This is a genomic window from Streptomyces sp. NPDC052910 (assembly GCF_055585605.1).
This window is the reverse complement of sequence record NZ_JBVJJR010000008.1, coordinates 113,902-171,572: the sequence shown is the minus strand read 5'-3', so window position 1 is coordinate 171,572 and position 57,671 is coordinate 113,902. Positions and strand designations below refer to the sequence as shown.

The 57,671-nt window shown below is 73.1% G+C and carries 41 protein-coding genes and 4 pseudogenes (2 of these 45 only partly in view); 29 read left to right on the top strand and 16 right to left on the bottom strand.

What is annotated here, in order from left to right; genetic code table 11:
- The 4 genes from ACZ6X9_RS26450 to ACZ6X9_RS26435 all read left to right on the top strand — a co-directional run.
- Positions 1–1,021, top strand: the 3' portion of a protein-coding gene (locus ACZ6X9_RS26450) for a YihY/virulence factor BrkB family protein (RefSeq protein ID WP_469780499.1). The gene continues 164 nt to the left of window position 1, outside the view; 1,021 of the gene's 1,185 nt are visible here — the last part of the coding sequence; its start codon lies off the left edge, out of view; the stop codon is at positions 1,019–1,021.
- A 351-nt stretch (positions 1,022–1,372) separates the two neighbouring features.
- Positions 1,373–2,488 carry a ribosome small subunit-dependent GTPase A gene (gene rsgA / locus ACZ6X9_RS26445; protein ID WP_469780498.1) on the top strand — a complete coding sequence of 372 codons (1,116 nt, stop codon included), beginning with the start codon at positions 1,373–1,375 and terminating at the stop codon, positions 2,486–2,488.
- Between the two features lie 204 nt (positions 2,489–2,692).
- Positions 2,693–4,216, top strand: coding sequence for an AlkA N-terminal domain-containing protein (locus tag ACZ6X9_RS26440; protein ID WP_469780497.1), 1,524 nt, complete (start codon positions 2,693–2,695; stop codon positions 4,214–4,216).
- 12 nt (positions 4,217–4,228) lie between these two features.
- Complete coding sequence (locus ACZ6X9_RS26435) at positions 4,229–4,762, top strand: methylated-DNA--[protein]-cysteine S-methyltransferase (RefSeq protein ID WP_469780496.1); 534 nt, start codon at positions 4,229–4,231, stop codon at positions 4,760–4,762.
- 451 nt (positions 4,763–5,213) lie between these two features.
- On the opposite strand, the gene ACZ6X9_RS26430 is transcribed toward ACZ6X9_RS26435, so the two are convergent.
- A complete protein-coding gene (locus ACZ6X9_RS26430) occupies positions 5,214–6,128 on the bottom strand; it encodes a helix-turn-helix transcriptional regulator (RefSeq protein ID WP_469780495.1) in 915 nt (304 codons plus the stop codon).
- A gap of 2,313 nt (positions 6,129–8,441) precedes the next feature.
- On the opposite strand from ACZ6X9_RS26430, the gene ACZ6X9_RS26425 reads away from it, so the two are divergent.
- Positions 8,442–10,346, top strand: coding sequence for a protein phosphatase 2C domain-containing protein (locus tag ACZ6X9_RS26425; RefSeq protein ID WP_469780494.1), 1,905 nt, complete (start codon positions 8,442–8,444; stop codon positions 10,344–10,346).
- Between the two features lie 914 nt (positions 10,347–11,260).
- On the opposite strand, the gene ACZ6X9_RS26420 is transcribed toward ACZ6X9_RS26425, so the two are convergent.
- Complete coding sequence (locus tag ACZ6X9_RS26420; protein WP_469780493.1) at positions 11,261–12,481, bottom strand: hypothetical protein; 1,221 nt, start codon at positions 12,479–12,481, stop codon at positions 11,261–11,263.
- A 571-nt stretch (positions 12,482–13,052) separates the two neighbouring features.
- Between ACZ6X9_RS26420 and ACZ6X9_RS26415 the strand changes: the two genes are divergently transcribed.
- Positions 13,053–13,532 (top strand): ATP-binding protein, encoded by a 480-nt coding sequence (locus ACZ6X9_RS26415; RefSeq protein ID WP_469780492.1) that lies wholly within the window; start codon positions 13,053–13,055, stop codon positions 13,530–13,532.
- A gap of 380 nt (positions 13,533–13,912) precedes the next feature.
- Here ACZ6X9_RS26415 and ACZ6X9_RS26410 read toward each other — a convergent pair whose 3' ends face one another.
- On the bottom strand, positions 13,913–15,028 hold the full coding sequence (locus ACZ6X9_RS26410; protein WP_469780491.1) for a DUF2637 domain-containing protein: 1,116 nt from the start codon (positions 15,026–15,028) through the stop codon (positions 13,913–13,915).
- A gap of 518 nt (positions 15,029–15,546) precedes the next feature.
- On the opposite strand from ACZ6X9_RS26410, the gene ACZ6X9_RS26405 reads away from it, so the two are divergent.
- Complete coding sequence (locus ACZ6X9_RS26405) at positions 15,547–16,563, top strand: GntR family transcriptional regulator (RefSeq protein ID WP_469780490.1); 1,017 nt, start codon at positions 15,547–15,549, stop codon at positions 16,561–16,563.
- A gap of 346 nt (positions 16,564–16,909) precedes the next feature.
- Here ACZ6X9_RS26405 and ACZ6X9_RS26400 read toward each other — a convergent pair whose 3' ends face one another.
- Positions 16,910–17,356: a glutaredoxin domain-containing protein gene (locus tag ACZ6X9_RS26400; RefSeq protein WP_469780489.1), complete on the bottom strand. Its 447-nt coding sequence runs from the start codon at positions 17,354–17,356 to the stop codon at positions 16,910–16,912.
- A gap of 327 nt (positions 17,357–17,683) precedes the next feature.
- A complete protein-coding gene (locus ACZ6X9_RS26395) occupies positions 17,684–17,812 on the bottom strand; it encodes a hypothetical protein (RefSeq protein WP_469780488.1) in 129 nt (42 codons plus the stop codon).
- 586 nt (positions 17,813–18,398) lie between these two features.
- Between ACZ6X9_RS26395 and ACZ6X9_RS26390 the strand changes: the two genes are divergently transcribed.
- Complete coding sequence (locus ACZ6X9_RS26390) at positions 18,399–18,809, top strand: ankyrin repeat domain-containing protein (protein ID WP_469780487.1); 411 nt, start codon at positions 18,399–18,401, stop codon at positions 18,807–18,809.
- 423 nt (positions 18,810–19,232) lie between these two features.
- On the opposite strand, the gene ACZ6X9_RS26385 is transcribed toward ACZ6X9_RS26390, so the two are convergent.
- Entirely contained in the window at positions 19,233–20,048 is an 816-nt protein-coding gene (locus ACZ6X9_RS26385) for a hypothetical protein (RefSeq protein WP_469780486.1), read from the bottom strand.
- A 383-nt stretch (positions 20,049–20,431) separates the two neighbouring features.
- On the opposite strand from ACZ6X9_RS26385, the gene ACZ6X9_RS26380 reads away from it, so the two are divergent.
- Complete coding sequence (locus ACZ6X9_RS26380; RefSeq protein WP_469780485.1) at positions 20,432–22,921, top strand: GTP-binding protein; 2,490 nt, start codon at positions 20,432–20,434, stop codon at positions 22,919–22,921.
- 609 nt (positions 22,922–23,530) lie between these two features.
- Positions 23,531–23,647: pseudogene (locus ACZ6X9_RS26375) on the top strand (IS5/IS1182 family transposase); the annotation flags it as partial.
- 72 nt (positions 23,648–23,719) lie between these two features.
- On the opposite strand, the gene ACZ6X9_RS26370 reads toward ACZ6X9_RS26375, so the two are convergent.
- A complete protein-coding gene (locus tag ACZ6X9_RS26370) occupies positions 23,720–24,685 on the bottom strand; it encodes a helix-turn-helix transcriptional regulator (protein WP_469780484.1) in 966 nt (321 codons plus the stop codon).
- Positions 24,686–24,781: 96 nt separating this feature from the next.
- Between ACZ6X9_RS26370 and ACZ6X9_RS26365 the strand changes: the two genes are divergently transcribed.
- Positions 24,782–25,147 (top strand): VOC family protein, encoded by a 366-nt coding sequence (locus tag ACZ6X9_RS26365; RefSeq protein ID WP_469780483.1) that lies wholly within the window; start codon positions 24,782–24,784, stop codon positions 25,145–25,147.
- Between the two features lie 204 nt (positions 25,148–25,351).
- Here ACZ6X9_RS26365 and ACZ6X9_RS26360 read toward each other — a convergent pair whose 3' ends face one another.
- Both ACZ6X9_RS26360 and ACZ6X9_RS26355 read right to left on the bottom strand, forming a co-directional pair.
- Positions 25,352–25,570, bottom strand: coding sequence for a DUF397 domain-containing protein (locus ACZ6X9_RS26360; protein ID WP_469780482.1), 219 nt, complete (start codon positions 25,568–25,570; stop codon positions 25,352–25,354).
- Complete coding sequence (locus ACZ6X9_RS26355; RefSeq protein ID WP_469780481.1) at positions 25,570–26,376, bottom strand: helix-turn-helix domain-containing protein; 807 nt, start codon at positions 26,374–26,376, stop codon at positions 25,570–25,572. The genes ACZ6X9_RS26360 and ACZ6X9_RS26355 overlap by 1 nt, the downstream gene beginning before the upstream one ends.
- A 326-nt stretch (positions 26,377–26,702) precedes the next feature.
- Between ACZ6X9_RS26355 and ACZ6X9_RS26350 the strand changes: the two genes are divergently transcribed.
- Positions 26,703–26,843 carry a hypothetical protein gene (locus ACZ6X9_RS26350; protein WP_469780480.1) on the top strand — a complete coding sequence of 47 codons (141 nt, stop codon included), beginning with the start codon at positions 26,703–26,705 and terminating at the stop codon, positions 26,841–26,843.
- A 170-nt stretch (positions 26,844–27,013) separates the two neighbouring features.
- A pseudogene (locus ACZ6X9_RS26345) lies at positions 27,014–27,248 on the top strand (transposase); the annotation flags it as partial.
- 255 nt (positions 27,249–27,503) lie between these two features.
- Here ACZ6X9_RS26345 and ACZ6X9_RS26340 read toward each other — a convergent pair.
- Together ACZ6X9_RS26340 and ACZ6X9_RS26335 are read right to left on the bottom strand one after the other, a co-directional pair.
- Positions 27,504–28,166, bottom strand: a complete 663-nt coding sequence (locus ACZ6X9_RS26340) for a hypothetical protein (RefSeq protein WP_469780479.1) — start codon at positions 28,164–28,166, stop codon at positions 27,504–27,506.
- Between the two features lie 148 nt (positions 28,167–28,314).
- Positions 28,315–28,701 (bottom strand): nuclear transport factor 2 family protein, encoded by a 387-nt coding sequence (locus tag ACZ6X9_RS26335; RefSeq protein WP_469780478.1) that lies wholly within the window; start codon positions 28,699–28,701, stop codon positions 28,315–28,317.
- Between the two features lie 100 nt (positions 28,702–28,801).
- Between ACZ6X9_RS26335 and ACZ6X9_RS26330 the strand changes: the two genes are divergently transcribed.
- Both ACZ6X9_RS26330 and ACZ6X9_RS26325 read left to right on the top strand, forming a co-directional pair.
- On the top strand, positions 28,802–29,386 hold the full coding sequence (locus tag ACZ6X9_RS26330) for a TetR/AcrR family transcriptional regulator (protein WP_469780477.1): 585 nt from the start codon (positions 28,802–28,804) through the stop codon (positions 29,384–29,386).
- A gap of 132 nt (positions 29,387–29,518) precedes the next feature.
- Complete coding sequence (locus ACZ6X9_RS26325) at positions 29,519–30,238, top strand: SDR family NAD(P)-dependent oxidoreductase (RefSeq protein ID WP_469780476.1); 720 nt, start codon at positions 29,519–29,521, stop codon at positions 30,236–30,238.
- Positions 30,239–30,395: 157 nt separating this feature from the next.
- Here the strand turns inward: ACZ6X9_RS26325 and ACZ6X9_RS26320 are convergent, their stop codons facing one another.
- Together ACZ6X9_RS26320 and ACZ6X9_RS26315 are read right to left on the bottom strand one after the other, a co-directional pair.
- Positions 30,396–31,358, bottom strand: coding sequence for an AEC family transporter (locus ACZ6X9_RS26320; protein WP_469780475.1), 963 nt, complete (start codon positions 31,356–31,358; stop codon positions 30,396–30,398).
- 83 nt (positions 31,359–31,441) lie between these two features.
- Complete coding sequence (locus ACZ6X9_RS26315; protein ID WP_469780651.1) at positions 31,442–32,557, bottom strand: threonine synthase; 1,116 nt, start codon at positions 32,555–32,557, stop codon at positions 31,442–31,444.
- Between the two features lie 1,165 nt (positions 32,558–33,722).
- On the opposite strand from ACZ6X9_RS26315, the gene ACZ6X9_RS26310 reads away from it, so the two are divergent.
- Positions 33,723–34,355, top strand: coding sequence for a helix-turn-helix transcriptional regulator (locus tag ACZ6X9_RS26310; protein WP_469780650.1), 633 nt, complete (start codon positions 33,723–33,725; stop codon positions 34,353–34,355).
- A gap of 401 nt (positions 34,356–34,756) precedes the next feature.
- Here the strand turns inward: ACZ6X9_RS26310 and ACZ6X9_RS26305 are convergent, their stop codons facing one another.
- Positions 34,757–35,275 carry a hypothetical protein gene (locus ACZ6X9_RS26305; RefSeq protein WP_469780474.1) on the bottom strand — a complete coding sequence of 173 codons (519 nt, stop codon included), beginning with the start codon at positions 35,273–35,275 and terminating at the stop codon, positions 34,757–34,759.
- 482 nt (positions 35,276–35,757) lie between these two features.
- The gene (locus ACZ6X9_RS26300; RefSeq protein ID WP_469780473.1) at positions 35,758–37,461 is read right to left on the bottom strand and encodes a PucR family transcriptional regulator; all 1,704 of its coding nucleotides are present in this window, start codon (positions 37,459–37,461) and stop codon (positions 35,758–35,760) included.
- A gap of 379 nt (positions 37,462–37,840) precedes the next feature.
- Here ACZ6X9_RS26300 and ACZ6X9_RS26295 point away from each other — a divergent pair, with 379 nt between their 5' ends.
- The 5 genes and pseudogenes from ACZ6X9_RS26295 (at position 37,841) to ACZ6X9_RS26275 (ending at position 45,077) form a co-directional block, all read left to right on the top strand.
- Positions 37,841–38,728, top strand: a complete 888-nt coding sequence (locus ACZ6X9_RS26295; protein WP_469780472.1) for an FAD binding domain-containing protein — start codon at positions 37,841–37,843, stop codon at positions 38,726–38,728.
- Positions 38,719–39,195, top strand: a pseudogene (locus tag ACZ6X9_RS26290) ((2Fe-2S)-binding protein); the annotation flags it as partial. The gene ACZ6X9_RS26295 and the pseudogene ACZ6X9_RS26290, both read left to right, overlap by 10 nt.
- Before the next feature lie 438 nt (positions 39,196–39,633).
- Positions 39,634–41,961: a xanthine dehydrogenase subunit D gene (pucD, locus tag ACZ6X9_RS26285; RefSeq protein ID WP_469780649.1), complete on the top strand. Its 2,328-nt coding sequence runs from the start codon at positions 39,634–39,636 to the stop codon at positions 41,959–41,961.
- Positions 41,962–42,329: 368 nt separating this feature from the next.
- A complete protein-coding gene (locus ACZ6X9_RS26280) occupies positions 42,330–43,799 on the top strand; it encodes an NCS2 family permease (RefSeq protein ID WP_469780471.1) in 1,470 nt (489 codons plus the stop codon).
- Between the two features lie 66 nt (positions 43,800–43,865).
- Positions 43,866–45,077, top strand: a complete 1,212-nt coding sequence (locus ACZ6X9_RS26275; RefSeq protein WP_469780470.1) for an XdhC family protein — start codon at positions 43,866–43,868, stop codon at positions 45,075–45,077.
- A gap of 353 nt (positions 45,078–45,430) precedes the next feature.
- Here ACZ6X9_RS26275 and ACZ6X9_RS26270 read toward each other — a convergent pair whose 3' ends face one another.
- The gene (locus ACZ6X9_RS26270) at positions 45,431–46,054 is read right to left on the bottom strand and encodes a helix-turn-helix domain-containing protein (protein WP_469780469.1); all 624 of its coding nucleotides are present in this window, start codon (positions 46,052–46,054) and stop codon (positions 45,431–45,433) included.
- 251 nt (positions 46,055–46,305) lie between these two features.
- On the opposite strand from ACZ6X9_RS26270, the pseudogene ACZ6X9_RS26265 reads away from it, so the two are divergent.
- The 8 genes and pseudogenes from ACZ6X9_RS26265 to ACZ6X9_RS26230 form a co-directional block, all read left to right on the top strand.
- Positions 46,306–47,626, top strand: a pseudogene (locus ACZ6X9_RS26265) (MFS transporter).
- A 1,045-nt stretch (positions 47,627–48,671) separates the two neighbouring features.
- On the top strand, positions 48,672–49,670 hold the full coding sequence (locus ACZ6X9_RS26260) for a hypothetical protein (protein ID WP_469780468.1): 999 nt from the start codon (positions 48,672–48,674) through the stop codon (positions 49,668–49,670).
- A 502-nt stretch (positions 49,671–50,172) separates the two neighbouring features.
- A complete protein-coding gene (locus ACZ6X9_RS26255) occupies positions 50,173–51,699 on the top strand; it encodes an alkaline phosphatase D family protein (RefSeq protein ID WP_469780467.1) in 1,527 nt (508 codons plus the stop codon).
- A 488-nt stretch (positions 51,700–52,187) separates the two neighbouring features.
- Positions 52,188–54,110: an FG-GAP-like repeat-containing protein gene (locus tag ACZ6X9_RS26250; RefSeq protein ID WP_469780466.1), complete on the top strand. Its 1,923-nt coding sequence runs from the start codon at positions 52,188–52,190 to the stop codon at positions 54,108–54,110.
- A 338-nt stretch (positions 54,111–54,448) separates the two neighbouring features.
- The gene (locus ACZ6X9_RS26245; RefSeq protein ID WP_469780465.1) at positions 54,449–54,772 is read left to right on the top strand and encodes a hypothetical protein; all 324 of its coding nucleotides are present in this window, start codon (positions 54,449–54,451) and stop codon (positions 54,770–54,772) included.
- Between the two features lie 2 nt (positions 54,773–54,774).
- Positions 54,775–56,076 carry an amidase domain-containing protein gene (locus ACZ6X9_RS26240; protein ID WP_469780464.1) on the top strand — a complete coding sequence of 434 codons (1,302 nt, stop codon included), beginning with the start codon at positions 54,775–54,777 and terminating at the stop codon, positions 56,074–56,076.
- Positions 56,077–56,141: 65 nt separating this feature from the next.
- Complete coding sequence (locus ACZ6X9_RS26235) at positions 56,142–56,510, top strand: hypothetical protein (protein ID WP_469780463.1); 369 nt, start codon at positions 56,142–56,144, stop codon at positions 56,508–56,510.
- Between the two features lie 480 nt (positions 56,511–56,990).
- Positions 56,991–57,671, top strand: partial view of an MgtC/SapB family protein gene (locus tag ACZ6X9_RS26230; RefSeq protein ID WP_469780462.1) — the 5' portion only. 123 nt of this gene lie beyond the right edge of the window; only the first 681 of its 804 coding nucleotides appear in the window; it begins with the start codon at positions 56,991–56,993; its stop codon lies beyond the right edge, outside the window.

Here is a 57,671-nt window from a genome sequence, read left to right as displayed (position 1 = left end):
GACCGGCACCCACACCATCAGGAGTCTCCAGAACAACATCATCAACGCGTCCTCGGCCGTCCTGTCGGACCGGGGCGTCAACCAGATCACCGTCCCCCTCCTGAACGACGTACAGAGCGGCGCCCGCCGGCCCGAGATCGTCTCGGTCGGCTTCGCCATCGCCCTGTGGTCGGGGTCGCGGGCCGTCAACGTCTTCGTCGACACCATCACGATCATGTACGGGCTTGAGGGCCGGCGCGGCATCGTCCGCACCAGGCTGCTGGCCTTCCTGCTCTACATCGTCGCCCTGCTGATCGGGGCGGTGGTGATGCCACTGATGGTGGTGGGGCCGGAGGCGGTGGAGAACATCGTGCCGTGGAGCGCCGGTGTCGTCCAGGTCCTCTACTGGCCCGTGGTCCTGGTGCTGTCCGTGGCCTTCCTGACCACGCTGTACCACGTGTCGGTGCCCGTGCGGTCGCCGTGGCGGGAGGACATCCCCGGGGCGCTCGTGGCGCTCACCATGTGGGTGATCGGCAGCTTCCTGCTGCGGATCTACCTCACCCACACGGTGGAAGGCCTGACGATCTACGGCTCGCTCGCGGCGCCCGTCGCCGTCCTGCTGTGGATCGGCGTCTCCGCGTTCGCGGTGCTCGTGGGCGCGGCGGTCAACGCGGCCATGGACCGGGTCTGGCCGTCGGTGACCACCGCCGCGGCCCGCGCCGAGGCGGACCGCAGGAAGGCCGCCGCCGCGGCGGCGATGGCGGCCGAGCGGGCGGCGCTCGCGATGGTCCACGAGTACGAGGACGATCCCGAGGACCTCTCGGAGGACGGGCTGCGGGACCGGGAACCGCCGTCGGAGTTCCCGGAGCGGTGGGCGCAGTTCCTGCCACCGGAGGACGTGCGGACACGGCTCCAGCACGTACGGGCCGAGCGCGCCGAGCGGAGCGAGAAGCAGGGGAAGGCGGCGGCGAAGGGGGGCAAGGGGGCGAAGGGGGCCAAGGGGGAGTACCAGCCGAAGCACGCGAAGCACCGGAGGCGGTAGGCGGGCGCGCCGCAAGGGCGGCTGCCGCCGCTCGAAGGGCGGACGTGGGTGTGCAGAGGGCGGGTGCGGCCGGTCAGAGGGCGGGTGCCGCCGCTCGCGGGGAAAAATCCCTCGCGGGCGGCGGCACCCGCCCTTTACAGTCCCGTGAAGCCGAAGTCCCGAGAAGCCGGCGTCCCCGGAACCCGCGGGACGCGGCGCCGGCATCAGCGGCAAGAGCAGCAGGACACGGCGGCACAGTGCCGCGCGCGGAATCAGGAGGTGAGCCCGGGATGACTGTCACGACGGCGGCCACGACGGCCCGTACCCGGCGATCGACCCCTCTCGTCTCCCTCCTTTCGAAGGAACCCCGCGTTGTCCGAGCAGTTCACGCTTTCCGCACAGCACCCCCTCGCCCGCTACGGCTGGGACCGGGGATTCGCTGACACCTTCACCCCCTACGCCGCCGAGGGCTGCGTCCCCGGCCGGATCGTCCGCGTCGACCGGGGCCGCTGCGACCTCGTGGTCGCCGACGAGAGCGCCGACGACGGCGTCCGTACCGTGCACGGCGACGTTTCGCTCGTCACCACGGGCGACCCGCTGCGCATCATGTGCACCGGCGACTGGGCGGCCGTCGACCTGACGACCGGTCACGTACGGGCGTTGCTGCCGCGCCGCACGGCGTTCGTGCGGTCCACGTCCTCCCAGCGGTCCGAAGGACAGGTCCTCGCCGCCAATGTGGACCTGGCCCTGATCGCCGTCCCGCTCTCCGCCGACCTCGACCTCGGCCGAGTGGAGCGCTTCCTGGCTCTCGCCTGGGAATCCGGGTCCGAACCGGTCGTGGTCCTGACCAAGGCGGACCTGGTACCCGACCCGGCCGTGCTCGGCCACCTCCGCTCCGACACGGAGGCGGTCGCGCCGGGCGCCCAGGTGTTCGCCGTCAGCGCGGCCACGGGCGACGGCACCGACGTGCTCGCCGCCGTGCTGTCCGGGGGGACGTCGGTGCTCCTCGGTCCGTCCGGCGCCGGCAAGTCCACCCTCGCCAACGCGCTGGTGGGCGCCGACGTCCAGGACGTCCGGGCGATCCGCGACCGCGACGGCAAGGGCCGCCACACCACCACCACGCGCAACCTGCTGCCCCTGCCCGGCGGTGGCGTCCTCATCGACACCCCGGGACTGCGGGGCGTCGGCCTCTGGGACGCGGAAGGCGGCGTCTCCCGCACCTTCGCCGAGATCGAGGCCCTGGCCGAGGAGTGCCGCTTCCACGACTGCGGCCACGACAGCGAGCCCGGCTGCGCGGTGACGGCGGCGATCGAGGCGGGCGCGCTGTCCCCCCGGCGCCTGGAGAACTACCGCAAGCTGCTCCGTGAGAACCAGCGCATCGCGGCCCGCACGGACGCGCGCCTGCGCGCGGAGATGCGACGGGAGTGGAAGCTGCGGCATGCGGAGGGGATGCGCATGGTGGAGCTGAAGCGGGGGCGCTCGCGCTAGGCGGGTCGGTCGGGGCGTCTCCCGCGGGAGGCACGTACCCCTGGGCAAGCGGCTTCGCCGCTTGTCCTCGGACGCCGGACGGGCCGGTGCGGCCGCGTCCGGCGTCCGAGGACAGCGCGCACTTCCCGCCTCCCCCGGCTCCGGCCGAACCCCGCGTCCGATTTCCGCCAGACCACCCCCTTCCCCTCCCGCAGACTAGAACACGTGACAACAACGGCACCCCACCCCGACGACCTCCGCTACCAGGCGGTGAGCAGCCGCGACGCACGCTTCGACGGTGAGTTCTTCTTCGCTGTCGCGACGACCGGGATCTACTGCCGGCCCAGTTGCCCGGCGGTGACCCCGAAGCGGGTCAACGTGCGGTTCTACCCCTCCGCCGCGGCGGCACAGGGGGCCGGGTTCCGGGCGTGCAGGCGGTGCCGGCCGGACGCGGCGCCGGGGTCGGCCGAGTGGAACATCCGGGCCGACCTGGTCGGCAGGGCGGTGCGGCTGATCGCCGACGGAGTGGTGGACCGGGAGGGCGTGGCGGGGCTGGCCGCACGGCTGGGGTACAGCGCGCGGCAGGTGCACCGGCAGCTCACCGAGGAGCTGGGGGCCGGGCCCGTCGCCCTGGCCCGGGCCCAGCGCGCGCACACCGCGCGGGTGCTGCTCCAGACCACGGACCTGCCGGTCACCGAGACCGCGTTCGCGGCCGGCTTCGCGAGCGTCCGGCAGTTCAACGACACCATGCGCGAGATCTACGCGCAGACGCCGACCGCCCTCCGGGCACAGGCCCGGGCGGGCAGGCGGGAACGGGCCGCCGCCCGGGGCAGCGCACCCGCCGGCGTACCGCTGCGGCTCGCGCACCGGGGCCCGTACGCCGCACGGGAGATGTTCGACTTCCTGGAACGCCGGGTGATCACCGGCATCGAGGAGATGACCGGCACCCTGGGCGCCCGCGTCTACCGGCGCACCCTGCGCCTGCCCTACGGCACGGGCATCGCCGAGGTCCAGGAGCCGCCCACCGGGAGCGGGCGCACGGGCGGCCGGGGAGCCTGGCTCGCCTGCCGGCTGCACCTCACCGACCTGCGCGACCTGTCCAACGCCGTCCAGCGGATGCGCCGCCTCTTCGACCTGGACGCCGACCCCGACGCCGTCGCGGAACGCCTCGGCGCCGACCCCCGGCTGCGCCCCCTCGTCGCCGCCCGGCCCGGCCTCCGGTCGCCGGGAGCGGCGGACGCGGAGGAGCTCGCGGTCCGGGCCGTGCTCGGGCAGCAGGTCTCGGTCGCGGCGGCGGGCCGCCTCGCGGCCCGGCTGGTGGCCGCGCACGGCACCCCGCTGCCCGTACCCGACGGCACGCTCACCCACGTCTTCCCGGCGGCCGGCGTCCTCGCCGAGGCCGGTCTCGACGGTCCCGGCGACCCGAGGATGCCGGAGGCACGCAGGCGCGCCCTGCGGACCGTCGCGGCGGCCCTCGCCGACGGCACCGTCCGGCTCGACCCGGGCGCCGACCGCGACGACGCCGAACGGCGGCTGCTCGCCCTGACCGGCGTCGGCCCCTGGACCGCCGGCTACATCCGGATGCGGGCGCTCGGCGACCCCGACGTCTTCCTCCCCGGCGACGCCGGGGTCCGCCACGGGCTCACCACCCTCGGCACCGGGCCGGAGGCCGCCGACGCCTGGCGGCCCTGGCGCTCGTACGCACTGCACCACCTCTGGAACCACACGCCCGCCGAGGCGGGGGAGTAAGGACGGCACCCGATGCTTCCGATGCTTTACACCGAGATCGACAGCCCCCTCGGCACCCTGCTGCTCACCGGCCGCCCCTCTCCGACCGCCCCGGGCGGCACCGCGCTCGCCTCCCTCTCCGTCCCGGGCCAGCGCAACGGCGTCACCGTCCGTCCGGAGTGGCGGCGCGCGCCCGACGCGTTCGCCGAGGCGAGCCGCCAGCTCACCGCCTACTTCGCGGGCGAGACGAAGGAGTTCGCGCTCGAGTACGCCGTGGAGGGGACGGAGTTCCGCCGCCGGGTATGGGACGCGCTCGACGCCGTCCCCTACGGCGCCACGACCAGCTACGGCGAACTGGCCGCCCGCGTCGGCGCTCCCCGGGCGGCCGTCCGGGCGGTCGGCGGGGCCATCGGCGCCAACCCGCTGCTCGTACTGCGCCCGTGCCACCGCGTCATCGGCGCGGACGGTTCCCTCACCGGCTACGCGGGCGGCCTGGAGCGCAAGCGGCTGCTGCTGGCGCTGGAGGCGGAGCGACGGGCGGGGCAGGAGGGGCTGCCGGGGATGTGAGGGTGGGGGTGTAGGGGGGGTGTGGGTGAGTGTGGGGGGTGTGTGGGTGGGTGTGGGGCCGCGTGCCCGTCCGGTCCGGTCAGGCCTCGCGGCTCCGGTCACCCCCCGCCCGCGCCCCTCGTGCCCTCCACGCGCTCCGATCTCCGATCACGCCCGCGGGCCTCCCGGGCACGCGTGCCCGCCCGGTCACGTCCGTGCCCACCGGTCGGCGCCCGCGCGCTCCGGGCGTGTCGATGCCCGTCGGGACGCGTCGATGCCCTTCGCGGGGCACGTCGGTGCCTTTGGGGCGCGCCCGGGGCCTTTGGATCGGTCCTGGCGCCTTTTTCGCCCACCCGCGCCTCCGGCCGCTCCTGTGTCCTCCCGGCTGCTCCTGGGTTCTTCCCGGTCTCGCTCCCGCTCCCAGTCTCGCCGTCCGGCCGCACCCCCGTCCGGCCGTATCCGCGCCCTCCTGTCACGTCCGTGCGACGGACGGCCGTTGTGCCGCCGTCGCATGAGGCCGCCCTGGCCCTGAGCCCGGCCCCGGCCCTGCCCCCGGTCCCGGCACCGACCCCGGCACGGCCCCCGGTGTTCGCACCGGGCCAGGCCCAGGCCCAGGCCCAGGCCCCGGTCCCGGCCCTGGCCCGGGGCCTCCCGTCGTCCAGCCCCGTTCCGCCGCTTTCCACCCGAGCTGCAACCGTGTCGTCACCCCGGCCAGTTCCATCAGCCGCTTCACCCGCCGTTGCACCGTCCGCAACCCCAGCCCCAGTTGCTTGGCGACGCTCGCGTCGGTCAGCCCGGAGAGGAGCAACGAGAGGACCGTCAGGTCCGTGGCGTCCGGGGCGTCCGAGGCCGGTGGTGGCAGAGGAGTGTGCTCGGCGGGCCGCAGCGGGCGCGCCTCGTGCCAGACGGTTTCGAACAGGGCGGCCAGCGAATCCAGCAGCTCCCCCGCCCCGACGACGAGCGCCGCGGGCCCCGCGCTCCCGGAGGGGAGGACGAGGAGCGCCTCGCTCCGGTCCGCGAGGAAGAGTTCGGCCGGCACCCGGTCGGCGACCCGGACCAGATGCGTACCGGAGGCGTGGGCGGGAGCGGCGAGGGCCCGACGGGGGAGCGGGCACCCCGCGCCGTCCACGACCGTCCGGCGCCGGACGGCGGGTCCCGTTCCGCCCGTGTCAACCCAGGGACCGTCCTTCACCAGTGCGCACACTTCTTCGACGGCCCGCCGCCGCAGCCCCGCCAGGCGGTGGGCGACGGCCTCCGTGCCGGTCACCGCCTCGACCGCCGCACCGGGACCGCCCGGCCGGTCCTCCGACCGCTCCCGCCTGCGCTGTCCTGCGAGTCTTCCGCGTTCCTCACCCTCGACGTCGGCCGGACCTATGGCACCGGGCACGTGACACCCCTCCCCACGACCGTGTTGCGACTCCCGCCATCATCCCGCGAGGGGGCTCGTGTGCACTCTTCCCGTATGCCCAGCAGTGTGGACAATAAGGGCATGAGTCAGTTGGGGGATCAGGGACAAGAGGACGCCTGGTGGGCGGAGTTGTACGGCCGGACCGCGGACGGCCCGGTTCCCGCCGCCGAGGAGGACAGCCTCGACGACCGGTTCGCTTCCGCCGCGGCCGTCGTCGGCGGTGACCCGCCGCCTCCGGGACCCGCCCGCCCGCGGGGCCGCGCGACCCGCGGCGCGCCGCCGCCGAGCGGGTTGCCGGCCCGCGCGGCCTGGTCGGTCTCCCGGTCCGGCGGACTTCCGGACCCTTCCCGGCTGCCTCCGCTGCCCGACCTCGCCGGACCGCTCCGCGGCACGCCGCCCCCTCCGCCACCACCCCCTCCACCTCCACCGCCGCCTCCTCCGCCACCGCCGTCCGCCGCCTCCCGCTGGGACCTCAACGCACCGCCGGCCGGGACCGCGCCGCGCGACTCCCGGCCGAAGCCCGCGTCATCGGGCCGGAAGCCCTTCCCGCCGCCCTCGAACGGTGCGCGGCCGACGCTTGCCGGGGGCGAGGCGCCGGATCGGGCGGCCGGTGGCTCCGACAGGCCGAGGGGGCCCGGTCGGTCCGACCGAGCGGGCCTGTCCGATCGCTCCGATCGCGCGGGCCTGTCCGATCGCTCCGATCGCGCGGGTGTTTCCGACCGGTCCGATCGCGCGGGCGTTTCCGACCGGTCCGATCGCGACCGATCCGATTACTTCGACCGAGCCGACCGGTCCGGCTTCTCCGAGCGGTCGCAACCGCCGCGGCGATCCGACCGGGCCGGGGGAAGCGGGCGGTTCAAGGGCGGCGACCGCCCCGGGGCGAGCGATCCGCGGGAGAGCGGCGACGGATACGAAGCGGACGACCGGCCGGAAGAGCGACACCACCCCCGCCGTACAGACCGCCGAGACCGCCCCGAGCGCCCGGCGCACCCGGAGCGCTCGGCGCATCCGGACCGGCCGAAGTCCGCGAACCGTCCCCCCTCCTCCGTCAACCCTCCCGAATCATCCGGACGTTCCGACCGTGCGGACCGGTTCGAACGGCCGGTTGTCTCCGACCACCCCCGGCCGGGCGCTTCCGCGGACCGGCCGACGGGGGGCGGGAGCCGGTCGGACGGCTCGCGGTCGGGTACGTCCGATGTCCCGGGGGCCGCGCGGGCCTTCGGCGGGGCGTCCGTCGACGTACCGCGCGTCCCGGACCCCCGGGGGACGACGGACGGGCCCGGGCCCGGCGCCGGTGACGGCAGTGGACGACGCGATGCCCCCGCACGACGTCCCGCCGGCGGCCGGCGGTCATCCGTACCGTCCTCCGGCCCGGACGGGGCACGGGACCGACCCGGCGGAGAAGAGGGTGGCGGCACCGCGCCCGCCTCCCGCCCCGCCGAAGCCGTCGGACGCCCCGACACCTCTGCCTGGTCCGAGCCGCCCACCCGCCCGGCGGCAACTGCCCGAACCGAACCCTTCACGTCCCACCAGGCCCAGGCACCGCACGACGCCCCCCCGGTGGCGGAAACCACCGAGCCGTACGACGGGTCGGATGGACGCGACGCCTCCCACCCGCGTCAAGTCTCCGTGCCGCCCGACCTGTCCGCGGAGCCCGAGGAGCCCGCGCCGGCCAAGGAGGACGCGCCATGCGGCGCTTCCGAGCCGCGCGACGGCTGCGGCCCGCCACAAGCGTCCGCGCGGCCTGGCCTGTCCGCAGAGACCGGTCGTCCCGCGACGGCCGAAGAGTCCGCCTCGGCCGGCGCGGGCGCGCTGTACGGCGCTTCCGATCGGCGCGACGGCTCCGGTTCGCCGCAAGCGTCCGCGCCATCCGGCCCTTCCGCCGGGCACGCCGGGCCCATGCCCGCCGACGCGAGCACGCCGTACGGGGCTTCCGGTCCGCGTGACGGCTCCAGGCCGGTCCAGGCGTCCATGCGGTCCGACCGTTCCGCGGCGGGTCCCGAGGAGCCCACGCCGGCCGACGCCTCCGAGCCGTACGGCGCCTCTGATCCGTACGGCGCCTGCGACCCGTCGCTTCAAGCGTCCGTGCCGTCCGATCTGCCCGCAGGATCCACAGCGCCTACGCCGGCCGATGTCTCCGCGCCGTCCGGCCCGCGTACGGAGGCGGAGCCCGAACCGTCCGCGTCGGCCGACGTCTCCGAGCCGTATGGCGCCTCTGGTTCGTATGGCGCCTGCGACCCGCCGCTTCAAGCGTCCGCGTCATCCGACCTGCCCGCAGGGTCCACGGCAGCTATGCCGGCCGACGTCTCCGCGCCCTACGGCGGCCCGGATCCGTGCGACGGTTCCGGGCCGCCGCCGGCCTCCGCGCCGTCCGGCCTGCGTACGGAGGCGGAGCCCGAACCGTCCGCGCCGGCCGACGTCTCCGAGCCGTACGGCGCCTCTGATCCGTACGGCGCCTGCGACCCGTCGCTTCAAGCGTCCGTGCCGTCCGATCTGCCCGCAGGGTCCACAGCTCCTACGCCGGCCGACGTCTCCCATCCGTACGACGTCTCCGACCCGTACGACACACCCGACCCCCACGGCGTCTCCGCCCCCCACGACGTCCCCGCGCGGCCCGCGGCCTCCACGTCGTCCACCCGCAGCGCCAGGCCGGGGGCGTCCACGGCGTCCGATGCCTCCGGACGGCCCGTGGGGTCCGAAGCGCCCGGTGCCTCGGCGGCGGACGACGGCTCCGCGGCGCCCGGTGTCTCCCGGCCGCTCCATGACGCCGCGTCGCGCGCGGTCCCGGCGCGGACCGGGCGGGATGCGGCCCGGCGCGAGGTCCCCGCGCCGCCCGGCACTTCCCGGCTGCCCGCGCGCCCCGAAGTGCCCACCCTGCCCGACCGTTCCGCGCGGGCCGGCCTGCACGGGGTGCCCGAAGCCCGCGCGCTCCTCGGCGTCACCGCGCCGCACGACGCCTACGGCCGGTCGGGCGCGTTGCGGGTGTCGAACGCCCCTGATGCCTCGGGTACCTCCACGGCCTCCGAGGCTCGTGCCGCCTCGGGGGCGTCAGAGGCCTCCGTCGTCCCCGAGACCGTCGAGACGTCCGATGCCCCGGTGGGCTGTGAGTCGGCCGCGTCGCTGGAGGCCGCCGTGGTGCCGCAGGTGCCGCGGCCCCGGCACCGGGAGGGTGTTCGTCCCCGGGCGCAGGAGTACGTCGGGCAGGGGCCGCCGACCTACGAGCCGGAGCCGACCGCCTGGCCCGCCGCGGACCCGGGCGGCCTGGAGGACCTGGTGCCCGACACCGTCCTCGACGGCGCGCGGTACGGCGCCATGACGCTGCGGGCCGTCTCCCTGCGCGGCGACTCCGCCCGGTACCGGGGCGAGCCGCGGCGGGACGCGTTGCTCACCGCCCGGTTCGGGGCGGGGGAGGGGGCCGTGCTGCTGGTCGCCGTCGCGAGCGGTGCCCGCGCGGCGGAAGGCGCGCACCGGGCGGCGCGGGACATCTGCGCCTGGCTCGGCAGTGCCGTCGGGCGCAGTCACGCCCGGCTGGGCGAGGACCTCCGGGCCGGCCGGCGCGGTGAGCTCCGCTCCGGGCTGCACCGCCTCACCGACCGTTCGTACGGACGCCTTCGCACCCGCGCCGCCGAACTCGGCCTGCCGCCCGCCGAGTACACCGCCGCGTTGCGCTGCCTGCTGCTGCCGGCCGACCCCCGGTGCCGTACCCGCGTCTTCTTCGGCGTGGGCGGCGGCGGGCTGTTCCGGCTCCGCGAGGGCGCCTGGCAGGACCTGGACCCGGTGCCGCGCCCGGCCGTCGGCAGCGGCCGGGGTGCGGACGGCCCGTACGCGGTTCCGGGCCCGTACGCGATCCCCGGCCCGGGCGGCGACGCCGGCGGGGACGCCCTGTGTGACGACCGCATCACCGTCGACCTGGGCATCCCCACCCCCGGCACCACCCCCGTGATCGATCCCGACGAGGTGCCGACCGAACCGTTCCGGTTCCGTGCCGCGGTCGCCCGCCCCGGCGACGCCCTGCTGCTCTGCAGCGCCGGCCTCGCCGAACCTCTGCGCGGCGAACCGGCGTTGGGCGACGCGCTCGCCGAGCGGTGGGGCACGCGGGCCCAGCCGCCGGGTCTGGCCGAGTTCCTGGCCGACGCGCAACTGCGCGTCAAGGGGTACGCGGACGACCGTACGGCCGCCGCGATCTGGGAGGCGTAGGAAGGCGGCGCCGCATGCCGGTGCTGCGCCCGAACGCGTGCACTGGGGTGAGGGGTTGGTGGAAGGGGTCGCGGACTCGTCGCTGACCGCTTCCAAAGGCCTGGACACCCCCTCGGGCCGGTCGGCGAACGTCAGCGGGTGACGGGCGAAGCCGGTGATCAGAGACCGCTGACGCGCAGCCCGAGGCGGATCCGTTTCGCCGAGTTGTCCGGCGGGGTGATGTCCGCTTGGGTGGAGGGAGATCCGTCCCGGGCCGGCAGGATGGCCGGGGTTTCGCTGACCGGGTACTTCGTGACCGACAGCGCGTGCCGGCTGTGGCAGGCGCGGCTCGACCGGATGGCTGCCGACCCCGGCGGTGCGCGGTGGATGGTGCGGGAAGCGATCGTCGGTGAGCAGGGGCTCGTCGTCGAACATGCCGGGTTTCGCGGGCCGCCCGACGCGGTCGGCGTGGTCGAAATCGGCTGCTTCATCGCTCCCGGCTTCTGCCGCCGGGGGTATGTCCGTTCCGATCCGCGCTGGTCGAGTCGCTTCGCCGGGCAGCGGGCGAAAGCGCGGTCACGACCGTACGGGCGACGATTCAGCCCCGGCAACGTGGCATCCCTGGCAACGTGGCATCCCTGGCAACGTGGCATCCCTGGCAACGCGGCATCCCTGGCCACGATCGCGGGCTTTGGCTTCGCCGAGGCCGGGGAGCAGTGGGATGAGCAGGACGGTCTCGGGAGTCGTCTTCGAGGTCTCCGTCCGCCGGGTTCCGTCCGCTTGACGGGGAGGGCCGCGGCACAACGCCGAGCTGTGAGCGTGGCCCGGTGCGGCGGGACCGGGAGCCGGAAGACCCGGTCGAGGTCCCGCCGTCACTCGGGCGGGCGTGCCGCTGCGGCTGCGCCCCCTGGCCGGGCCGTTGCTGGTGGCGTGGTTCAGCCGGTCTTCGCCGACTCGTCGAAGAATTTGACGATCCGGGGCAGGGCCTGCCGCACCGATTCGCTGTGGTCGTAGTCGCCGAGGTCGGTCAGCCCCCGAGCGGCGCCGTTCCTCGTCAACTGGTCGGCGCAGTACGTCGCATGACCGAAGTCGACGTCCTTGTCGCCGCGGCTGTGGTAGATCTCCACCGGTACGTTCGGCCGCCAGTCGCATGTGGTGTCCATCGGGCGCAGTTTGTCCTTCAGGACGCCGTCAGGCTTGCGGATCTTGTTCAGGAAATCCTCGGTGAACAAGTCCTTGGACGCCGCCGGAAGTTCGCCGAGGATTTGCTCGGCGGTGTGGCGGCCGTCGAAGAGACCCTCCACCTTGCGGTCGTAGGGGGAGCGGAACGCCTCGCCGGGCGAGGCGTAAAGGCCGTACATCTTGTTCCAGGCGGTGGCGAAGTAGGCGAGGTAGATGCCGGATTTTTTGGCGATCTTGTCGTCGGCCGCGGCGGCCTCGAAGGCCGAAAGATGGTAAGGGCCGCTGACCGGGGCGAGTGCCCCCGGCCGGAAGTAGCGGTCGGCACCCTCCTGCAGCGCCCGGCCCACCAGCATGGTCGCGGGGCCGCCCTGCGAGAACCCGCTGACCTGCACCTTCCGTTTCAGCTCCCGGCCGTTCCGGTGGGCGAGGGTCCGGGCCGCGCGCAGGCCGTCCACCGAGGCCGCGACGGTGGCCCCGGGGTCACCGTACGGGTGGAAGCCTTCGCCCGAGCCGAGGCCCACGTAGTCGGGCGCCGAAACGGCCCGCCCGGTCGAGGCGAACAGCAGGGCGACGCGCCGGTCGTCCGACTTCGGATCCTCCGAAGCGACGTCCTTGCGGTAGACGGTGGTGCCGTGCAGCCAGGAGACGGTGGACAGGTGGCGCGCTCCGTTCTTGGGCAGGACGACGAGCTGGCTCGCGGTCGTGGGGGCGCCCCCGCTGTCGGTGGTGCGATAGGTGACCCGGTAGGCGGTCACGCCATAACGGACCTGGGACGAGTCGAACTCTCCCCGGAGCTCCTCGGCCACTTCCTCCGCTGTGAGGTCGGCCGCTTGCTCGGCGGAGACGACGGTCCCTTCCCGCCCCCGCTCACTGTGAGGGCCGGCCGCCACCGAGACCGGAGCCACCAGGGCGGACACACTGCCGAGGACCGTCGCACCCACTGCGAAACGCAAACTTGTTCTCCATGAAGTCATGGGGGAATCCTGCCCGTTGGCCGATCCGCCCTGACATGGAGCGACCCCCCGGGCCGCGAGGGGGGAAAGCCCCCTCGCGGCCGAGCGGACGTGCCCCACATCCACCCGGCCGATTGCACCCGGCGCGGATGCCGGCCCGGTGAACGGTCCCGGTCGTAGCACCAGCGGGCCGGGGAGGGGTGAGCGGCCGGTGAATGATCTCCAAATGCGGCGGGGTATTTGAGATCGAGTACAGGCCGGACCGGTTACGGTCATCCGCCACCGGCTACTGGTCATGCCCACCGTCCCGACGCATTTCGGCAGGCTAACACCATCTTCCCGGTGGTGGTCGGGACAGCGGTTCCGGCTGTGCACGAGTGGTTCCCGCAATTCCCCCGCCTCATCATGTTGATGAGTCAACAGGAGTCGTTTCTGTGCAGGCGGGGCATGCATTTGCCGTGAGCCTGTTCGATGCCGGGGCGCCGGGGAGGGGTCGGGGCGAACGGAAATGAAACGGCGGACTGCACACTGGTTGGGCGCGGGGAACCGCGAGGGTCGGGAAGAGTCCGCGGGCGTCACGGCTCGGAACGAGGTGAACGGTGGGGAGAGCGAGCCCTACTGGGAAAGACGACTTGCACGCGACGATCTGGCGGCGGTCGCGGGGGCGCGGGCCGGACTGCGCCGGTTTCTCGTCCACTGGGGCGCGCCCGGACGGGCGGAGACCGCCGAGCTGCTGACGAGCGAACTGGCCACCAACGCCTTGGTGCACACCGACGGCGGCGCGGTGGTGACGGCCACGCTGAGCGGAGGCGCGCCGGCAGCCGTGAAGGGGCGGCTGCGGGTGGAAGTGCGGGACACGCTGCCCCGGCGCCCGGCGCTCCGGACGCCCGACTTGGAACCGCCGGACTCCGGCGAAGGGGTCCGGGCGGACGAGCGCGGGTGTGCCGCCGAGTGCGCGGCGACCTCGGGGCGCGGGCTGCTGCTCGTCGCGGCCCTCGCCGATACGTGGGGAGTGCTGGTGCACGGCACGGGAAAGACGGTGTGGTTCGAGCTGGGGGCGGGGAGCCCCTGAACGGGGAGCCGCTGACCGGAGGGTTGCCGGCAGGGGGCTTGCGGGCGGGAGAGCCGCTGATGTGAGAGCTGCCGACCGGCGAGACACTGGTGAGAGCGCCGCTGAGCGGAGAGGCGCCGGTGGGAGTGCCGCTGAGCGGAGAGGCGCCGGTGGGAGTGCCGCTGAGCGGAGGGAGTGCCGTTGACCGGAGGCGCTGATGGGCGGGGCACCGGCCGGGACCGTGCCCGGAACCGGAAGGGGACGCGGCCGGATGCAGAAGTCGCCGGGAGGAGAAGCCGCCGGGAGGAGAACCCCGTCGGAGACGGGAGAGGGCGGCCGGAGGGGCGGCGCTGTGCCGCCCGTGCCGCTCCGAGCCGGCGTACCTGCTCGGAGCGGACGGGTCAGCCGAACTGCCGCTCGATGCGGGCCAGTTTCTCCTCCAGGGAGTCGAGCCGCCGGATGGGCTGGGTGTCGTCCTCGGCGGTGAGGTCGATGGGCCCGGGGTGGCCCGCCGCACCCGCCGCACCCGTGGTGCCCGTGGTGCCCGCGGTGACCGTCGTGCTCGTGGTGTTCACCGCCTGGAGCGGCCGGCCGCGCGGGGGGAGCTGCTCCTGGTCGGTTATGGAAGGTTCCGCCCCGGACTGTGAGCCGATCTGCGCCGGCTGGGGTGTCGTCGGCACCGCCGTCACCTCCACCTGCCGTCCGCCGCGGGGGCGTCCCCACAGCACACGGTGCTGCCGGTTGTACGCCTTGAGCCGCGCGCGTTCCAGCTTTCCGGCCTCCCGGCGGCGCAGCCGGTGCTGGCGGCGCTGCCGCTTGTCCTCGCGGACCTCGTCCACGGCCTCGTCCAGCGTCCGTACGCCCTCCAGCAGCATCAGCGACCAGGCGCCGAAGGTCTCGCGCGGCGCCCGCAGCCAGCGCACCATCCGGATCTGCGGCAGCGGGCGGGGGACCAGGCCCTGCTCGCGCAGGGCGGCCCGGCGGGTCTGCTTGAGCGCGCGGTCGAAGAGGACCGCGGCCGACAGCGACATGCCGGCGAAGAACTGCGGTGCCCCCGCGTGGTCCATCCCGCGGGGCGCGTGCACCCAGTTGAACCAGGCGGCGGCGCCCGCGAACGTCCACACCAGCATGCGGGAGCCGAGCGCCGCGTCGCCGTGGCTCGCCTCGCGTACGGCGAGGACCGAGCAGAACATGGCGGCGCCGTCGAGCCCGAACGGCACGAGGTACTCCCAGCCGTCCGTCAGGCCCAGGTTCTGCCGTCCGAAGCCGACCAGGCCGTGGAAGGAGAGGGCGGCGGCCACCGCCGCGCAGCAGAAGAGGAGGACGTAGGACGCGCTGCCGTACAGCGCCTCCTTGCGCCTCCTGCGTTCCTCGGTGCGTTCCCAGGAATCCGTGGCCGCCGCGTCCTCCGGGCCGCCGTGGCGGCCCCGGGAGAACACCGTCACCGCCACCACGGCTCCGGCGAGGGCCACGGCACTGGGCAAAACCCAATTCAGCGGTATGTCGGTCACTCTCATCTTGCGTCCCTTGCATCGCGGTACCGGCCTTTCGCGCGCCATCCTGACGGAATCGGCCAGGGCGCCAAGCGGTTTCCGGGCAACTCGCCGCCAATGGACGCCAAGGACATACGGATAGGTGTGTATTGCTTCGAACGCCCTGCTGCGACAGGGGAATTGGGTTCTATTCAATCCACCCGTTCGAGTGGATTGAAGAGGATCGGCTTGTGCTCGGTCGGGTGATGCATGGGGTGGTGGATGGGGCGGCGCGTGGTGCTTGTGCCGAGTGATGCGTCGTCGCCGGGCCTCGGCCGGACCGTCGAGGGGATGGGGTGGAGGAGGAGGGGAGGGGGCGTAGAGGGGGAGGGGAGGGGCGTAGAGGGGGAGCGGAGGGGGAGGGGGGCCGGTTTCGGACGTCTTCCCCGCAGAGGTTTGCGAGGGCGGCCGGCGGCCGGGGAACCCCCTCCTTCGTGGCGATCGGGGTTTGAGTCGTCGCATCCTCCGCCTATGGTTCGAATGGAGACATAGGAGGACCTCTCATGGAGCAGGGCAGACCCCACCCGGCCGTGCCGCACCCGCGCACCGGCGCGCCCGCCCGCGTACCGCTCGCCGACGGCGCCGGGGCGCGCGGCGAGCGCGCTCCGGTCGGGCGCATTCCCGCCGAGCGCCTTCCCGCCGAGCGCCTTCCCGCCGAGCGCCTTCCCGCCGAGCACGGTCCCGTCGAGCACGGCCTCGTCGAGCACGGGCAGAGCGAGTACCGGCAGGGCGAGCACGGACACGCCGGGCAGGGAGGTCGGGGCGGCCACTGGCACGGCGGCCACGGCCACACGTGCGGGGCCGGCGTGCCGGCGGCCGGTGTCGCCCGGCGCATGCCGACCCGCTACTCCGTGCGCGGCCAGGTGCTCGAAGCCCTGCGCAAGGCCCTGGTCAGTGGCGACCTGATACCGGGGGAGGTGTACTCGGGGCCCGTGCTGGCCGAGCGGTTCGGGGTGTCGGCGACGCCGGTGCGGGAGGCCATGCAGCAACTGGCCGCCGAGGGCGCGGTCGAGGCCGTGCCCAACCGGGGGTTCCGGGTCACCAGCCGGTCCGCTCGCGACCTGGCGGAGCTGGCCGAAGTGCGGGGCTTGCTGGAGATCCCCGTCCTGCTCCGCCTGGCCCGTACGCTGCCCGCGTCACGCTGGCGGGACCTGCTGCCGCTGGCCGAGACGGCGGCGGCCGTCGCCCGGGCCGGCGACCGTGCCGCCTACGCCGAGGCCGATCGCGCCTTCCACCGCGCCCTGCTCGGGCTCGACGGCAACCGCCAGCTCGTCACCGTCGCCGACGAGCTCCACCGCCGCGCCCAGTGGCCCACCCCCGACGGACCGGCCCGGCGAACGGAGGATCTGGTCGCCGACGCCGCCGAGCACATCGCCCTGCTCGACGCGCTCGCCGCACGCGACCTGCCGGCCGTCGAGACCCTGGTCCGGGGCCATTACGCGGGCGGGTGCTCCACGGGTGGTGAAGACCTGACCTCCACGGGTGGTGACGACCTGACCTTCACGGGTGGTGCGGGCTGACCTCCACGGGTGGTGCGGGGCTGACCACCACGGAGGCGCGAGGCTGACCTCTGAGGGAGCCCGAAGCCGGCCTGCGCGGAGCGTGAGGCCGGCCTTCGCGTCCGATGCCGGCCGGAGAGGCACGGCGCGAGACGGGTCACCATGAACGCCCGCGCGTTGGCGTCCGGGAGCGGGACCCTGCCATGCCCAAGCCCAAGCCCAAGATCATGCCCAAGCCCAGGGCCAGGGCCAGGGCCACGGCCACGGCGGTCAACCGGAACGCGGAGGCCACGGAACCGGCGGAGCCGTGCAGCCGTCTCGCCCGCTCCGCCCCGGTGCGTCGTAGCCGGGGTCCGGGAACACGCCGTCAGCTTCTCCTCGCGGAAGGGGAGAGCTGTTCGCGCACCCATCCGAGGCTGGGGTTGGTGTGGGGCCGGCCCGCCACGACGACGGTCGGCACGGTCTCGTCACCGTTGTTGGCCGCCCTTACCGCTGCGGCTCCCGCCGGGTCGCGCCAGATGTTGACCCAATGCATTCGGCGGGCGCTGCGGCCGAGTCGGATGCGCAGTCGCATGCAGTATTTGCAGCCCGGCCGCCAGAAGACGACCGGCCGACCGTCGACCGCGCTTCGGCGCTGCGCCTCCCGGGCGCCGATCGACTTCGGGAAGATCAGGACCGAGTTCACGCCTGCGAGCGCCAAGAACGCGAGCAGGACTGCTGCCCCTGTGCCGGGGTTCCCTTCCAGGATCAGCCCGGTGGCGACGGCCGAGCCGCAGAGCACAAGCAGCATCGGCAGGGCCCAAGTGCGCATCATGATGGCGAAGGCTATCGATGAGTCGAAATACTCCTCGAACCAGGCCGCTCGCCTGAGGGGTTCGCCGGGCGCTCAGGCGGTCTTCGTCCTCATGCGACGGGGGACGCGTCCGTGGAAGCGCCACGCTTCAACGGAGCGCCCTTTGGGACTACCTGGCCACGCGTGGGACGAGCTGTTCGAGCTCGCGGACGGCGTCTCAGCATCAAGGCTTGGAACGCCACTTGGCTTCAGGAATCGCCGGCCCACGACCCGCTATGACGTCGGGAAAATGACCGGGCGTTTCGAGTGCTTCGTCGAGCGCGACACCTCAGTGGTCAAAGGGCAAGGTCAGTGACCGGCGGCCTTGACCAGGGCGACGGCGGTGCCGATCGCCGCGTCGGCCACCCCGGCGAGCAAGGCGAGGGCCGCTCCGGCGCCCATGCGGATACCGCCGTACCAGCCCCACGTGAGCCCCACGTGGAGAGAACACCCACGCTTACGACGGCCGCGGCGAGGAGCGCCGTGTGCGGCGGTAGAAGCGCACAGGCGGACAGCCCGATGAGGACCAGCGGTCCGACGGCGGACAGGAGCAGCGGGCTCGACACGAACAGCGATTCCCGCGTCCGCCGCCTGCCGAGCCCACACGCCTGTACGGCTCGGTGCGCCTGGCCGCCCGCCACCAAGGCCGCCGGCCACAGCCCCACGCCCGGGCCCGCGACCGACAGGGCGGTGCCCGCGGGCTCGACGTGTCCGGAGTACGCCAGGCCCACCACCACAACCGCGATCATGGTGATCGCCGCGTACCGACGCTCCTTCGACCGAGGGGCCTCCCGAGCGCGAGGGGCCTCCAGAGCGGCGCGATCCCCGCGTCCTCCCCGGTGGGAGGGGGCGCCGGGGCCGTATCGTCCATGCCGTCCACCGTAGGCGGGCGCCCACGGACGCGTCCCCGCCCGCCCGGGACCTCCCTCGGCCAAACCAGCGCCCGTGATGCGGTGACGTGGTGGGGGTGCGGGGGCGGGGGCCCCTATCTCCTTGGACAAAGGGCGTGGGCCAGTATGGCCGGGTGACGGATCGGGACCGGTTGGGGCGGACGGCGGTGCACTATGCGGCCGTCGACGGGGACGTGGACGGCCTGAGGAGGCTGTTGGCTCAAGGTGCCGACCCTGAGGCAGCCGATGCCGCGGGCTGGACGCCGTTGCACTATGCGGCTCAGGCCCAGGCGCCGTCGGCCGTCGAGGTCCTCCTGGCGGCGGGTGCGTCGGTCGATCCCGCGGATGGCCACGGCAATACGCCGTTGTCGCGGGCGGTGTTCTGTTCGCAGGGTGAGGGGACGGTGATCCGGCTGCTGCTGGACGCCGGTGCCGACCCCGACCGGGTCAACGCTCATGGCGTGAGCCCGCGGGCGCTGGCGGGACGGATCGCCAACCATGATGTGGCCGCCCACCTTCCGGGCGGAGACGGGGCTTCCTCCTAGGCTCCGCCGACTGCCGAGGCCGGGCGGGGCTCGTAGGAACGTGCCGTCGGGGGGGCATCGCAAAGCCGAGAAGATCCGCTGGTCGGGGACGGCCGTCAGTGAGGCGGCCGGTTGCGGGGCGATCGACGTGGCCGCATTGGCGCCCGGACGGTGGCGGCCTGCTCGTTGAGCGCGGTAGAGGCGTCCTCGGCCAGCCGCTGCCGCCCTTGGAGTCACGAAGGAGGCAGCGGGGGGCTCGATGGCCGTGCCCCTCCCCGTCCCCCCACGGTCGCATGGGGGACGCGCGCCGCAGCGCCGATCGGCTCGGCTACTCGGCGCACTCAACTCCCCGCACGCCCCGGCGCACGACTCTCTGCACCCCCGCCGCCGCCCCGGCGCACGTCTCCGCACCCCCGCCGCTCAACCCTCCGCACCCCCCTGCGCTCAACCCTCCGCCGTTTCCACGGGGTCGGCCGGGCGTGGGGGCAGCCGGTCCACCAACCAGGAGGGGACCCCGCCCAGCAGCCGGACCAGTCGTCCCGCCTCCTCGCGCAGCCGGGTGGCCCCGGCCGGGTCGGGGAGGACGGCCGCCAGCGAGACGAGGGCCGGCGCGATGCCCACCAGGTAGCCGAGCTCCTCGCGGATGCGCAGCGACTCGTTGTAGCCGTGCAGGGCGTCCGCGATGCGGCCGTCGTGCTCGGCCATGGCAGCCAAGTGCCGCCAGGTGAAGGAGAGCAGGAGCCGGTGCCCGTGCTCGTTCGCGCCCGTGTGGGCCCGCCGGAAGGCGGCCGTGGCATCGGAGGGGTTGTCCGAGAGGTGCTGGGCGATCAGGCCGCGGCGGAAGTCGAGCAGCGGGCGGCCGGGGGAGTGGGGCGTGAGCAGTGCCGCCGCGCGCCCCAGGGCCGAGCGTGCTTCGTCCGCCCGGTCGCGTACCCCCAAAAGAGTGGCCAGATAGGCGAGATGGCCGCGTTCGCACGCCGCCGCGCCCCGCTCCTCGTCGGTCGTGGCCAGCGCTTCCGCGCCGCGCAGCGCGTCCTCGGCGGCGCTCCAGCCCTCCGCGGTGAACACGCAGCGCTCGATCAGCACGGTCGTGCGCCACCGGGCGGCGCCGGGGTCCGTCGCCGCGTGAGGGGCGATCAGCGCGGCAGCGTCCTCCCAGCAGGCCCGCGAGCGCAGCCGCCACACCGCGCGCTCCAGCGGTCCGTCCTGCGGGCTCGGCCCCTGTGGTCCCCATGGTTCCGTCGAGCCAGAATTCCGCATGGCGGTCTCCGCCACAGTGCCCTCCCCAAGCGCGCCGTCGAGCTGGAAGCCAAGCCTGCTCCGATCACAGCACGGGGAACCCCGCCCGGCCAAGAGGCCGGTGTGAACCAATTCACAAAGCAGGGGGTGGACTTCGCCCGGAGGTACTGCGAAGATCCCCGCCCCCGCGTCCGACCGCCAGGTGACCAGCGCCTATCGGTGGACGGCGGGCAGCGCCGTCCGGGCGAAGGGGCCGGAAAATCCCTCGTGCGCCAGGCCTGCCCCTGGCACCATGGCCCGCGCCCACCCCACGTCGCACAAGGGAGACGACCGGACGATGCGCCAGGCCCTCGGAAACATCCAGCGCCCTGACCGGACGACCGTTCCCGAGGACTTCTCCCCTGATGCGCACTTCCAGCACTCCGGCCACTCAGGCCGCCCACGCCACTCGAGCCGCCCACGCCACTCCGGCCACCCAGGCCGGCCCGGCCGCCCACGCCTCCACGGCCGCTTCGACGCGGCGGCGCTTCCTGAACATCGGCATCCTGGCGCACGTCGACGCCGGTAAGACCAGCCTCACCGAGCGTCTGCTGTTCGACACCGGCGTCATCGACCGGCTCGGAAGCGTCGACGCCGGCACCACCCGTACCGACTCCGGCGAGATCGAGCGTCGGCGCGGCATCACCATCCGTTCCGCCGTCGCCTCGTTCGCTCTCGGCGACCTCCACGTCAACCTCATCGACACCCCCGGCCACAGTGATTTCATCGCCGAGGTGGAACGCGCGCTCGGCGTGCTCGACGGCGCGATACTCGTCCTGTCCGCCGTCGAGGGAGTGCAGGCACAGACCCGGGTGCTGATGAAGACCCTGCGCCGACTCGGGCTGCCCACCCTGGTGTTCGTCAACAAGATCGACCGGGCGGGGGCGCGCGAGGCCGGGACCCTGGCAGCGGTCCGGGCACGGCTCACACCGCGCGTCGTGCCCATGAACACCGTCCACGCCATCGGCGCCCGGGGCGCCCGGACGCTGTCCGGCTCCTTCGACGACCCCGCCTTCCGCGAACGCGTCGCCGAGGCCCTGGCGGAGGACGACGACGCGCTCCTCGCCGATCTCGTCGAAGACCGGATCCCCGACGCCGGACGTCTGCGGGCCGGCCTCGCCGACCGTACGGCACGCGGCCTGCTGCACCCCCTCTACTTCGGCTCCGCCCACTCCGGGCAGGGCGTGCCGGACCTCCTCGACGGCATCGCCCGCTGGCTCCCCGGCCATGCCGCCTCGTCGCAGGATGCTCTCGCGTCCACTACTCCCGTCGGCACCGTGTTCGCCGTCGAGCGGGGAGCGAACGGCGAGAAGACCGCGTACCTCCGCCTCTTCTCCGGCTCCCTGGACCGCCGCGACCGCATCACCCTGCACCGGCACGGCCCCGACGGCAGCGTCGGCGAACTCACCGGCCGCATCACGGCCTTGGAGGTCGTCGGAGCACCGCCCGGCACCGGCCACCGGCTCACCCCCGGCGGTATCGCCCGGCTCCGCGGCCTGCCCGGCGTCCGCGTCGGCGACCGGCTCGGCCCCCTTACCGGTCCGGGCGGCGGTCCGGGCGGCGGGCCTGGCGGTGGATCTGGCGTCGGGCCCGGTGACGGACCTGGTGTCGGGCCCGGTGACGGACTTGGCGTCGGATCCGGTGACGGGCCCGGTGGCGAGGGCGCGGCGCCGCGGTTCGCCCCGCCCAGCCTGGAGACGGTGATCCGTCCCCGGCGCCCGGAGGACGCCCCGCGTCTCTACGCCGCGCTGGCCGCCCTCGCCGACCAGGACCCGCTCATCGGCACCCGCCCCCTGCCGGACGGTGCCGGCACCTCCGTTCTGCTCTACGGCGAGGTGCAGAAGGAAATCATCGCCGCCACCCTCACCGAGGAGTTCGGGGTCGACGCCGTGTTCGAGGAGAGCCGCACGGTCTTCCGCGAACGCCCCTCCGGGACCGGCAGCGCCTACGAAGGCATCGACCGCCACCGGGCCCCCGCCTTCTGGGCGACGATCGGCCTCCGGGTGGACCCCGGCGCACCCGGCTCCGGCGTCGCCTTCCACCGGGAGACGGAACTCGGGGCGATCCCCCTCGGCTTCGACCGCGCCATCGAGGAGACCGCTCGGCGTACCCTCGAACAGGGCCTGTACGGCTGGCCGGTCACCGACTGCGTCCTCACCCTCACCCACTCCGGTTACGCCAGCCCCGTGAGCACCGGAACGGACTTCCGGTCGCTGACGCCCCTCGTCCTGATGCGCGCCCTCGCCGAGGCCGGCACCCGGGTGTACGAGCCGTGCCACGCCTACGAGGCGGAGGTGCCCGCCGACGCGCTGAGCGCCGCGACCGGGCTCCTCGCCGAGCAAGGCGCCCGGATCCGGGACACCGCGCCCGGCCACGGCACCTGGGTGATCAAGGGAACCGTCCCCGTCCGGCGCGTGGCGGCGGTGGAGCGGCGCCTCCCGGCCCTGACCCGCGGCGAGGGCCTCTGGTGGTCGACCCCCACCGACGACCTCCCCTGCCCCGGCACCCCGCCGGTCCGGCCCAGGACGGACGGCCATCCGCTCAACCGGGCGGCGTACATACGGCACTTGGGCCGCGGTTTAGCACCGGGGGGCGGACAGGAACCCGGTCGGGAGCCCGGTCGCCTCACGGCCGCCGACGATCAGACTCCGGGTGGGCGAACCGCACCGGCCGGGTATCCGCGGGTGACATCCGACGGGGACAGTGGTTACCGCAGACGCGCAGCGGCACCCCGGGGGTCGGGCCACCGCGGCGCCGACAGTGCTCGGCCCGTGAGCAGCTTCGATCGACTGACGCCGTATCCGATCCGCAGACGGAACAACGGTTTTGACGCAAGGAACGAAGCCGCTCCCTGACGAGTGGGCGTTCATCGGGGAGCTTCCCGACCGCAAGGGGGCGGCACCGGAAGACATCAAGGGGCCGACACCTGCTCCATTGACCAATCCGGTCATGGTGATGCCGAACAACGGCCTGTCGGGTAACGACGCGGTGGCTCTCCTTGGTGATCGGCCGGCAGAACGGGCGCACTGTGGGAGGTGGTTCGGCGAGTCGGCAAGGGACAGGTTGACCCCTCGGGGCATGCCGTCCACTCCACGGTTCCGAGGGGGGCGACCGGGATCCATATCCGCTCGAGCGGGCAGGCCCAGGTACAGTCCGCCCCCCCATGGGCGAACCGCTCGCAGACTGCCTGCCAAAGAGCCGTAGCGTTGCCGTGCCCGTGCCCATGCAACCGCTGGCCCGTCGGGCCCGCAGTCACTGGGGGGATAGTGTTCCGGCCTCGGCGTACCGATTTACGGTGCTCGCGTCGCATGGCGGAGTCCGCCGGGTTGGCGGCTTTGCTGATGCGTGTGCCGGTAGCGGCTGTGGCTGCGCCTCGGGATGGACCGCCAACAACCCACGGCTGGTGCTCGACGACCCGTCATATCAAGTAGGGGCCATTTTCGGACCGGTCATAGAGGGACGCCTTCACCCGCATGAAGAACCGGAAGGTCCTCCGCGACTGCCGCCTCAGGGGCGACCGTGTCTACCGGGCCACCACCGGCGTCGCCCACATACACAACCTCGCCCTCGACCGAGCCTGACCACAACGTCGCGAAAGCCTTTAGCGGTACTGACCGGGCACGTTGAGTGAGAACAGGGCACCTGATCGGCACTCACAATGCAGGGGTTGAGTGTTTGTCAGCGAGGTCCCTGGCGAGCTGACTGATGCGTGCGCGGGCCGTCTCAGGGGCGAGCACCTCGATGTGGTCGCCGAACTGAAGAAGCTGACGCACCGACTCGATGTCGGGGTAGCGCACGACGACGACGCACGAGCCTTTTTCCGCGTCGAAGACATGGTGGATGCGGGTGCCGAGGATACGCCGCGCCAGGTCGAGACTCTTTTCCGGCAGGCGGATGGTCACGCTCACGCGGTCTTGCTCCTCAGTGCGTTTCTTCAACACGGCCCATCTGGTGCGGAGGGTTTCGCCTGGTTGCAGCACGGCTGGTGCGTCTAGCTGTTCGAAGGCCGACAGTCGTTCCAGAGCGAGCAGCCGGCTGTCGCCCTGGTCATCGGCGACGAGATACCAGCGACCTGATTTCGCCGCGATCCCGTACGGGTCGACCACCCGTGTCGAGGCCCGGCTCTCGGCGCTGCGCCGGTACAGGATTCGCAGGCGTCGCCGGTGTCGTAGGGCCGAGGCCAGATCCGATACTTCGACCGCTGCCTGGGGGGCGGCAAACCACGCAGTGCTGTCGACCAGCACAAGGTCAGCCAGCCGCAGCGGGCTCGGCGACTCAGGTGCCGCGGCCTGGCGGGCGGCGATCTTGCGCTCGACCGACTCCCACACCGCAGTGAGGCCCATTCGCTCACGTAGTGCGCTGTCCAAGCCGGCCACGGATATCGCCTCCAGTTCTGGTGGTTCCAGATGGGATGCGCTGAGCCGTGCACTGGGGAGCAGGACGATCCCGCCGTTCCGCCCGCGTTCGGCATAGACGGGCACGCCCGCTGTCGACAGCGCCTCGACGTCCCGCAGCACCGTCCGCCGGGACACCTCAAGACGCGCGGCGAGCTCCGTGGTAGTGAGCCGCTGACGGGTCTGCAGGAGCAGCAGGAGATGCAGGAGCCTTGAAGCCTTCATGCTTGCCCATGTTCTCAGAAAAGGTGACAGGTTCTGTCGCGATTGGGCGATCCACTGGGTGCTGGACCGAGAGATCAACGAGTTGAGGAGCACTCCATGCCCGCACCGAATCTGTTCCTGATCGGCGTCCGCGACACCGAGGCCGCCACCGCCTTCTACAGCGACCTGTTCGAGATCGAACCGACCTTCACCAGTCCCCACTACGTAGCCTTCGAAGCCGCCCCCGGTGTCCTGTTCGCACTGTGGACGGGCTACAGCGAGCAGGCGGTTCCGAGTCTCCCTCGTACGATAGAGATCGGACTCATGGTGCCCGGGCCGTCGCAGGCGATTGACGAGATCTTCACAAGGTGGGCCTCGAAGGGGGTCCGCGTTGTACAGGAGCCGCATGATGCCGTCTTCGGCCGCACGTTCGTGATTACGGACCCTGACGGCAACCTCATCCGAGTCTCCCCGGTCGACTGACCTGCACCATCCTTCCTCGCCTATCTCCAAGTTGAAGGGCCGGCCACACACCGTGGCCGGCCTTTCAGCCTGTCCAAAGGCTGTCTCGCGACGTTGTGGTCCAGCCCGGTTGAGGGCGAGGTTGTGCGTGTGGGCGACGCTGCTGGTGGCTCAGCGCTCCCGGACGGGGGGATGACTCGGCGCGGTCGGGCGGGGACGGCGGGTTCAGGGGGCGTGTTTGAGGTCGGTGACGAACGCGTGCCAGGCTTCCGGGGGGAAGGCGAGGGTTCGGCTGCCGTCTTGGGCCTGTTTGCTGTCCCGTATGGGGACAAGGCCGGAGGGGGCGACTCTTGAGGGGGACCATTCCAGGCACATGCCGCCTTCGCCACTGCTGTAGCTCGACTTGACCCAGCGCGTTTCCGGGGAGCCAGGACCGTTGGTCATCACGAGAACGCCTCCATCGCCTTGCGTAGTTCGGCCGATGACTGTTCAGGGGAGAGGGCATCCGCCCGAAGACGATCGTAAAGCCCCCGGGCTCGCGCGACTTTGGCGGGTGCGTCCACCACGCGTCCCATGCCTTGCGCTTCGGTGTACAGGACATCGGGCGTGTCCTGTAGCTTCAGCAGAGTGAAACTCTCGCCGGTCGGGGGCGCACCGGTGGTGTACGGAAGCACCTGCAAGGTGATGTGCGGCGTCTGCGCCACCGTGAGCAAATGCCGCGCCTGCTCACGCATGACGGCCGGTCCGCCGACCACGCGTCGCAGACACGACTCGTCCAGAATCACCCACAGGAGCGGGGGAGGGGTGCGTCGCAGCACGTCGATGCGGCGCAGCCGTGCGGCTACCTTCTTCTCCGTCTCCTCGGACGCGTCGCGTGGGTATGCCGCGCGGAAGAGGGCTCGGGCGTAATCGGCGGTCTGGAGCATGCCGGTGACGAGGTACGAACTGAAATCCAGAATCTCCGTAGCCTGCGCCTCGAGTTCCAGATACGGGATGAACCACTCGGGGTGTCCCTGGCGGGAAGCCCGTTCCCACCGCCGTACGAACGTCCCCGGTGTGCCGAAGGTGCCGTCGCAGTGGACCGCGAACTGCCGTGAGCCGATGCGTTCACCGCTTTCGATCATGGAGACGTACGACTGGCTGTACCGGCGGCCCTCGCCGAGCGCGCTCTGGCTCATGCCGCGCATCAGTCGCCACTCCCGTACTTCCGTTCCATAATCGGATGTCGAACTCTTGGACGGCTTGGCCACGCTCAACGTCCCTTTCATCACGGGGCAGTTGTGATGCCTCCAACACTGTCGTCGCGGGCTTCCGTCGGCAAGTCTGGACCGCACGGTTGATGCCCGCCCGTGTGGGGCGGGACACGTGGAGGTTCGAACGTGATGTCGGGAACAGTGGGAGTGCCGGTGCGGTGTGCGACATGCCGGCGGATCAAAGCCGTCCACGCCAGAGCGGCGGCGGCGCGGCGTACCGCGGTGGTGGAGCGGCTCATGTGGCTGATGGGCCGGCACCTGCGGCGGGACCACGCATGAGGCGCCGGCCGGTGATTCCGCTTCCGCACAGTTCCGGTCCGCCGATGTGGGAGGACGACCGGTGTCCCGTCTGTCTGCGGCTGCACGACGGTATGACGGAGGCGGCGAAGAGCGGGGACGAGCGGGCGCGGACGTTGTTCCGGGAGGCGCTCATACGGCACCGGGAGTTGCGACACCTCTCCTGAGCTCGCAGGCGGCCTTCGTCCGATCCTGTGCTTCGTCACAGAGGCGTGGGATCAACCGAAGGCCGTATCGATGAGTGTGTTGCGGCAGGGGGAAACGACGCGGGGCGTTCGCGGCGCTCGCACGCTGTCGTGACGACTTCCACGACGGCCCGCACGCTCGTGGGGATGCGCTGTTCGAGCTGTGCGACGCCTTGCTGTGCACGGACGGGCCGGTACGGACTCTGGCCGGTCTCGCACTCGTGTCCGAACACCGTTGCGGGCACGGCGCTTTGTACTGCGCTCTCGTCCACGGACGGATCGAGATCGACCGGCTGCGTCACGCCCTGGCCGGCTGTCCGCTGCCCAGGGCCGCGGGCGGCCGGATCGTCCTGGCGGCGGACGTCTCCCCGTGGCTACGGCCGCACGCCGACCTCGACACCGGCCGGAGTGCCGAGACCCTCCAGGCCCGACCCGACCGGGATGCCCGCCCGGCTCCAGGAACCGCCTTCCCACACAACGCTTCGACGTCGGCCTCGTCCTGGCCACCGGCGAGCCCCAGCGTCGGCCGACCCACCACAGGGTCGGCACCCAACCACGCCGCACCGGACCGACGACAAGCCAACCGTCAAAAACGCTCCGAGAGCATCATCGATGACGCGAAACCGACTGAGCGCGGGAAACTCAGTCGGCCTGCTCGCGCCATTGCGCGTGGTTGTCCCGCACCTCGGCGATGCTCGGGTGGCGCACAGCGTCCAGCCTGTCATCGGCGAGAAGGTCGGCGATCAGGTCCGCTGTACCGAAGACCTCGGTGGCGCTCAGGTCCCAGTCGGTCAGGACGAACCAGGAACCCGCAACCGGCCACCAGTGTGCGGGGAACTGGGTCCCTGTCGTCCGGTCGGGCCACGCGCAGGCATCGTGGTGAGCCAGTGCCTCATCCAGCCGGCCCCGGCGTGCCGGAACCGGGCGGCCCACGTCCTCGATCGCCGCCTGGGCCCAATAGCACTCCGCACGAGACCCGTCGGGGCTGTGGCGGGCGAGGACCTCGACCAGGCGGGCCAAGCTGCCGCGGTCGATCTCCCCCAGGTCCGGCCCCTCACGGCCTTCGGGCAGGTCCAGCCCCCCGAAGACCTTGTAAGAAGGGGTGTGCTGCCAGTCCTCCAAGCGTTTGCCGGCTTGCGCCAGCACGTCGCCCCACCGCGCTCTCTTCCTTCCCACCGTGATGGTGTGCAGAACCCAGCAGCGGTCCGGGAATCCCTCCTGGGGCTCGTAGCCCAGGATGGCCTCATCCTGCTCCAGGAACGGACGGACACCGCCCAGCGGATCATCGTCCGGTACAAGCTCCAACGTGACCCCCGACTTCAGCCATGCATATGACGTTTTGTGACCGGTCGAGGTTAAACGACAAGCTGGTCGAGCTCCGTCCTCAGGGCCGGCTTGCCGGGGGCGTCGGACGAAGCTCGCCGGGGGCGTCAGGCGAAGCCGCCGGGGGCCGTCAGACGAAGAAGGCGTTCATTCCGGGCACGTCGGAGAGATAGGTCTCGATGCTCGCGATCTTTCCGTCGCGGAGCCGGCAGACGGTGGCCAGGTACTCGTCCAGTACGGCGTCCTCCCGGTGCGCCGTGTTGTGCAGGGAGAGCGCCATGTTCTCCCTGCTGACCAGGATGTGCAGCAGCTCGAAGTTCAGGCCGTACGAGGCTATTCGCCGGGCGCGCTCCACCACGGCGTCGGCGCCGTCTGCCGTGCCGGAGATGGTGTTGTCGCCCGGCAGGGTCCAGGTGGCGTCGTCGTGCAGCAGGGCCCGGATTCCGTCCCAGTCGCCCGAGACGAGCGCCCGGTGGAAGGTGCGACCGAGGGCGAGGGCGGCTTCGTTGGCGGACATGGCATTCCCTTCACATAGCGCTAAAGCAGTGATTTCCGCTTTAGTGCGACTGTAGAGGTGCCGCCCGCAAAGGCGCAACCCTTTGCTTTAAGGTGGAGGGGTGAACGCTGACGCACCGACGAAGCGGCCCGGCGGCCGCAGCAGCCGCGTCCGTGCCGCCGTACACAGCGCCGTGGTCGCGCTGGTGGCCGAGCGCGGCGCCGACCAGGTGACCCTCCCCGCCGTGGCCAAGCGCGCCGGAGTCAACTCCAGCACTCTCTACCGGCGGTGGGGCACACTCGCCGCGCTCCTGGCCGACGTCGCCGAGCACCGCGGTGACGCCGGTGCGCCCCCGCTCGTCGGCGATCTGCGCACCGACCTGGAGAACCAGGCGGTCTGGACGCTGACGGACCTCTCCCGGCCCGGCGGCATCGCGTTCTTCCGCGCCGAGGTCGCGCCCGACGTCGACGAGCGCCACGCAGGACTGCGCGAGTGTCTGCGCAGGGTCAGTGCGCGCTTCGGCGCCGCCCTCGACGCGGCGCGGGAGCGCGGGGACAGCCCTCCGCCCCCGTCCCTGGAGCGGATTCTGGACCGGATCGTCGCGCCGCTCTACTTCCGGGTGGTCTTCTCGATCCCCGGTACGGACGAGGCGTACGCCCGCGACCTCGTCGCAGGGCTTCTCGGGGAGACCCGGCTCGAGCCCTGATCTCCGCCCGGCGTCCGAGTCCTGATCCGCGCTCGGTTCCTCGCGAGCGGCATGACGGACGTTCTGCGGTGATCGTCCACTGTTACGTTGGGAGTTCGAGCAATTCGAACAAGCAGTGGGCTGGAGGATTTCGTGACACGCACCATTCTCGTCACCGGAGGCACCAGCGGCATCGGCCGGGCCGTGGCGGCGGCGTTCGCCGCCGAGCGGGCCGAGGTCTTCGTCACCGGACGCACCCCCGAGACCGTCGAGCGCACCGCCGAGGAACTCGGGGTGCACGGCGTCGTCTGCGACGCCGGTGACGTGCGGCAGGTCGAGGCGCTCGCCGCCCGGTTCGACACGCTGGACGTCCTGGTCAACGCCGCGGGCGGGCTGGCCAAGACCGTCCCCGGCGAGGAACCCACCCTCGACGCGACCCTCGCCCAGTGGCAGGAGAACCTCGCACAGAACCTGCTGACGGCGGTGCTGACCACGACGTTGGTGCGGGGGAAGTTCACCGCCGACGGCGGATCGGTCGTCAGCATCGGGTCGATCGGCGCCGAGCGCGGCGGCGGTTCGTACGGGGCGGCCAAGGCCGCCTTGGCCGCGTGGAACGCCGCGCTCTCGGCCGAGTTGGCTCCCCGGGGCGTCACCTGCAACGTCGTCGCCTCCGGTTACGTCGCCGGCACCAACTTCTTCCAAGGCGGACTGAGCGAGGAACGCGAACGCGCGCTGGTCGAGGAGACGCACGTCAAGCGCGCCGGAACGGTCGACGACATCGCCCGGACCGTGCAGTTCCTCGCGTCACCGGGCGCCCGGCACATCACCGGGCAGACGCTGCACGTCAACGGGGGCGCTTTCACCACCCGTTGACGGGCGGGTCTCATCGGCCGACGCCGCCTCGTCCTCGCTACTCGACTTCGACCTCGTCCCCGCTACTCGACCTCGACCTCGCTACGCGTCCTCGACTTCGCTGGTCGTCCTCGGCCTCGTCACCCGTCCCGTTCGATGTCGTCCGCGCCCCCGGCCGTCACCCGGCCGGGGGCGTCAGGAGCAGCGCGAACGCGGACAGCGTCACCATCGACACCAGCGTCGAGACGACCACCGCGTCCCGTGCCAGGGCGGTGGCCGCGCCGTACTCGCGGGCGTAGACGTAGACGTTCTGCGCCGTGGGGAGGGCCGAGCAGACGACGGTGGTGAGGAGGGGGTGGGGCGGAAGGTGGAGGACGAAGCGGCCGATGGCGTAGGCGGATGCCGGCTGGACCAGGGTCTTGAGGAAGACGGCGACGCCGAGTTCCGCCCGGGTGCCCGCCGCCCCGGTGTCCGGGCGCCGGGCGCCGTGCAGGGAGAGGCCCAGCATGACCAGCGCCGTGGGGACGCCTGCCCGGCCGAGCAGGTCGCAGGAAGCGTTCAGGGTGGCCGGCAGCCGCCAGTGCGCGGCCGAGAAGACGCCGCCCGCCGCCGCGGCCGTCACGATGGGGTTGCGGACGGGGGCCAGGAGCGCCCGTAGCGCGCGGCGGCGGGCTTCGCCCGTCCCGGCGCCGAGTACCGCCAGCATCAGGGGCGTCACCAGCAGCACTTGGAACAGGATCACGGGCGCGACCGCCGACGCGTCGCCCAGGACCTGGGCCGCGACGGGGATGCCGAGGTTGCCGGAGTTGACGTAACCGGCGACGAGGCCGCCGACCGCCTGTTCCGCGGGTTCGCGGTGGAAGAGCCGGCGGGACGCGGCGGCTCCCAGGAGGAGGGTCAGCGCGGTGCCGCCGGCGAAGGCGAGCATCGAGGCGTTCGCGAAACCGGCGAGCGGCGTCCGGGCGAGGAGCGTGAACAGCGCCGCCGGCATGGCGATATGGAACACGAACCGCCCGAGCACGTCCTCCGCGTCCCCGCCGAGCAGGCCCGTCCGGCCCGCCAGGTAGCCGACTCCGGTCAGCGCCCACAGCGGGACGAAGGCGGAGAGGAGGGCGGTGAGGGCGTGCGGGGCGGCGAGCATGGTCGGTCCTCGGACGGGGGTGCCCGTCGGGGACGGGAAGACGGGGGTGACAGGAGGGAGGGCAGGGGGGGAGCGCGCGTCGCTCACTCCGGCGGCTTCGCCTTGAGCCCGTTCCCGCACAACGGCACGACGGCGAACGGACGGTCGCCCTCCACCGCGTGTTCCGGCACCAGCCCCGCCTGGAGCGCAGCCCAGCAGACGGCGGACGTCGGCTCCACGTAGAGCCCGTTGCGCGCGAGTTCGCGGTGAGCGGCGACGATCCGGTCCTCGGGGACCGTCACGAACGTGCCGCCCGTCTCCCGAACGGCCCGCAGGACCTGGGAGCCGCGGGCCGGGCGGGCGACGGCGATGCCCTCGGCGACGGTCGGCTCGACGGTGACCGGCTCGGGCACGTCGCCGCCCGCCGCGGCGGCGCGGGCGAGCGGCGCGCAACCGGCCGCCTGTACGGCCGTGATGGCGGGCAGCCGGTCGATCAGCCGCTGGTCGAGGAGTTCCTGACAGCCGAGGCGGACGCCGAGCACCAGGGTGCCGTTCCCGGCCGGGAGGACGAGGGTGCCGGGCAGCCGGCCGCCCAACTGCTCCCACAGTTCGAAGACGTAGGTCTTCGTGCCGTGCGGGAAGAACGGGTGGTGGACGTGGCTGGCGTAGAACGTCCCGGGCTTCTCCGCCGCGCGGGCCGCCGCGGCGGCGGTGTCCTCGCGGGAACCCGCGACGCGGTGCACCTCGGCGCCGTACGCGCGGAGTTGCGCGACCTTGCCCTCGGAGGTGGCCGCCGGGACGTACACCTCGCAGGCGAGACCCGCGCGCGCCGCGTAGGCGGCGACCGCCGTCCCCGCGTTGCCGCTGCTGTCCGCCAGGACCTTCGGCACGCCCAGTCGGGCGGCCAGCGCCACCAGCAGCACCGCGCCGCGGTCCTTGAACGAACCGGTGGGCATCAGATGGTCGGCCTTCAGGAGGACGTCCGGCCGGCCGGGGGCGGCGATCAGCGGGGTCATGCCCTCGCCGAGGCTGATCCGGGGCGGGCGCGGCAATGGCAGCGCCTCGGCGTACCGCCACAGGGTCGGCGGGCGCCGCCCGAGTTCGACGGCGTTGGGCATGGCGGGCGCGAAGCCGTGCACGTCCAGCAGACCGTGACAGTCGGCGCAGCGCCAGGCCGACTCGGCGAGGGCGTGCAGGCGCCCGCAGGTGGCGCAGCGCAGCCGGACCCCGCCGTACGGGGCGTCCGGGCCGTACGCGTCAGGGGAGTAGTGCGGCCCTTGCGACCCGTGCGGCCCTTGCGAGCCGTGCGACCCGTGTGGCCGGTTCGGTTCGTGGGCACCGTACGGACTGTTCACGTACGAACCGTTCGTGTACGGCCCGTTCGCGCGGGACGGCTCCTGCGGGCGGAACGGGGCGTCGGCGCCCGGCGGACCGTAAGGGCGGGACGGGCCGGAGGGTCCGTCGGCCGGAAAACGCATCGTGCCTTTCCTCCTCGTGTCCTCCACATGCGTCACGTCGGCCGGTCGTCGGCAGCGGTCCGGCGGACGGCGCGGTGGACGGCGCGGCGGGGTGCCGGGGAGCGGCGGCGGGGCGGACGGGGGCGTTCCGGGCGGCTCCTGCCGCGCGGCGCGGCTGCCGTGCCGTCGTCCGTACGGTCATGCGCCAGCCCCTCCTCCCGCGCCGCCGGTACGTCCGGTGGCTCCGGATCCGGCCTGCGGTTCCCCGGCGCCCGGCGGCCTCGGGACCCGCGAGGCCGTGGGAACCGCGAGGGCCCCGACGACCAAGGTCACCAGCCCGTCCAGGCAGAGTGTCCAGCGATCTAGACAGTTCGTCAAGATTTGAAGGGCCCGTCCCTGATGACGTACTTCTAGTGTCGTTCCGGCCTTGTTCCGCCCTCGTTCCGGGCCTCGTTCCGGGCTTCGTTCCTGACACGCGGGACGCGGTGGTGGCCGGGGTCCGGGTGTCGGAGTCCGGGAGCCGGGAGGATCGGACGGCCGTCGGCGGTGGGCGTCGGCGGCGGCCGGGAAACGGCGGCCGGCGGCCGGCCTGCGGCGGGCGGCGGCCTGCGGCGGGCGGGCCGGGCGGTCCGGCGAAGCTGATGGGCGTGCGGAGGCAGGGATGACATCACCGGCATCAGCGGGACGGGCGTCGGCGCGGCCGGCTCCGCCGTCCCCCGGGGGCGCGCCCTCCGCCGCCCATGAGGCCGCACGGGGCGCCGCCTCGCCGGATGCCGCTTCGTCGGCCGCCGCCTCGCCGGGTGCCGTGCCGTCGGGCGCCGTCTCGCCGGGTGTCGTGCCGCCCGATGTCGCCTCGCCGGATGCCGTGCCGCCTGCTGCCGTCCCGTCGGATGCCGTCCCGCCGGGCGCGGACGGGACCGCGGACGCCGTGCTGCGGGCCCTGCGCCCGGTCGTCGAGGGCCTCGCCGCCACCTTCGGCGCCCAGTGCGAGGTGGTGCTGCACGACTACCGCACCCCGGACGCCAGCGTCGTGGCCCTCGCGGGCTCGGTGACCTCGCGGACCGTCGGCGGGGCCATGAGCGAGATCGGCCTGGAGATGCTCGCCCGCGGCGACGCCGCCCAGGACAAGCTCAACTACGTCACCAAGACGCCCGACGGGCGCACGGTGAAGTCGTCCACCCTGCTGCTCCGCGACGGCGCGGGCCACGTCTTCGGCTCGCTCTGCGTCAACCTGGACATCACCGAACTCCGGCTGGCCGCCAAGGCGATGGCCGCCCTGGTCGGCACGGCGGAAGCGTCCCCGCCGGCCACGACGGTCTTCTCGGACGACATCGGCGAGGTCGTCACCGCCGTCATCGCCCAGGAGGAGGAACGGCTCGGCCGGCCGCTGGCCCACGACTCACGGCAGGGCCGCCTCCGGGTGATAGAGGCGCTGGACGCCCGCGGGGTGTTCCGCCTCAGCCGCTCCGCACAGGTCGTCGCCGAACGGCTCGGCGTGTCCCGGGCGACGGTCTACGCCGACCTGGGACTGGTACGGGGGGAACGACGGACGCCGGACTGAACCCGTCCGCCCCCCGGGTGGAAGCAACCGCGGGACGCGGCGCGGAACGCGCCCGCCGCCGGGGGGCCGGAGGCCGGGCCGGCTTTGCTCATGCCCCCCGGGGCCGGCGGGTCGAGTCACCTGGTGCGGAAGTCACGGGGGGCGGTTGCCCCAAGCTCTTCGAACTGCGCCACACCATGGCGAGGGCCGACCCCGGCCCGCCCGATGCCGACGCGCCGGCCCGATTCTTTCTGTGTGGCGGACTGAACGACCGCTTGCATGGCGGGCTGTCCCGCCGCTGCGGACGCGGATGCCCGAGAGGAGGCCGGAGGGGCCGGTGACCAGGCGGTTGGCAGGGCCGGGGGCCCGCGTCCGCGTCCGTGTCCGCGTGGACGACGGGCCACGGCGGACCGGCCGCGGGGTCATCCCTGACCGCCCGGGTCGCTACGCCGGCGCGCACCGAGTGCGCTGGTCGCTTTGTACACGCGGGCAGGCGAACAGGGCTCCGGCCAAAGCTGCAGCAGGTACTGCTCCGCCGGAATGCCCGCGGAACGGCGGTCTTCGCCGTCGTCGCGGTGCCGGCCGAAGACCCGGAGGCGGTAGGTGCCCGGGCCGGGGACCGCAAGGAGCAGCTCCTCGTCGGTGGTGTAGCCGGCGCCCCGGACTTCCATGCGCCGGCCCGTCCACGGCAGGCTCATCTCGGCGACGTCCTGCCACGGCCCGGTGTCCAGGGGCGGTTCGCCGCTCCACGTCTCCGCCGTGACCTCGACGTCCCCGATGTGGGTGCCGCACAGCACGGCCGCCGCGCCGGGGGTTGCCGCCAGGAGCCCGGTCTCGCAGAAGTCTCCGTGGAAGTCGTCCATGACGTCAGGGTCGAGGACGTCGAACACGTTGTGTTCAACGAACAGCTTTCCCCGCTCGCGGTGCAGCAGCTCGGCCACGGTGACCTTCCTTGATCGCAGGTGAACGCCCGGCCTGCTCGCGCCGCGCCCAACCTGCTCGCGCCGCGACCGGCCATAGTGCCGGAGACGGTCGGCGACGCGGAAGGGCCGTCACTGAGTGGGCGCTGATCCGGGGGGGGCACAACCGTCGGCACCCGGCGGCGCGGTGGCGTGGCGGCACGGCGGAGTGGCGGCGTGGCGGTGTCCTCGGAAAACGGCCGGGGCCCGGCTCGAAGGGTCCGGTCCGGCCCACCCCTGTCCCCGTCACCCGGCCCGACGACATGCTCTGGGCCGCGCCGGGCGGACCCTCAGGCCACTGGATCGGACCGCCCCCTGCGTCACCCGGCCCGCCGGGCGCCTGCCCTTCCGCGCAGCATCCTCGCCCCTTTCGCGCAGCGCCCCGCCCCTTCCGCGCAGCGCCCAGCGGGCCGGGGCCGTTGCCCCCGATGCCCGCCGCGTGAGACCGGGCCGAGAACAAGCCGTCAGCTCATCCGCAGCGCCAGGAAGAAGTCCAGCTTGTCCTCCAGCCGGGACAGATCCCGTCCCGTCAACTGCTCGATGCGGCCCACCCGGTAGCGCAACGTGTTGACGTGCAGGTGGAGCCGGGTCGCGCAGCGGGTCCAGGAGCCGTCGGAGGCCAGGAAGGCCTCCAGGGTGGGGATGAGCTCGGCGCGGTGGCGGTTGTCGTAGTCGCGCAGGGGGTCGAGGAGGCGGGCGGTGAAGGCGCGGCGGACGTCGTCGGGGACGAAGGGCAGCAGGAGTACGTGCGAGGCGAGTTCCTGGTGGCCGGCCGCGCAGACGCGTCCGGGGCGGGCGGCGGCGACACGGCGGGCGTGCCGGGCCTCCTCCAGGGCGCCGCGCAGACCCTCCGCCGAGTGGACGGCGGCGCTGACGCCGAAGGTGAGGCGGCCGTCGCCGTCGAGCCCCCGGGAGAGGGGGGCGCGGACGGCGGCCAGCAGCGTGTCGGCGTGCAGGCCGGTGTCGGTGCCGGCGGCACCGTCCTCGTCGTCGGGGGCGGCGGCCGGGGCCGGGGGGAGCGGGACGAGGGCGACGGCCTCGTCGTCGGTGTGGGCGACGGCGATGCGTTCGGACGGCTCGGTTCCGGTCGCGTCGGGGGCGACCAGCGCCTCCTCCAGCAGGCTCTGGGCGATCGGCCCGGCCGGGAGGGCGGCGGCGGTCTCGCCGTCGGTCCACTCCACCCGGGCCACGACGACCTGCCAGTGCGGGGCGGCGCCCGGCCCGGGCAGCAGCACGGGCGTGGCGACCCGCAACCGGGCGGCGATCTCGGCCGGCGCCGCGTTCGACTGGACGAGCTCCAGCACCTCCTGGGCCAGCCGGCGCCGGACCGTCCGGGCCGCCTCGCGCCGCTCGCGCTCGACGGCGATCAACTGGGTGACGCCGTGCAGCAGGTCGAGCCGCTCGGCCGGCCAGTCGCCGGCGTCGGCCTCGACGGCGAGCAGCCAGTCCGACAGGACGGTCTCGCGCGGGTCGGCCGGCCCGGCGGAGGTGCCGCGGATCGGGAACAGGGAGTACGTCGCGCCGCCGGCCGTCACCCGGTGCGGACCCCGGCGGCCGGAGCGGGCCGCGGCCAGGTGTTCGCCCGCCAGGACCGCGCTGACCTCGGACGACAGCGCCGGCCCTGAGCCGGCCAGCGAGGAACCGGCGATCGGGCGGCCGGTGGGGGAGAGGACCCAGGCGCGCAGGTCCAGGTCCGAGCCCAGCAGGTCGAGGACGACCTCCGGGCCGCCGCCCGCCGGACCCGAGGTCATCAGCCGGCGGTGCCGGTCCACGACCGCGGCCAGGTCGCCGGCGCGCTCGCCGGAGACCTGCCGGACGACGTGCTCGGTGATGGACGCGAACGACACCGTCTCGTCCACCGAGAACAGCGGCAGTCGGTGCCGGGCGCAGGCCTCGATCAGGTCGTCCGGGGTGGAGCTGATCTCCGCCTCGCCCGCCGCGAGCCCGGCCACCCCGGCCGTGGCCAGGATGCGGACGAAGCGCTCGGAGTCGGCCGGTTCCCGGCGCCAGGCCAGGCCGGTGAGGACCAGCTCGCCGCCCGACAGGTAGCGGCTCGGGTCGCGCAGATCGGTCGTCATCACGCCGCGGACGGTGCGGTCGAGCTCGTCCTCGCCACCGAGCAGACGAAGGCCCAGCGCATCGGTCTCCAGCAGTGCGCGCAGCCGCATGATGGGTCGCCGCCGATCTTTCTCGTGTGTTGTCCTGTTACCAGTGCGAAGCCGTGAGGTTTCAGGGCTCCGTCTTTCGTTCGAATCTACAAGACGGTGCGCGTGACCAGCCAACCGCTTCATGGTTTCGGTGACTGCACCCGTGCCGTGTGGCCTCTGTGTACTGGCTGCACGCGGCACCGACCCGGCACCGGCCCGGCACGGAACGGGCACGAACCTCCCCCACGACGACCCGCCCGGAACCGTCCGGACGGCCCCCGAACGGCCCGCGAAACCCCCCGAACGGCCGCACCCGACCGCCGTCGGGCTCCCGGCGGGAGCGGGCCGGAAAGGGACCGGCGGACCCGGCGGCGGGACCAGAGCGAGAAGAGAAACGCCCATGGACTTCCTGCGCCCCGACCGCTGGGAGGACGCTCTGGCCGCCAAGGCCGAGCACCCCACGGCGGTGCCTCTGGCGGGCGGCACGGACGTGATGGTCGAGATCAACTTCGACCACCGGCGTCCCACCCACCTGCTCGACCTCACCCGCGTCGGCGAGCTGTACGCCTGGCAGACCGACGGCCCCGACGTGCGCCTCGGTGCCGCCGTCCCGTACACCCGCGTCATCACGGAGCTGTCCGAGCCGCTCCCCGGCCTCGCCCTCGCCGCCCGCACGGTCGGCTCACCGCAGATCCGCAACCGCGGCAGCGTCGGCGGCAACCTCGGCGCCGCCTCCCCGGCGGGCGACTCCCACCCCGCGCTGCTCGCGGCCGGCGCCGTGGTGGAGGCCGAGTCGGTGCGCGGCACCCGGCTGATCCCCGCCGAGGACTTCTACACCGGCGTCAAGCGCAACGCCCTCGCCCCGGACGAGCTGATCCGTGCCGTGCGGATCCGGAAGGCCGCCGGGCCGCAGCAGTTCGCCAAGGTCGGCACGCGCAACGCGATGGTCATCGCCGTGTGTGCCTTCGGACTCGCCCTGCACCCCGACACCCGGACCGTCCGCACCGGCATCGGTTCGGCGGCCCCGACGCCCGTCCGGGCGCGGGCGGCCGAGGACTTCCTGACCGCCGCCCTGGACGAGGCCCGCTGCTGGGACACCGGCCGGCCCGTACCGGACGCCGTGGCGGCCGAGTTCGCCACCCTCGCGTCGGCCGCCTGCAACCCCATCGACGACGTGCGCGGCAGCGCCGCGTACCGGCGCCACGGGGTGGGGATCATGGCCCGGCGCACACTCGGGTGGGCCTGGCGGGAGTACACGACGGGGGAGAGGGGCGCACTGTGCGCGTGAACATGACGGTCAACGGCAGGCCACAGCGGGCCGACGACGTGTGGGAGGGCGAGAGCCTGCTCTACGTCCTCCGGGAGCGGCTGGGCCTGCCGGGTTCCAAAAACGCCTGTGAACAGGGGGAATGCGGGTCGTGTACGGTCCGCCTCGACGGCGTCCCGGTCTGCGCCTGCCTGGTCGCGGCCGGCCAGGCGGAGGGGCGCGACATCGTCACCGTCGAGGGCCTGGCCGCCCGGGCGGGCGCGCCGGAAGGCCAACTCTCGCCCGTCCAGCAGGCGTTCGTCGACGCGGGCGCCGTCCAGTGCGGCTTCTGCACCCCGGGCCTGCTCGTCGCCGCCGACGACCTGCTCGCCCGCGACCCCGAGCCGTCCGACGCGGACATCCGCGAGGCGCTGTCCGGCAATCTGTGCCGGTGCACGGGGTACGAGAAGATTCTCGACGCGGTGCGGCTGGCTGCGGCGCGGGCCGGAGGAGTGGGGGGTGGCCCGGGCGGTCCGGGTGGCCCGGGTGATCCCGGTGGTCTGGGCGGTCCGGGAGGTCGCGGTGGTCCGGGTGGTCCCGGTGATCTGAGCGGTCCGGGTGGTCCGGGTGATTCGGGCGGTCCGGGTGATCGCGGTGGACTCGGTGGTGCGGGTGGTGCGGACGGTCCGGGTGATCGTGGAGATCGCGGTGGTCCGGGCGGTGCGGATCGTTCAGGTGGTCCGGCCGGGCGGGAGGGCTGAGGCGTGAGTGAACAATTCTTGACCGGTGGCTCCGTCCCCGGCGGCTCCTCGCCCGCGAACTCCGTGCCCGGCGGCTCCTCGCCCGAAGGCTCCCTGCCCGGAGGCGTCCCCGCGTCCCCCGGCCGGCGTGCCCCCGACCACCTCGTCTCCACCGCGCTCACGCAGGGCAGCCGCACCCGCGGCGGCATCGGCGAGTCGACGCTCCGTCCGGACGGCACGCTGAAGGTCACCGGTGAGTTCGCCTACGCCTCCGACCTCTGGCACGAGGACATGCTCTGGGGCCACACCCTGCGCAGTCCGCACGCCCACGCCCGGATCACCTCCCTTGACGTCGCCGAGGCCCTGGCCACCCCGGGCGTGTACGCCGTCCTCACCCACGACGACCTTCCCGCCGCCACCCGCTACGGACTGGAGATCCAGGACACCCCCGTGCTCGCCGACGGCGTCGTCCGCCACCACGGCGAACCGGTCGCGCTCGTCGCCGCCGACCATCCGGAGACGGCCCGCCGCGCCGCCGCCAAGATCCGCGTCACGTACGAGGAACTGCCCGTCGTCACCGACGAGCCGAGCGCCACGGCCCCCGACGCGCCCGTCCTCCATCCCGGCCGCACGGACGGTCACGCGGCCCACGTCCCGCACCCGAACATCGTTCACCGGCAGCCCGTCCGGCGCGGCGACGTCGCCGCCGCGAAGGCCCGGGCGGCGGCCGTCGTCACCGGCGAGTACGAGGTCGGGATGCAGGACCAGGCGTTCCTGGGCCCGGAGTCGGGCCTCGCCGTGCCCGCCGAGGACGGCGGGGTGGACCTGTACGTCGCCACCCAGTGGCTGCACGCCGACCTCCGGCAGATCGCGCCCGTGCTCGGCCTGCCGGAGGACAAGGTGCGGATGACGCTCTCCGGCGTCGGCGGCGCGTTCGGCGGCCGGGAGGACCTGTCCATGCAGGCCCACGCCTGCCTGCTCGCGCTGCGGACCGGCCGGCCGGTGAAGATGGTCTACAACCGGTTCGAGTCGTTCTTCGGCCATGTGCACCGCCACCCGGCCCGGCTCCGCTACGAGCACGGCGCCGACCGCGAGGGCCGGCTGCTCTACGTCGCCGCCCGCATCGTCCTCGACGGCGGCGCCTACGCCTCGTCCTCCCCGGCCGTCGTCGGCAACGCCGCCTCGCTCGCCGTCGGCCCGTACGAGTGCCCGAACGTCGACGTCGAAGCGCTGGCCCTCTACACCAACAACCCGCCCTGCGGCGCGATGCGCGGCTTCGGCGCCGTGCAGGCGTGCTTCGCCTACGAGGCGCAGATGGACCGGCTGGCCGCCGAACTCGGCCTCGACCCAGTGGAGTTCCGGCGTCGCAACGCGATGTCCCAGGGCTCGGTCATGCCGACCGGGCAGGTCGTCGACGCCCCCGCCCCCGTGGCCGAGCTGCTGCGCCGTGTCAAGGCCATGCCGATGCCGCCCGAGCGCCAGTGGGAGACCGCCGGCGGCGGAGCCGACCTGCGGGCGCTGCCCGGCGGGGTGGCCAACACCACGCACGGCGAGGGGGTGGTACGCGGCGTCGGCTACGCGGTCGGCATAAAGAACGTCGGCTTCTCGGAAGGCTTCGACGACTACTCCACGGCACGGGTGCGGCTGGAGTACGCCGGAGGGGAGGCCGTGGTCACCGTGCACACGGCCATGGCCGAGGTCGGGCAGGGCGGTGTCACCGTCCACGCCCAGATCGCCCGGACCGAGCTGGGCGTCTCCCGGGTGACCATCCACCCGGCCGACACCCGCGTCGGATCGGCCGGTTCCACGTCCGCGTCCCGCCAGACGTACGTCACCGGCGGCGCCGTACGGCACGCCTGCCGGACCGTCCGCGAGCGCGTCCTGGAACTCGGCCGGGCACGGTTCGGCACGTACCACCCCGCCTGGTCCACCGCCGAACTCCTGCTGGAGGACGGCAAGGTGGTCACCGACGGGGGTGAGGTGCTGGCGTCCCTCGCGGACGTCCTGGAGGGCGGGGAGCCGGTCGAGGCCGAGGTGGAGTGGCGGCACCGGCCCACCGAACCGTTCGACCTGCGCACCGGCCAGGGCACCGGCCACGTCCAGTACTCCTTCGCCGCCCACCGCGCGGTGGTGGAGGTGGACACGGAACTGGGCCTGGTCAAGGTCGTCGAACTGGCCTGCGCCCAGGACGTCGGCAAGGCACTCAACCCGCTCTCCGTGACCGGCCAGATCCAGGGCGGGAGTACACAGGGGCTGGGACTGGCCGTGATGGAGGAGATCGCCGTGGACCCGGTGACGGCGAAGGTGCGCAACCCCTCCTTCACCGACTACCTCATCCCCACCATCCTCGACACCCCGGCCATGCCGGTCGACGTCCTCGAACTCGCGGACCCCCACGCGCCGTACGGGCTGAGGGGCGTCGGGGAGGCGCCGACGCTCTCCTCCACCCCGGCCGTCCTGTCCGCCATCCGGCAGGCGACGGGGCTCGCGCTGCGGAGGGTGCCGGTGCGGCCGGAGCACCTGACGGGGAAGTGAGGGAGGGAACGGGGAAGTGAGGGAGGCGGGTGTGGGTGAACCCGACCCGCCTCCGCCCGCTCGCTCGTCCGCCCGTCTGTCCTGTTCGTCCGCCCGTCCGCCCGTCCGCCCGTCCGCCCGTCCGTCGTTTTGTCCGGCTGTCCGTCAGCCCATTCACCCACTCACCCACTCACCCATCCGCCCGACCGAACGGATCTACCGAACGGATCGACCGCCCCCCACCCCCCTGCCGGCATCGGCACTGTCCGGCATTCGCCCGCGCTGCCCGGCGTCGTCGGCATTGCCCGGCGTCGTCGACACCGTGCGGCAGCGTCGGCACCGCCCGGCATCGTCAACACTGCCCGGCATCAAAGGAGCAGGCCCCCACCATGACCCAGCCATCCGTGGAGCCGGCGGCCACGGCCGCGGACGCGAGCGCGGGCTCGTGTCCTCCGGCCGACAGGTCCCGGCTCGCCAGGTTCGACCGGTACTTCCAGATCACGGCACGTGGTTCGACGGCCGCCCGCGAAGTGCGCGGCGGCATCACGACGTTCATGGCGATGTCGTACATCCTGCTGCTCAACCCGTTGATCCTGTCCGGCAAGGACGCGTCGGGGAACACCCTCGGCCACTCCGCCCTGATCACGGCGACCGCGCTGGCCGCGGCCGTCTGCACGCTGCTCATGGGCGTCGTCGGCAAGGTCCCGCTCGCGCTCGCCGCCGGCCTCGGCGTTTCGGGCGTGCTCTCCACCCAGGTGGCGCCGCACATGACCTGGCCGCAGGCGATGGGCATGTGCGTGATGTACGGGGGCGTCATCGTCCTGCTGGTCCTCACCGGCCTCCGCGAACTCGTCATGAACGCCATTCCCCTGGCGCTCAAACACGCCATCACCATCGGCATTGGGATGTTCATCGCCCTCATCGGGCTGGTGAAGGCGGGGTTCGTGCACGCGGCGAAGAGCGGCGGGCCGGTCACTCTCGGTCCGGCGGGGGAACTCGCCGGCTGGCCCGTCCTGATCTTCTGCGTGACGCTCCTGATCGTCTTCATGCTCCAGGCGCGGAACGTGCCGGGGGCCATCTTCATCGGCATCGTGACCGGCACGGTCCTGGCCGTCACCGTGAACGCCGTCGCGGACCCGGACCCCGGCACCTGGCAGTCCGGCGCGCCCGAACTGCACGGCGGGGCCGTCTCCCTGCCCGACTTCTCCCTCCTCGGCCACGTCTCGTTCGGGGGGTGGGGGTCGCTGGGCGCGCTGAGCGTCGGAATGATCGTCTTCACGCTCGTCCTGGCCGGCTTCTTCGACGCGATGGCCACCATCATCGGCGTCGGCACGGAAGCCGGTCTCGCGGACGACCGCGGCCGGATGCCCGGCCTCAGCCGCGCGCTGCTCGTCGACGGCGCGGGCGGCGCGATCGGCGGGGTCACGGGCGCGTCGGGCCAGACGGTGTTCATCGAGTCCGCGACGGGCGTGGGCGAGGGGGCCCGTACGGGGCTGTCGTCCGTCGTCACCGGCCTCCTCTTCACCGCCTGCCTCTTCTTCACCCCGCTCACCCGGATGGTTCCGGGGGAAGTCGCGGCGGCGGCTCTGGTGGTCATCGGTGCGATGATGATGAGCCACGCGCGGCACATCGACTGGAACGACCGGGCGGTGGCCGTGCCCGCGTTCCTCACCGTCGTCCTCATGCCGTTCACGTACTCCATCACGGCGGGGGTCGGCGCGGGCGTCATCGCCTACACCGCCATCCGGACGGCCGAGGGCAAATGGCGGGAGCCCGGGGCGTTCATGTGGGTGCTGACGGTCGTCTTCGCCGTCTACTTTGCCCTGCATCCGATCGAGAACTGGCTGGGCGTCAAGTAGGCGACCCGGTGGCGGTCGGGCAGGCAGTCGAGTAGGCGGTCACCTAGCGGGAGGCGGGCTCCGACCATGCTGGACATCGCGGAACAACTGCACCGCTGGTGCGCGGAAGGCCGCGACTTCGCCGTCGCCACCGTCGCCTCCGTCCACGGCAGCGCCCCGAGACAACCCGGTGCCGCCCTGGCGGTGGACGCCGACGGCACGGCGATCGGCTCGGTCTCCGGCGGCTGCGTCGAAGGCGCCGTCTACGACCTGTGCCGCGAGGCACTGAGCGACGGGCGGGGACGGCGGGAACGCTTCGGCTACTCGGACGAGGACGCGTTCGCGGTGGGACTGACGTGCGGAGGCGTGATCGAGGTCCTGATCACGCCGGTGCGGGTCGGCGACACCTGGCGGGACGTGTACGCGGAGGCGCTCGGGGCGGCGGCGCGGGGGGAAGCGGTGGCGATGGTGCGCGCTGTGGACGGCGCTCCGGGGGCTCTTGTGGTCAGGGGGGACGGGGGGTATTCGGGGACGCTCGGTGCTTGGGCCGACGGTACGGCTGATGAATCGGGCGGTCCGGCCGGTTCTTCGGCTGGTTCCTCAGCCGGTTCCCCGGATGGTTCTCCGGCCGGTTCCGCGTCGGTGGACGACCGGCGGTTGGTGGAGGAGGCCGCCGCCTTCCTGTCCGCCGGCCGGACGGGCGTCCTGACGCTGGGCGCCGAGGGCGCGTACTGCGGCCGGACGCGTGAGCTGTTGGTCGAGTGCAGCGTGCCGCCGCCGCGCCTGATCGTCTTCGGCGCGATCGACTTCGCGGCGGCTCTGGTGCGGGTCGGCAAGTTCCTCGGCCACCACGTCACGGTGTGCGACGCACGCCCGGTCTTCGCCACCCGCGCCCGCTTCCCGGAAGCGGACGAGATCGTGGTCGACTGGCCGCACCGCTACCTCGACAGCCAGAGCCTGGACGCGCGCGCCGCTCTCTGCGTCCTCACGCACGACGAGAAGTTCGACATCCCCCTCCTCACACGGGCCCTCCGCCTTCCCGTCGCGTACGTGGGTGCGATGGGCTCCCGGCGGACCCATCAGGCGCGCCTCGCGCGGCTCCGCGAGGCGGGGGTGGGGGAGGAGGAACTGTCCCGTCTCCGGTCACCCATCGGACTGGACCTGGGCGGGCGGACGCCGGAGGAGACGGCCCTGTCGATCGCGGCGGAGATCGTCGCGGTACGGAGGGGCGGGACGGGAGTGCCGCTGCGGGGGGCGGGGGTGGCCATTCACCGGCGGGGAGTGGTGGGGGTGGGGTGACGTCGAGGGCGTCCCTCCCCCGCGTGTGCGGGGATCCCTGCCCGTGCGAAGGGTGCGAGGAATGCGAGGACGGACCACCCCCGCGTGGCGGGGACCCCTGCCACTGCCGTGCCTTCGCCCCGGCCTGCCGTGAACCACCCCCACGCTCGCGGGACCACGACGTACGCCGCCCCATGAGCTTCAGGTCGGCGGACCACCCCCGCGCCTGCGGGGACCACCAAAACCCACGCCTCACCCTTGTGGACAGGACCGGACCACCCCCGCGCCCGCGGGGACCACCCTTCGCCACCTGCGCGCCTTCAAGTCCGTCAGGCGGCCACCCCGTTCACCTCGCTCACCCCGCACCGCACCCCTCAGTCGCCCTCCGGCGCCCCCGTCCGTACCACCGCCTGGTCCCCGTGCGGACCGAACAGGTGCAGGATTTCCACCGCCTCCGTGCCGGCGGGCCCGAACCAGTGCGGTTCGCTCGTGTCGAACTCCGTCGCCTCGCCCGGCCGCAGGGTGAAATCGCGCTCCCCGACGACGAGACGCAGCTCGCCCGCCAGGACGTACAGCCACTCGTGTCCGACATGCGTGACCAGCTTCAGCTCGCGCGGTGCGAGCACCTGCTTGAAGACCTGGACGCGGCCCGGGTACCGGGTGAGCGGTACCAGGACACTCCCGGGCTTGCGGAGGTGGGGACGGAGGTGGACGCGAGGGTCGCCGGTGGCCGGTGGGGCGACCAACTGGTCGAGGGCGACACGGTGCGTACGCGCGAGCGGCAGGAGCAGATCGAGTGTGGGACGCCGTTTGCCCGATTCCAGGCGGGACAGCGTACTCACAGAGATTCCGGTCTCGTCCGCGAGCGCTTCGAGAGTGAGGCCGCGGCCGTGCCGCAGTGTCCGCAGGCGCGGTCCGATGGCCGCCAGGGTCTCGGCTAGTTGGGCGTCGGTGTCGTCGGTGTCGCCCGAGTCGTCGGTGTCGTGCATGGAGCCCATTTTGCGGTCTCCGCAAAGACGCTGGGCCGGCGCCCGTCCCTGGTCCGAGCATGGTCCGGTAGACGAAACCGGACAGAAGGTGGGCTCAGGTGACCGCGACGACCTCCTCAGCCGTGTACTCGGACGAACCGGGCGACCGGCCGGAAAACCGGCAAGACGAGCCGGACCAGCCGGCGCGCGCCGCTCCCTCCGCTCCCTCCACCCTCAGCACCCGCCGCCGCTGGACCATCCTCGCCGTCTGCGCGTTCAGCATGTTCCTCGTCGGCCTCGACACCACCATCGTCAACGTCGGTCTGCCCGAGATCGGTCACGGCCTCGGCGTGGACACCCGCGGCCTGGAATGGGTCGTGGACGCGTACACCGTGGTCCTGGCCGGCCTGCTCATCGCCTCGGGAGCGCTCGCGGACCGCTTCGGCCGCCGCCGGATCTTCCAATGCGGGCTGAGCGTCTTCGGCGCCGCGTCCCTCGCGTGCGTTCGCGCCCACGCCCGCCCTGCTCGTCGCCGCCCGGGCGGTGCAAGGCGTCGGAGCGTCGATGCTGAGCCCGGTCGCGCTGGCGATCGTGGTGAACGCGATGCCCGATCCGCGCGAGCGGGCCAGGGCGATCGGGGTGTGGGGGTCGGTCTTCGGGCTCAGCATGGCGGCGGGCCCGGTCACCGGCGGCGGGCTCATCGCGGCGTTCGGCTGGCGGGCGGTGTTCTGGATCAACGCGCCGGTGATCGTGGCGGCGCTCGTCCTGGTGGCGGTGTTCGTACCGGAGTCCCGTGGGCAGCGGACGCGGCGGATCGACCTGCCGGGACAAGTCCTGCTCACGGTGGCGCTGTTCCTGTCCGTCGGCGTCCTGATCGAGGGACCCCGTGTCGGCTGGGCGTCGCCCTGGGCCGTGGCCGGGTACGCGGTGATCGCCGCGACGACGCTCGCCTTCGTCCTGGTGGAGAGGCGTCAGCGCGAACCCCTCGTCGATTTGGACCTCTTCCGGCGTCCGCCGTTCGCCACGGCGGTGCTCGGCGCGGTGGCGGTGTTCGTCGCGCTGAACGTCACGCTCCTGCTCAACACCCTCTACCTCCAGCACGCCCGCGGCTGGTCGCCGCTCGCGACGGGCGCGGCGACACTGCCCATGGCGTTCGGGGCCACCGTGTGCGCGCCGTGGTCCGGCGCCCTGGTGGCGCGCTTCGGACCCCGGCGTCCGCTGCTCGCCGCCGGCGGGTTCCTGGCCGCGGGCGGTCTGTGTCTGACCGGTCTCGGCCGCGACACCGGCGTCGCATGGCTCCTGACCGCGTATTCGCTCATCGGCATGGGGTTTGGCTTCGCCAACGCGCCGATCACCAACACCGCCGTCAGCGGCCTCCCGCCGTCCCGGGCGGGCGTGGCGGGAGCGGTCACCTCCACGGCGCGGCAGGCCGGTTCGGCGGTGGGCATCGCGGTGGCCGGCGGCCTGGTCGCGGGCGTCGCCCCCGCGAACCTCGCCCACGCCACCCGCCCCGGCTGGGCGCTCGTCACGGCCTGCGGCCTCTTCCTCCTCGTCGTCGCCCGGGCGGCGGCACCGGCCCCGGGCGACGGGCCGGCGAAGTGAGGCCCGCGCGCGTCGCCGCGTCCTCTGCCGCGTCCGCCGTCGCGTCCTCTGCCGCGCCGGCCGTGCCCGCCGCCGCGCCGGCCGAAGGTCCGGGGGGCGTGCCGGCAGTGCGTCTCGGTCTGCCGCGTGACGCGGCTGTCAGCGGACGCCCAGGCGGCCCGTCGGCTGACCACCTCGCCTCAGCGTCCGCTGAGCATCGCGCGTCGACGTCGGACGAGTACCCTCGCCGCAGCCCGCAGCCCGCAGCCCGCAGCCCGCAGCCCGCAGCCCGCAGCCCGCAGCCCGCAGCCCGCAGCCCGCAGCCCGCAGCCCGCAGCCCGCAGCCGTCGGCCGAGCAGCGCATACGGCAGGCGATCGTTAGCCGAGCACCCCGTATGGCAGGCGGTCGTCGGCCGACCACCGCGCACGGCAGGCGGTCGTCGGCTGAGCACTCCGCACCGCGGTGGGTCGTCGGCCGAGTACCCCGGCACTGTTGTCAGCCATCTGCGACGGCAGTCGTCGGGCGAGCCCCCTGCCGCCGTCCGTCCAGTGCCTCGAGCAGCCGCCAGCCGGGCACCCTGCGCAGCCGGGCACCCTGCGCAGCCGGGCACCCTGCGCAGCCGGGCACCCTGCACAGCCGCCAGCCGCCAGCCGCCAGCCGCCAGCCGCCAGCCGCCAGCCGCCAGCCGCCAGCCGAGCACCCTGCCCCCACCCCCGCGCCCACCCAGCACTCCACGCCGCCGTCAGCCCGTCAGCCCCGGCGCCCTCACCCAACCGAGTCGCCGGCGCCCGCACGCTGGAGGAGATCAGCTCCCACTTACGACGCCGGCCGGCCACCGCCGTACGGTCATCGGTCAGGCGCCGGCGCTCCACCGGAGCCACTGGCGGGAGCCCGCCGTTCGCCGCTGTCCGCTGGTCAGGGGAACGCCACGGTCCGGACCCGGCGGAGGGCACGGCGGAGGACTTGGCGGAGTATCCGGCGGAGAATCCGGGAATGGCCCGGCGAGCCGCCCGCCGCTCCCGTTACGCTGGCACCCCCCGCCGTCCACCACGCCGGGAGCGCCGCATGATCCGCCGCCGCCACGGGAGCTCCTTCGTCTGCTGCGACCTATGCCCGGGGCGTCCCGTCCTCCCCACCCCGAACGACGAGGTCAACCCGGCCAAGTGCATCCGCTGTCAGGGTGATTACCGCTGGCTGCCGGTGCCGCACCCGGAGGACCACCTGTGTGAGGTGTGCAGGCGCGAGTGCCCGGACTGTCAGGCGCCCACACCGGTGGGCGGCCGTTGCCTGACCTGCCGGGGCAGGTGCCGCATCTGCCAAGGCCCGCTGCCGGAGCGCCACTTCGAGGTGTCCGTGGTGGAACCGGAGGCGCGCAAGGACCGCAAACGCCGTTGGCGTCGCCATTTCTATCCGCACACGGCCGCCCGCGACCGCTGTGACCGGTGCCTGGAACAGGCCGGTTCCCGCGACCCGCTGCGGGCGGTCCTGGCGGCCGTCCCGGACCGGCTCCTGCGCGCCTGCGGCGGCGCGTACCCGCCGGAGGCGATGCGGACGATCCGGTCGCAACTGGAGCACCGCACCGCGCGGCAGCTCGTCGAACGCGTCGAACGCCGCTGGTGGAGAAGCTGGGCGGACCGCCCCCTGCGTCGGAACGCGGACGAGAAGCGGGACGGTTACGGGCCGGACGACGTCGTCCGATGGCTCCTGGAGCCGGCCCGCTGCCACGCCGGCTGCGAGGACGGCTTCCATCCCGACGACCCGGACCTCCCCTGCCGCGCCTGCCGCGGCCGCGCGCCGCTGCCCGGCCCGCCCGACACGGCCTCCGGGCCGGACGAGGAGCCGCACCGCACGGCGGACGACCGCACCCCGGCGGAAGCCGTCGCCCACCGCCCGCCCCTCTCCGAGTGCACCGGCAGGGACGGGGCCTGCGGCGTCCCCGTCGCCGCCCCTTACCGCCAGTGCCCCACCTGCCTCGACTGGCCCCTCTGCGCCTGCGGCCAACGCCGCTACGACCCGGCCCGCGCGACGGCGTGCCGCGCCTGCGATTCCGCACGGGGAAGCTGAGGTGGGGAGCAAAGGCCGGCGGCGGCCCGCCCCCCTGCGGAAGACCGTCGGCCCGACCGTTCCGGGCGGAAACATCACCGCGGCCCGGATGGTCAGGGGGCAACCGGCCGGCTCGTATCCCGCGACCCTCGCCCTCGGCGCGTCCACGTCCTGGCCGCGCCGACCACTACCGCGGCGTTCCGGCGCCGCCCCGGGCCGAGCCACCCGGTACGCACCGGCTCCTGTGCCCGTTGGAACGGGAATCGGAAGGGGAAGAGGGCCTCTGCGACTTGACGTCCCCGCGGGAGTCGGTCGCGGTGGCGCGCGCTCGTGTGGTCGCCGGAACGGCGGGTGCCCAGAGCGGCGTTGTCCGGTTCGCCCATGTGCCTCTTGGGCGGAGGCGCAGAAGGGCCGTCGTCGCCCGTCCACTTGACCACCCCGGCCCCGCACGACGGGATCCCGTCCGCCTCGCCCGGCGGTACGCTCGTCCCGTCGGGCTCCGTTACCGGAGGGAGTGGAGCGCATGGCGCGCGAGATGCGGCAGCGGCGGTCGGACAGGGAGTTGAGCGGGCGGGAGGTGGCCGAGGATCCGTTCACGCTCGGCGTCGCGTCCGGGGATCCGCTGCCCGACGGGGTCGTGTTGTGGACGAGACTGGCGCCGCGTCCGCTGGAGGCGGACGGCGGGCTGCCGCCGGAGTGCCGCATTCCGGTGGAGTGGGCGGTGGCGGCGGACGAGGGACTGCGGGACGTCGTGTGCGGCGGCGTCGCGGCGGCCGACGGCGCGGACGCGCACAGCGTCCACGTGGAGATCGACGGGCTGGAGCCGGGCCGGACGTACTGGTACCGCTTCCGCTGCGGGCCGTGGACCAGCCCGGTCGGGCGGACGAGAACGGCGCCGGCGCCCGGCGCGGACGTCGAACGGGTGCGGATGGGCCTGGCCTCGTGCATGCAGTACGACGAGGGCTACTACACGGCCCTCGCGCACCTCGCCCGGGAGGAACTCGACGCGGTCCTCTTCGTCGGCGACTACATCTACGAGAACGAGATCAACGCGCAGGCCGGTGCCCGCCGCTACAGCGGGGAGCAGCAGCTTCCCGAGGTCTTCAACCACTGGCTGACGACTCTCGACGGCTACCGGCTGCGCTACGCGCTCGGCAAGACCGACGCCGACCTCCAGGCCGCGCACGCCGCGCACCCCTGGATCGTCACCTGGGACGACCACGAGGTCGAGAACAACTACGCGGGCGCCGTCTCCCAGCACAACCTGCCGGCCGACGAGTTCCTGCGCCGCCGCGCCGCCGCCTACCGGGCGTACTGGGAGCACATGCCGCTGCGCGAGGCGCAGCGCCCCAGCGGTCCGGACGCCCGGCTGTACCGGCGGTTCCGGTACGGGGACCTGGCGCGGTTCGACGTCCTCGACACCCGGCAGTACCGGTCCGACCAGGCGTACGGGGACGGCTGGAAGTTCCCCGGACCCGAGTCCGAGGACCCGGCGCGGACCCTCACCGGGGCCGAGCAGGAGGCATGGCTGCTGGACGGCTTCCGGGAGTCCCGCGCGACCTGGGACGTCGTCGTCCAGCAGGTGGCCTTCTGCCAGCGCAAGGGCAACGTCGGACGGGCCCGCGTGTCGATGGACGCCTGGGACGGGTACCCCGCCTCGCGGAACAGGATCCTCCAGGGAGTGCGGGACGCCGGAATCGCCAACCTCGTCGTCCTCTCCGGTGACGTCCACGTGCACTACGCGATGGACATCAAGGAGGACTTCGACGACCCGGCCTCCGACACCCTCGGCGTCGAGATCGTCGGCACGTCCGTGTCCAGCGGCTTCGACGGGGTCGAGCGGCCGGACGACTGGGAGAACGTGATGCGGGTCAATCCGCACATCAAGTACTACGCGGAACGGCGGGGGTACGTCGTCGTCACCTTCACCCCGGACAGCGTCCGGGCCGACTACCGGGTCCTGCCGTACGCCACGCGGCCGGGGGCGCCGGTCGGTACGGACGCGAGTTTCGTGTCGCGGGCGGGGCGGCCCGGCTTCTCTTCGGTGTGAGGGGAAGGGGGCGGGGCGGTGGAGGGGCGGGCGCGGGGCAGGAGGCTCAGGCCGTCCGTTGCCTGAGCCCGCGCGCCGCCCGCTGTCCGCCGCCCGTTGCCTGAGCCCTGCCGCCGTCCGTCACCCGCCGTCCGCCACCCGCTGTCCGTTGCCGGAGCCCGCCCGTCGGCCGCCGCCCGGCCACGCCGGCTGAACGCTTGCCCGCGCCCGCCCCTGCCTGCTGCCTCCCCGTGCGTCCCCGCCTGTTGCCTCCCCGACGCGCCCCCGCCTGTTGCCCGCCCGTGCGCCCCCGCCCGTTGTCTGCCCGGGCCCCCGCCCGCTGTCTGCCCGCGCCCTCGCGCCCCCGCCTATCGCCTCCCCGACGCGCCCCCCCCGCAGAGCCCACCGAACCCTGACAAGCGTCACCCGCCCCGGCCCCGGAAGCCGCACCACGACTGCGCTGTGCAAATATTCGATCGAATATTTGTCCCCTAGTGCAGTGAGTCGCTTTGACATCACCTTCCAGATGGTCCCGGAGCCTCGCCACCGTCATCGCCATGGCGGCCTGGGGCGCTTCCGCTACCACAGCCGTCGCGGCCCCCGGCCCGGGGACGGCGCCGAAGCCCGCGCCCTCCGCGTCCGCGCCCTCCGCGTCGGCCGCACCCACGAAGCCGGCCACCACCACGAAGCCGGTCACGGACCCGGACGCCCTGGTGAATTACTGGACCGCCGAGCGCCTCGCCTCGGCCGTGCCGCTGGACGCCGGTCAGGGCGCGCGGATCGCCGCCCCCAGCGCCGCCACCCGTGGGCTGGCCGCCCCGGGACGCGTGGGTTCCGCCCCCAAGGGCACGCCGCAGGGCGCGTACGGGGACGGCATACCCGCCGTAGGCACGTTCTTCTTTGACGACAAGGCCACCGGCGCCACCTTCTGCTCCGCCAGTGTGATCCGCAGCGCGCACCGCAACATCGTCCTCACCGCCGGGCACTGCGCCGGGCGGGCGCAGCGGAACGGCATCTTCATTCCGCAGTTCCGCAAGGGCAAGGCGGTGAAGGACCAGCCCTTCGGGGGCTACCCGGTGGAGAAGGCGTTCACGTACGCCAACTACGACTCCAACAGCGTGAAGGCGGACTCCGACCTGGACTTCGCGTTCCTCCGCGTCGGCCCGGAGCTCAAGCGCAAGAAGCAGGTGGAGGAGGTGACGGGCGCCGGGCTGCGGCTGCGGAACACCCCGCGCCTCGCCAACAAGGTCACCGTCTACGGCTACCCGCACCTCAACGGCAACGGCCAGCGGGCGATCAGTTGCACCGTGCCGACCGAACGGCTCGCGGGCTACCGCCAGATGGCCATGCGGTGCGCCGGCTTCTACGGCGGCGTCTCCGGCGGCCCCTGGATCACCGGCTACAACGCCAAGACACGCACCGGCGACGTGATCGGCAACGTCGGCGGCTACAACGGCGGCGGCCCGGTGAACAGCGCCGGCCACGACGACTGGATGAGCTACTCGCCCGTCTACGGGCAGGAGATCCAGGACCTCTACCGCACGGCCGTCGCGGACGGCACCCCCGGCACGGCCCCGCTGAACGGCCTGTACGAGGGCCGGCTCCCCGGGCCCGCGGGCGACTGGAAGTACGCCACCCACGTCGTCGCCGCCGACCTCGACGGCAACGGGCACGACGACCTGCTGGTCATCTGGAAGGACGGCGAGGCCTCCCTCTACCCGGGCGACGGGCGCGGCGGCTTCGGCGACCCGCGCACCCTCGCGAAGCAGAAGTCCTTCTGGAAGAACGCCCGCTCGGTCACCACCGGCGACTTCACCGGCGACGGCCGTCCCGACCTCATGGTCCTGTGGGCCCAGGACGAGAAGAAGGACACCACCACCGGCAAGGTGAGCGTCTTCTCCGACGTCAGCGCGGCACACCTGGGCGGCACCAAGGAGTACGTGGTCAAAAAGGCGGGCTCCGACTGGAAGTACGCCACCGCGATCACCGCGGGCGCCTTCGGCCCGGGCAAGGCCGACGACGTCGTCGTGCGCTGGAAGGACGGCGACGTCACCCTGCACAGCGGCGTGACCGGCAGCGGCACCGGCCGCGAGCGGACCCTGGCGAACAAGGACGCCGCCTGGAAGGACGCCGTCTCCCTCACCACCGGGCAGCTCTCCGGCGGCGGCACCGACCTGCTGGTCCGCCGCGCCGACGGCAAGCTGGAGGCGTTCTCCGGCATCACCCCCACGTCCGGCCGCCTCGGCACCGGCACCGTCCTGCAGCCCGCCCACCCGTCCTACACCCGTAACTCCGCCATGGCGGCCGGCGACTTCACCGGCACCGGCGGACGGAACGACCTGCTGGTCCGCTGGGTCGAGGGCGAGACCTCGCTGTACGAGGACACCGCATCCAAGCGGATCGGCACCTGGAAGACGCTGGTGTCGCCGTAAGGCGACGTGAAACGGCACGCGCGGCGACCGCCGTGCGGAAGCGGGGCGGCACCGGTGAAGAGACCGGGCCGCCCCGCTCCGTCCGGGGCTGTGGCGGCGGCTCGGTGCCGCCCCGGCCCGTCTCCGGTACCGCCCCGGCCCGCCTCCGCGGGACGCGTGGTTCGCAGCTCACCGGGCCAGGCGGAACCACAGTGTGATCCTCCCCTCTGCCCTCCCCCCCCCGCAGGCCTTGGGCCCGCACTTGGCGGTAACGCGCGTGGGGCGTCTGGCGGTTGTTCAAACGGCATTCCGTGTTCCGGACTGGCTTAAACTGTTCCCTCGATCATCAGGGGGCAAATATGGATATCGACATAGAAACGCACCAGGTGCGCCGGGGCGGGAACGGGACTCAGTCCGCCGCCGAGAAGGCCGTGGAGAACCTGGGCAAATCGCTCGACTCCAGTGAGAAGGTGGCCGGCAGCGATCACGGCTGGAAGTCGGCAGGGGCCCTGAAGCGCTGCGCGACTGCCTGGGAGAACCACATGATCGACCTGGCCAAGCAGATGAACAGCATGGCCGAAAACCTCCACGGGGCGGCGAACGACTACGACGCCACGGACAAGCAGGCCCGGGACGCCATGCGCAGGCTCCAGCACGGCCTGGGCGACTTCGGGGGGAAGTGAGCATGGTCTCCTATCACGACCTGTACAACGCTCACGTCGACCAGTGGCAGAAAGCGGCCGACGACTGGATCGCTCTCGCCCGCCGTTCCTCGACCGCTGCGGACGACATCCGCGATCAGGGCAAGAAACCGCTCGACGATCACTGGGCCGACGCCATGGGCAAAAAGGCGGGCAAACGCCTGGAGGACCTGGCCGACCGCCTCGAAGCCGGCGGGGACATCATCAAGGGCGTCGCCATGATCATCGATGGGCTGGCCTCGTCGATGGAGTGGTCCCAGCGCACGTTGTTCCATGCGGCGGAAATGGCCGCCGAGTACGGACTGGAAATCCGGGACGGCCGTGCGGTGGGCGTGTACTCGGGTGCGGCACCCATAGGTCCCGGCATTCCGCAGAAGGTGCGCGACGACTACAGAAAGGAGCAGGAGCAGGCGTACCGGGTCAACAACCTGATCGAAGAGGCGCTGCGGCAGGCGGGGCAGGCGGACGCCAAGGCGTCCGCCGAACTGGACAAGCTGGCGACCAAGATCGACGTTTCGGACACCGGGGTGGCGCACAACGACATCCTCACCGAAACCGCTCACCTCGAGATCGACATGCTGCGAGGGGACATACCGGTCGGGAAGGATCCTCGTCTCGTCCGGGACTGGTGGGATGGGCTGACACCGGCTCAGCGCAAGGCGCTGATGCTGGCGGAGCCGGTGACCATCGCGGATCTCAAGGGTTTGCCGCCCGAAGTCGGTCGGGAGCTCAGGGGGCCTGAGGGCAAGATCGACCGAGTCGAGATGGTGCGTTACGCCCTGGACCACTGGGACAAGGCGGACGACGTCAAATTCAAGAACAATTGCGCCAACTTCGTCTCCTCCGCACTTGAAGCCGGTGGGATGGAGAAGAAGTTCGATTCCATGTGGGGGCCTCACGGCGACAATACGTGGGGCCGGGAAAGCACCACTGGATTGTCCGACTGGTGGGACCAGCGGGCCTATCACTCCCGTTCCTGGGCGTCGGCCCAAGGTCTGCAGAAGTTCCTGATGCGCAATGGCGGCGAAGAGGTGCCCAGGTCGCAAGCGCGTCCCGGGGATGTCATCTTCTACCAGCAGGTGGCCGAGGACCCGGGAGGCGAGCCCCAGGGGGAGACCTACCATGCTGCGGTCGTCACTTCCGTGACGCCGGACGGTGACGTCAAACTCTCCCAGCACACCAGCTCCTGGCAGAACGTCAGCCTTGATGCCCGGGAGCACATCGCGGCCAGGAACCACGGTGAACAGCGCGTCCATATTGTTCGCCCCCATCCGGATTGGTACTGATGACCAGGTCGCATTCCTCCTCACCCGAAAAGCCGGAGCCCGGACGTCGTCCTACGCCCGGCAGCGTGGTCGCCGCACTGTGGGTGCCGCTCGCGACCGTTGTCGGCGTGATCGTTTCGTGGCAGGTCCAAAGCATCGACAACGACTGGGTCGACCGCCAGCAGGCGGCGTGCCGACGCATGCCCTTCCCGAAGGCGGAACATGTCGCCGCGTGGGGCGGCCCGGCCCTGGGCATCTCCGCGGTGGTCGTCTGTGTCCTGCTCGCCCGACGCATGCGTCGGAGGCACGGTATCCGGCTCGCGGACACCAAGCCGGGGCTGCTGGCCTGCACCGGCGCCTGGCTTGGAGTGCTGACCATTCCGGTCGAGCTGTTCATGTTGTACGCCACGTACGCACCGGACCCCTCCGGGTCGATCCTGGGCGACTGCGGATAGTCCCTTCCCGGAGTGGCCCGTGCGAGCCCGTGAGGCTTCCGGGCCCCCGGGTCTCCCGGACAACCGGTGCTTCTTCGGCTGACGTGTCGCAGCGGCGGCCGGAGCGGCTTGAGTGGCCGGAGTCGTCCGTGCGGGACGAGGCGTGGCAGTGGCCGGAGGCGTCCGTGCGGGGCGAGGTGTGGGAGCCGTCGCGATGGGGCAGGCGGGGTGATCGCTTGGTTCGCGCCCACAGGTGGGACGCCGGCCGTGCCCGCGCTGTGCCCCCGGAGGCCTTGCGCACCCGTCCCCGTGCGGTCTTTCCCGTGTTCGGCGGGCTGCGGTGACGGGGGCACAGCCGTAACCGCAGCCACGGTTACCACTACGGCCACGAACACCCGGCCACTGCCGTGCGGCGGCCATGCCCGTGTGTCGTCGACTCAACGGTGAGCGGGGACCCGCCGATACCAAAGCGACGCAGGAGACAACCGGAGGAGGAGACGGATGATGGTGCACGAGTGGCACGCGGCGGCCAACATCGGGGCCGGGCTGGCGCTGGGCTCGGTGATCGGGCTGGAGCGTCAGTGGCGGGCCCGGATGGCGGGGCTGCGGACGAACGCGCTCGTCGCCGCCGGGTCCGCCCTCTTCGTGCTGCTCTCCTCGTTCGGTTTCACGGACGCCACCAGCACCACCGGTTACGACGGCTCCCGCGTGGCCGCCCAGATCGTCTCGGGCATCGGCTTCCTCGGCGCGGGCGTCATCATGCGCGACGGCCTGAGGGTGCGCGGTCTGAACACCGCCGCCACGTTGTGGTGTTCGGCAGCCGTCGGCGCGCTCGCCGGCTCCGGCCTGTACGTGATCGCGATCCTCGGCACGGCCGGTGTCGTCGCCGCCAACACCCTGCTGCGCCCGCTCGCCCGGCGGCTGGACCGGGAGCCGCGCGGCGGGGCGGAGGTGGCGACCGACTACCACTTCGAGGTCGTCTGCACCGAACCCGAGGAGGCCCACGTCCGTACCCTCGTCGTCCAGGCCGTCGGCCGGCCCGGCTTCCGGCTGCGCTCGGTGCACAGCCGGGACGCGGAGGACGCCGGGAAGGTCACCGTCTCCGCAGATCTGACCACCGAACGCCGTGACGACAGCCTTCTGGAGGAGGCCGTCAGCCGGCTCTCCCTCGAACCGGCGGTC

Excerpts from the sequence above, each read along its gene's own strand:
- ACZ6X9_RS26435 (WP_469780496.1), top strand. The coding sequence starts at position 4,229 with ATGCTTCCGATGCTTTACACCGAGATCGACAGCCCCCTCGGCACCCTG.
- ACZ6X9_RS26425 (WP_469780494.1), top strand. The coding sequence starts at position 8,442 with ATGCCGGCCGACGTCTCCGCGCCCTACGGCGGCCCGGATCCGTGCGAC.
- ACZ6X9_RS26420 (WP_469780493.1), bottom strand. The coding sequence starts at position 12,481 with ATGACTTCATGGAGAACAAGTTTGCGTTTCGCAGTGGGTGCGACGGTC.
- ACZ6X9_RS26410 (WP_469780491.1), bottom strand. The coding sequence starts at position 15,028 with ATGAGAGTGACCGACATACCGCTGAATTGGGTTTTGCCCAGTGCCGTG.
- ACZ6X9_RS26405 (WP_469780490.1), top strand. The coding sequence starts at position 15,547 with ATGGAGCAGGGCAGACCCCACCCGGCCGTGCCGCACCCGCGCACCGGC.
- ACZ6X9_RS26400 (WP_469780489.1), bottom strand. The coding sequence starts at position 17,356 with ATGATGCGCACTTGGGCCCTGCCGATGCTGCTTGTGCTCTGCGGCTCG.
- ACZ6X9_RS26385 (WP_469780486.1), bottom strand. The coding sequence starts at position 20,048 with ATGCGGAATTCTGGCTCGACGGAACCATGGGGACCACAGGGGCCGAGC.
- ACZ6X9_RS26380 (WP_469780485.1), top strand. The coding sequence starts at position 20,432 with ATGCGCACTTCCAGCACTCCGGCCACTCAGGCCGCCCACGCCACTCGA.
- ACZ6X9_RS26370 (WP_469780484.1), bottom strand. The coding sequence starts at position 24,685 with ATGAAGGCTTCAAGGCTCCTGCATCTCCTGCTGCTCCTGCAGACCCGT.
- ACZ6X9_RS26365 (WP_469780483.1), top strand. The coding sequence starts at position 24,782 with ATGCCCGCACCGAATCTGTTCCTGATCGGCGTCCGCGACACCGAGGCC.
- ACZ6X9_RS26360 (WP_469780482.1), bottom strand. The coding sequence starts at position 25,570 with ATGACCAACGGTCCTGGCTCCCCGGAAACGCGCTGGGTCAAGTCGAGC.
- ACZ6X9_RS26350 (WP_469780480.1), top strand. The coding sequence starts at position 26,703 with ATGTGGGAGGACGACCGGTGTCCCGTCTGTCTGCGGCTGCACGACGGT.
- ACZ6X9_RS26335 (WP_469780478.1), bottom strand. The coding sequence starts at position 28,701 with ATGTCCGCCAACGAAGCCGCCCTCGCCCTCGGTCGCACCTTCCACCGG.
- ACZ6X9_RS26320 (WP_469780475.1), bottom strand. The coding sequence starts at position 31,358 with ATGCTCGCCGCCCCGCACGCCCTCACCGCCCTCCTCTCCGCCTTCGTC.
- ACZ6X9_RS26300 (WP_469780473.1), bottom strand. The coding sequence starts at position 37,461 with ATGCGGCTGCGCGCACTGCTGGAGACCGATGCGCTGGGCCTTCGTCTG.
- ACZ6X9_RS26295 (WP_469780472.1), top strand. The coding sequence starts at position 37,841 with ATGGACTTCCTGCGCCCCGACCGCTGGGAGGACGCTCTGGCCGCCAAG.
- ACZ6X9_RS26280 (WP_469780471.1), top strand. The coding sequence starts at position 42,330 with ATGACCCAGCCATCCGTGGAGCCGGCGGCCACGGCCGCGGACGCGAGC.
- ACZ6X9_RS26275 (WP_469780470.1), top strand. The coding sequence starts at position 43,866 with ATGCTGGACATCGCGGAACAACTGCACCGCTGGTGCGCGGAAGGCCGC.
- ACZ6X9_RS26270 (WP_469780469.1), bottom strand. The coding sequence starts at position 46,054 with ATGGGCTCCATGCACGACACCGACGACTCGGGCGACACCGACGACACC.
- ACZ6X9_RS26260 (WP_469780468.1), top strand. The coding sequence starts at position 48,672 with ATGATCCGCCGCCGCCACGGGAGCTCCTTCGTCTGCTGCGACCTATGC.
- ACZ6X9_RS26255 (WP_469780467.1), top strand. The coding sequence starts at position 50,173 with ATGGCGCGCGAGATGCGGCAGCGGCGGTCGGACAGGGAGTTGAGCGGG.
- ACZ6X9_RS26245 (WP_469780465.1), top strand. The coding sequence starts at position 54,449 with ATGGATATCGACATAGAAACGCACCAGGTGCGCCGGGGCGGGAACGGG.
- ACZ6X9_RS26240 (WP_469780464.1), top strand. The coding sequence starts at position 54,775 with ATGGTCTCCTATCACGACCTGTACAACGCTCACGTCGACCAGTGGCAG.